We start from the raw sequence: 44,603 nt of genomic DNA on the forward strand, positions 1-44,603 counted from the left end.
AATACATTCAGTGGAGCAAAATAGCTGCTTGGGGTTGTGTAACACATACGTTGATTGAAAGAGGTTTTTTAACTAATGCAGTTTCGGAAGATGCAGACAATAGTGAAACATTAGTCTGTACCTCCCCTTCAATCACCGCCATAGATCATATTGTCCTCAATGTCGCAGTTGGTGATCTAGAGCGTGCGGTAAGGTGGTATGAAAAAATTCTTGATTTTCAACCCCAGCAGACATTTAAAATTCAAACTGATCGCTCTTCTTTGTCTAGCCAAGTGATGGTTTCTCGCTGTGGCAATGTACAATTGCCCATTAACGAACCAACTTCAGCTAATTCCCAAATTCAGGAATTTCTAAATGTTAATCAAGGGCCAGGAATTCAACATATTGCTTTACGTACTGTGAATATTGTCAGTGCGATCGCTCAATTTCGTGCTTGTGGTTTATCTTTGCTCCCAGTTCCCCAAACTTATTACTCCCAGATCAAAGAACGTCGAGAACTTCCCCTGACTGGTGAGCAATTAGAAGCGATCGCTCAACAAGAAATTTTGGTGGACTGGAACCCACAGACTCCTCATGCTTTACTACTACAAATTTTCACTCAGCCTATCTTTGGACAGCCGACTTTTTTCTTTGAATTCATAGAACGTCGTCGTCAAGCTCAAGGTTTCGGTGAAGGCAATTTTCAAGCTTTATTTGAAGCCATAGAACGAGAACAAATGAAACGAGGTGCTTGTTAGAGAATAGAGGGTAGAGGTTAGTAGGCGGTCATTTTACTTTGGTACTAGGTATCTTTATGGATTAATTAATACTTTATAGAAGCAAGAAACTGGAATTGGGGCTATGTTTGATACAAGCCCCAAAAAAAGTCACTACACATGATTCTAAGCAGTTGGTGAACTGAAATTCTCAGTTTCACTATGTTTTTCCGTTGCTGAATCTTTAGATTTCGCTGATTTATTTTTATCCTTAGTACGCTTTCTCTTAAAACCTGTAACTCTTTCTCGAATTGCTTCTAAATCTTCTGACTTCGCCCATTCACGGCTGTGATTTATTCTGTACTGATCTGTTCGCCCTTTACGCTTTTCCTGAATTAAAAAACCTGCTTCGCAAAGAAATTTCAGTGCGTACTGGGCTTTACGAACACTCATCTGGCAAATTTCTGCTGTCTTACTCAAACTAGCAAAATACTTACCATCCAGCTTTCCTCCTGTTCTGCGAACTGCATGAGCATAAATCCGAAACTCGTAAGGAGCAGAAAAAGAATACATTCCATCACCAAATGACGAACCAATGACGGAATACAGAATTTTTGTCAGTTGTAATGTTTATTTTGCTAAAACTAAAGACCAGTTAGCAAATGGAGAGTTTGAAGCAGAATATTTACCTGATGTAACGGTAATTATTTACTGCTAGTAAAAGTTACAGCACTGTCTGTAAGAGGTCTACGCAGTTTTTTGCGGCGAGTCTCAATGTGCTTCTGATTTTCGTATAGGTAATCTTCTAAGTCTTCTAGACTGACCTCTACAGTTTCTCCGTCTTTTAAATAAACAGTAGGCATAGTATATCTCCAATTGCCTTTTTTCTATTTTATTCATCTTTCGTTGTTGCCGCAAGAAAGTACTTCACTGCGGTAACGTTTTTTATTTAGAAGCTGATCGCAAACCTACATCTATCTGATTAGTAATCCAAAACTCATTCATTAAATATTTAAAACTCAAACATGCTTAAATCTGGGCTAGTGTAAAGGTAAATTTAAGTATTATTTTTTTAACAAAATGTTAAGACTTATTACAGACTTTGACGGCCCAATTATGGATGTTTCAGAACGATACTATCGTGTGTATCAGTTCTGTTTACAGCAAATTCGCCGTCCATCTCAACCAGTGCGAGAACTTTCAAAAGCAGAATTTTGGCAAATGAAGCGATCGCGCATCGGTGAAACCCAAATTGCTATGGCTTCTGGTTTAGATGAATTACAAGCGCAAGAGTTTTCCAAGCTGCGGCGAAATACGGTACATACAGAACCTTATTTCCAGTATGATCGCCTAGCAGATGGTGCTGTGGATACTTTGTTAAAACTTCAAGAAGCTGGCGTTGATTTAGCGGTTATGACTATGCGCCGAGTCAGAGAGCTAGATTATGCTTTCCAACAGTATGATTTAAGTAAATTTTTCCCCAAGAATCGCTGTTATTGTCTGAGTAATGATTATGTGAAAACTCGTGACATTGATGATAAACCTTTATTGATGGCACGAGCGTTAAAAGAACTACCAGCCGCTACAGATACATGGATGGTAGGAGATACAGAAGCTGATATCACTGCTGCTAAAAAGCATGGGATCAAGGCAATTGCTGTAGAGAGTGGTATCCGCGATCGCGCACAATTGGAATTTTATCAGCCAGATTTTATTGTTAAAAATTTCAGTGCTGCTGTTGATTTAGTTTTAGAGCAAGTTTTACAACCAACAGCTACTAGATAATTGCTAATCAACTGGGTCAGGGTTAAAGGTTAAAGGTTAAAGGAGTTTTTTGAGTACCATTTGATCATTCTCCTTTTTCCTTTTCCCTTTTTCGAGTTATTACTTAAGAAAACTACTAATCAACCACAATAAAGCAAAAGTTACCACCGTAGAAAACTGATTTGGTGTCAGACTAACAAACGGCTGTATTTGTGGCAATATCAAATTAGCAATTATTCCTCCAGCAATTAAACCAGTAATTAGACCAACTAGAATAAATAAAACTGCTCGACCAAATTTACCTTCTTTACGATTAATGAAGTAAATACTAATACCTACACCAACTACTAACACCATTTGTAAAACTTGATCGCCACCGCCTGGGTAAAACACACTGATGGCACTTAAACCCAGATACCAAGCACCAGGTAAAATTACATCTGCTGGTGTTGGTTTATCTAGAAAATTTTGCAGCCATATAGGCGACTTTTCGCGAGGCGCCGGAGTTTCTTTTGGAGGTGCTTGGACAAGGCGTTCTGGAAATCGGATGCGTTCTGGTACTTTAATCTTTCCTTCTTGGCGCATCCGCAAGCGATCCATCAAAATCGCATCGTAAGCCGTTTCGATTACTTCTAGACGCTTGCTGTCGCCGCTATGTTGCTGCAAGAGGCGATTACGAACATCTTGAATTTCATCGAAGCTAGCTTCTTCAGATACCCCAAGTTTTTCGTAGGGAGTTTGCTCGCTCATGGTGAGTTTGTTGGTTTAGCCTTACTCGGCAGCAATATTTATTTACAAAAAAATAAGTTGAGATTTTATGTCGGTCGAAACCAATGTTTCGGTCAATTTATTATATATCATACCTGAATCGTAGCACCTTTGACACTCCCTGTCCTGAAAGTACAGGGATTATTGGTTCCACGGGAGATCGAAAATGACCTAAGGACAAATCCATACAGCGAAACTTCAGATTACTTTACCCTCCACAAGCATCACCTCGGTATGTTCCACCGATATCTGACAAAGTTCAATGACCAGCTCGCGCAAAACTCTTCTGGTGCAAAGACCGACCATTTCTAGACAGGTTCTGAAGCCATAAGGCGAGACTCTGCCTGTGTTGTGGATATAAGTTATGTTATAAAATTTTATCAAAATTTTATCAAAAGCCATCTTAATAATGAGGGGGCTTTCAATCCAAAGTTTTCAATAAGCAGAATTGAACTGGTACTTTTAACTATAAACACTTTAACATATTGCTATAACTCCGTGTATCCCCTCATGTCGTTCACAAATTCTAGCTCTACTCTAGAATTTGAGTTAAAAATACCTACAAACCTTTTTTTTATGAAAAAAATACCTTTTCCCTTTCCAATTTGGTTGTTGAATGTACCTTGATTAAGTTTTAATTAAAAAGCCTTACATTACTCTTGTACCATAAAGCCGCATATAGATTTAAAATTAATAGCGTTGAAATCACTAAGTGATAAAGATATAAAAGTATCTTAATTTACTTAGTATTGCGGCTAACGTAAGAGCATCTACTTGTTACAACCAAGGTTAACAACTATTAGCCTAAAAAAGTTCAGGGTGGCATGATAATTTAAGATTCGCACTCTAGTAGTCGAAAATCCTGATTAAACTAATATTTGGATCATTCAGGAAATTTATGCCTTAACCTTGTAGATTTTATTTTGTCCTCGGCAGGAAATGCGTTTTTAGCGCAACCTGTATGTTTATCCTAATAAATTTTTGTGTAAAGTGATGGTCATGGCTCCCGCCAAGATTCTTGTTGTCGATGACGACCCTGCGGTACGGAATTTAATCCAACGCTTTTTGATGAAGCAGAACTATCAGGTGGAGGCTGCTGAAGATGGTAAAACAGCTCTAGCTCTGTTTGAGCAATTTAATCCAGATTTGGTCATTTTGGATGTTAATTTACCAGACATGATCGGCTTCAACCTCTGTCAAGAAATGCAAAGCCGCAATGGGGTTTTTGTTCTGATGTTAACCAGCCGTGCAGATGAAGCTGACAAGATTCGCGGCTTTTCTAAAGGTGCTGATGACTATCTCACCAAACCATTTGGATTGGGAGAACTTGAAGTCAGAGTCGCAGCTATTTTGCGGCGTCAAAGAGTTGTAACTACAGCAGAACAGAAACGTCTAATCTTTGAAAAGTTGATGATTGACCCGGTGCGGCGAGAAGTAACACTCAATCATGAACCAGTACCCCTAACTGCTTTGGAGTTCGACTTGTTGCATTTTTTGGCTAGTCATCCAGGTCGAGTTTGGCGAAGAGCTGAACTCATCCAAGAAGTCTGGGATTATGAATACGTCGGTGACCAACGGGTTGTAGATGTACACATAGGTCAAATTCGCAAGAAAATAGAAGTTGATGCTAGCCAACCAGCATTAATTCAGACTGTACGTGGTGTTGGCTATAAATTTGAATGTCCTCCTCAATCTCAACAGTCAGACAAACCACAGTAGTCATTGGTCATTGGTCATTGGTCATTGGTTATTGGTTATTGGTTATTGGTCTGTTACAAAGGACGCTCATAGGCTTTCCTTTGGGTACCACGTAGACGCGTCAGCGGCTTCAAGGTAGAGTAGGACGCATTAGACGCGCAAGCGACTTCCCGTAGGGTAGGACACGTAGACACGCAGTGGCGTCCTGAAAGGTAGAAATAAGAGTTTGGGAGAGTTTTTGCGTAATACCAATTCACATTAATTACGATACATATAAATTTTGTACCAGACGCGATATATCGCGTCTGGTACAGGGTCTGTATTTGTATCAGGTTTTTTGTGAAATGGTATAAGTCCTATATTTTACTGATGAGCGATGGCATTCCCTAAATTCACGTTTACCACAAACGAGTACCCATTGACCACCAATAGAAGCTACCTATCTTGACGATGTTGAATAGCAATCAATTGTAACAAGCGTGAAGTTGTAAAATTTTTGTTAAATAGGCGAACATCTATAGTAATTCATATAGCATTCCTAAATCCTTAATGAACAACAAGATCCCCGACTTTTGATGAGGTGGGGGAACTGGGGGATCTGGCCTCTCAATTTTCACAAGTCATTTAGGATTGCTATAGTATCTCCGTTTGAGTTAGCAAGGTACTTAGCATGACGGCAACTACTTCCAAGGTAACTTCAGCGCTTCCCCATTTTTGTGAAGGAATTCAATATTTTGGTGAAGCTTTACCGGAATTTGAAACTTATGGTGTAAATCCAGTCATAGAGTCAGCAAAAGAAGCGATCGCCAATCCAGAAGAACCAGCAGCAGTATACCAAACCTTGCTATTTGCGGATGCTTTGCGTTATCTGACACTGCAAATTACCGGAAGTAAAGCCTCTGGACACCCTGGTGGTTTCGCCTCTCAAGCGGAAGCTTATGCAGCTTTGGTCATGCTTGGTTACAAAAATATTATTACGGAAGTGGGACACCACGCCCCCGGATTTTATAGTGCCATGTTCTTAGATCGTTCTCTAGAAGACATGGGCATTGATACAGTACAACAATTGCGCGATCGCTTCCGCGAAAAACATGGACTGTTGGGACACCTGTCTGGTTATATTCCCGGAATTCTTGCACCAGCAGGCCCTTTGGGACAAGGGCAACATTTTGCCATGGCGGCTGCTTTGTTAAATAAAGATAAGCTGTTTCCCTTCACCCTTGGCGATGGCGGATTAGGTGAACCTTATATTATGAGTTCGATGGCTCATTTCCATACCGCTTACCCTGGTGTAACTAACTTTTTGCCGGTGTTGGTGTGGAACGGTTACAGCCAAGAACACCATAGTATGGTATCGCTTAAAACCAACGCTCAAATGATGGCATACTGGCATGGTAACGGCTTTGAAGAAGTCGTGTTGGTAGATGCTAAAGATTTTGATGACAAAGACCAACCGGTAAATTACGTAGACAGTACCGCCTTTTCTTTTGCCCAACGTTTAGCTTTTACCAAAGCAGTACTTTTAGGTATAGATGAAGCCGCGCGATCCGCTTTGAGTGGTAAGCTAACTGTATTTATTATTAAACAACTCAAAGGCGCAGGTGTCCATGCGCGGGGTGCAAAGTCTCATAACCTGTATCCAAAAGATACCCTGGATGCACCCCATATTGTAAAAGCACTCAAAGAACGCGCCTTACCGCTGCAAGCTTGGCAAGTTGTACGGACAAACTGCGAACGCGCAGGTGGAGGCCCAGCAGCAAAAACAGTAGTTACCGAATTTGAATATCCTTTGCCAGATTTAGGCGAATTGCCTTTAGAAGAATATACTGTGGGTGGTGATCCGAAAGTTTCGACAACAGCCATGGGACGTTTAGTGGCAAAAGTTGGACAAATGGATGAAAACTTTTTGGTTACCAACGCCGACGGAAACGAAGCATCAGGTATTGCTAATATCAACCAAGCCTTAAAAATTATTCACCCCACAACCGACGACTTATATAATCAAGCACCAGGTGGACAAGTTTACGAACCTCTGAGTGAAGATGCTTGTGCTGGGTTAGCTGCGGGTATGTCGTTGATGGGTGCTAGAAGTTTGTGGTGTTCCTACGAATCTTTTGCGATTAACGGTTTACCAATTTGGCAAACGGTCACCCAAGCAATGGCAGAATTGAGACGTCCGACTCCCTCGACAATTACATTATTCACCGCCGGCGCTTTAGAACAAGGACGCAATGGTTGGACTCACCAACGTCCAGAAATTGAAGCTTACTTTGCAGCGATGATGCGGAATGGGAATGTTTTCCCTTTGTTCCCTCCTGATGCTAACAGCATTCAAGTTTGTTATGACTGGGCTTTGAGAACCAAAAATAAGGGAATTGTGATCACCGCGAGTAAATCACCATTACCAATTCGCACTACTTTTAATATGACTCGTCATGGTTTACAAGATGGTGCGGTGGTGTTGCAAGATGTTGCTGGAGATCAGCAAGTAGTGTTTGCTGTGATTGGCGACATGACATTAATTCCAGTGTTTGAAGCAGCAGCTTTCTTAGAAACAGAAGGTATCGGGGTGAAGATAGTTTCTATTATTAACCCCCGTCGTTTATATCGTCCCCATGACACAGGTTGGGATACCTGCACCGAACCGGAAGGTGGTTTTATCAATGATGAAAAATTTGCCGAATTGTTTGGTGGTGATGCGTTAATTGGTGTGACTGGTGGTGCAGCAGCAATGTTAGAACCAATTATGTTAAGGAGTACAAGCAAGCGCGATACCTTCGCCTGGAGACGTGGAGAAACCACAGCAAGTGCAGGCGAGTTGATGGCGTTTAATGGTTTGACAGCAGAAGCGTTGACGAAAAGAGCAATTGAGTTAGTGCATTGAGTGATTAGGGATCGGGGATCGGGGATTGGGGATTGGAGACAAGGGAGACAAGGGAGACAAGGGAGAGAATAAACAGCAATTCCTATTCCCCGATCCCCGATCCCCGATCCCCGATCACTCCCTTAAGGCATATCCTACTCCACGCACTGTATGAATTAGGCGTTTTTCGTTGTTTTCTTCTAGTTTTAGACGCAAGTAACGCACATAGACTTCAATAATATTAGAATCACCCATAAAGTCATAACCCCATACTTTTTCTAAAATTTGGTCTCTGGTGAAAACCTGACGAGGATGACTGAGGAGATATTCTAATAAATCAAATTCTTTGGCTGTTAAATCAACTGCACGTTGATTTCGGAAAACTTCACGAGTACGGCGATTGAGTTTCAAATCTTCAAACTGCAATAGATCCTCATCTGTTTCTTGGGTGCGACGTAGATGAGCGCGAATTCTCGCTAACAATTCTTCTATGCTAAAAGGTTTGACTACATAGTCATCAGCACCCGCATCTAAACCAGCTACGCGATCGCTCACTTCATCTTTTGCTGTCAACAAAATAATTGGTATTGAACTACCTGTTGATCGCAAACGCCGACAGATTTCTACACCTAATAATCCTGGTAGCATCCAATCGAGAATTGCTAAATCTGGTGATGATTCTCGCGCCAGTGTCAATCCAGTCATACCATCATGTGCCACACTCACCTGATAGCCTTCAGTTGTCAGTTCCAATTCAACAAATCTAGCTAATTTCACTTCATCTTCAACTAACAGGATGTGTGCTGTCATATTTTTACTTTTACCAGATGAGAGCTTTGCTCATGGTTTGCTTATTCCATATATTGAAGAATGCGATCGCCAACCCGCAAAGTATTAGTAATAATAGTTAAACTATATGACTATTCTTACACCCCTACACCCTTACTTCCCCTACACCCCTTTTTTTACCTCATAATTAGGATCATGAGTTCCCAGCAGCTTGTCCCAGAACGTAAAATATAGCCCGTAATGTACTCTGTACTTGTGATGATGTATGGCGTGATGTGTCGAACCAATGAACCATTTTCCCAGCCATTGGGGAAAAAACCAAAATCGTGGGGGAAACAGTTCAAATCCCAGATGGGTAAACACAGCCCATACTGTCATGGTCATGAGGACAGCAATTAAGGTAATAAAGTGAAGGGGAATCAGAAAAACTATCCCTACAAAGAAAAGACCTTGGATGATAGCTTCTGGTAGGTCGAAGGCGAAGGATGTCCAAGGTGTTGGGTCTCCTGAACGATGATGACCATAGTGTAGCCACTTGAAGAATAAAGGGTGGTGAAATGCTCGATGAAAAAAGTAAAAGTACGCATCTTGGATGACAAGTACTCCAACAAAACTGACCCCTAAGTACCACAGTCCATACTTATTGACAGAAGTGTACAAAAGTGTGACTCCCGAATCGTATGCTGACATAATGAAGGCGGCGCACAGCCCAAAAAAGACCGCAGAGAGAAGCGACAGTTCAATATCCTGTCGAATTGATTTCCAAGCTACAGGTCTTAGGTGTAACCTCCGCTTCACGAAAGGTTTTCCCATAACCGAATAGAAGAACCAGTATGCTCCCCCAGCGACAAGGAAGTATCGGACTATAATAATTCCGAAAAATGCCAACCAATAAAACCCGAATTTCTGTAGTATTAATAACAAATTTTGCACTAATTTTCAGTTTATTTACAGATTGAAGCGTAACAGTTCTACTTATTCCTGGCTTCTATCGCAAGCAGTGTTAACGAAGTCGGAACTAGGAAGTCGCAAGTCGCAAGTAAAACGAATTGTTCCGACGCTTCGGGATTGATCGTTTTGAGTTGGGGTTTAAATCCACATATAAAAACGCACAACCCAATGAACCATTAAGGAATCCTTGGACTTTAGGACAAGGAGGTATGTCAAAAAATTAGGAATGATTTTGATCGCATTGCTTTGCATGATCAACAGGGGTGGAATCACAGCTATTTAATTTTTGAGTGTTTCAAAAAATCCCCAATTAAATACAACGAACCACATAAAACAACCAAATCTTCCCCCAAAGAAAAAGCTACTTTTAACGCGGATGTTACATTTGGAAAACAATTATAAACACTTAACTCTGGACAAATCTCATTAGCTAATTTTGCTAATTCATCAGGATTAGCTGAACTATAATCAGGTACTGGTACTAAATACAACTGATCATTTGGTCTGAGTAAAGCTTGAAAAATTTCCTGATGATCTTTTGTAGAAAGCATTCCCATTACCCAAGTCACGCCTATTTTGGATTGGGAATCAATTTCTTTAGTATTTAATAAAACATCTACATAATTTCGCAAAACTTGAGCAGCAGCTGGGTTATGAGCGCCATCAAGCAATAGTTGATGATTCTTCCAAGTCATCCATTGCATCCGTCCCGGCCACTTGATTTTGCTCATACCATTGATAATGGCTTGCTCAGAAATTTGCCAATTATTTTGTTGCAAAATTTCTAAAGCACATAAAGCTATGGCTGAATTCGTCAACTGAATTTGTCCCTGGAGCGGTAGGGGATACTTGATTTTTTTGGAGTCAAAAACTGATTGATATTCTACCCATTCTGGATCAATTTGATGTGCAGGTTGTGGTGTAAATATAGGACATTCTAGTTCTGCAATACGCGATCGCACAACTTGTTCTGCATCAGATGGTAAAGGGCCAATCACCACCGGACATCCTGGTTTAAGAATCCCCGCTTTTTCTCTAGCGATGTCAGCAACGGTGGGGCCGAGTATTTGCCAATGTTCACGACTAATAGATGTAATAACTGTAACAAGAGGTTGGTTACAGACATTAGTAGCATCTAAGCGTCCTCCCAATCCAACTTCTACTACTGCGACATCAACTTTTTGTTGAGCAAAATATAACCAAGCTGCTGCGGTAATCACCTCAAACTGAGTCGGTAGATCATCATTTGGGGAAATAGCAGCTTTAACTTCTAGTAATAAATCGCAAAATTCCTTAGAAGAAATTGGCTGTTGGTTAATACAAATGCGTTCTGTCCAATCAACTAAATGGGGAGATATGTAGCGTCCGGTGCGATATCCCGACTCCGTAATCACCGAAGAAAGATAGGCACAAACAGAACCTTTACCGTTAGTACCAGCAACATGGATTATCGGAACTTGATGATGGGGATTACCAAGATTTGCCAACAATTTTTGGCTGGACTCAAGTCCCAACCGCACACCAAAATGTTGAAAAGGTTTTAATAGAGAGTCTATATCCACAAGTTTTTAAAGGTTGATGGTTGGTAGTTGGTTGTCAATAAACAAACAACAAACAACTTATTAAAACCATAAAACCGACTGTTTCTCTTTAGTGAGAACAGTCGGTATCAGACTAATGATACTGAGTATATTTTATGCTTCTCTATTCAAAAAGTTTTGTACTTGTCTTAAAGCAGCAGCACCAATATTAAACAATGCCCAACCAGCTGCGATCGCAACCGGTGCCAACACAATAGCCACACGCATATCTATGTCCATATGTAGTAGTCCTCTCTTAAGTACAACTTAAAGTATTGTCAACACTTCTCATTTTTTCATTTTTAGCTGAAGTGGACAATTTTTCCCAACAAATATGTAAAGATTCGTTACAAAATTAGTCATTTGTCATTTGTCATTTGTCATTGGTGTTTATTCTCTCCCTTGTCTCCCTTATCTCCCTTGTCTCCCTTGTCTCCCTTTCCTTGTCCCCGTGTCCCTCAATTGGGTGCGCTAAAAGCCAATATCAGTCCCTTTTCCAGCATGAACTAAAGCTAACTTTTTGTAACGTTCAGCGTGTTCGAGAAGTTCTGCTACTTGAGTGTCAGTAACTTGACGCATTATCTTGGCAGGAGTCCCAACTACAAGGGATTGGGGTGGTACATCTTTGGTTACGACTGCACCAGCCCCTACTATGCTCCCAGCGCCAACTCTTACCCCATCTAAAATCACTGCTCCAATCCCAATCAAGCTACCACGTTCAATGTAGGCAGAATGTACCACAGCCCGATGCCCTACGGTAACATGATCTTCTAGGATTGTGGGCTTACCCGGATCACCGTGTAGAATTGCTCCATCTTGAATGTTTGTGCATTCGCCGATTTCAATACGTTCCACATCTCCCCTAATAACTGCTCCATACCAAATGCTAACGTCGGCGGCTATATTCACTAAACCGATCACAACAGCGTTTGGTGCAACGAAGGCAGCTTGAGAAATATCAGGAGAAGACCAATAGGAAGTGTTAGACACGATAGAATATGAATATGGTACTCAGGAACACTGGACAAATTCCAACTTTGGAGATTGGTTGCAAAACCAGAATATCACGGCTTCGAGCCTGTTCGCTGAGGCAGCAGTCAGTAGATACCCTTATCATGTGGCGCAGAAGTGTAACAAAAAGCAACGTCACTGGTGAAGACAAAACTATTCTTCTTATACGCACTTCATGATGAATCCAGGCTTGCAGTACCCTATATTTGGTCCCGACATCCAGTGTCCCCACTGCCGACAGACAATTCCGGCACTGACACTAACAGATACCTATCTGTGTCCTCGTCATGGCGCGTTTGAAGCCAACCCAAAAACAGAAGAGTTAATTCATTTGCAATCCGGGCGTCATTGGCGCAGGTGGGACGGAGAATGGTATCGGCAACATACCCATCCCGATGGCATTCGATTTGAAATTCACGAAGCCTTAGACAAATTATATACACAAGGTTATCGAGCAACACGAGTGATTATCGCTCGCCGCTATCAGGAGTTGATGAGTGGGTACTTAGAACGCAGTACTCCTTGGCGGGGAGGACAATCTGAAGGAAATTCGGCGCGACTCTATGGTTTACCAGTAGAGTTTAGCCCTGATTCTACAGACGAACCTTGTTGGGAAGTAATTAATTTTGATTTGGAAAAAGAACCTGGTGTGCCTGTGCGCTACCCTTATTTTCGATTATTTGAATAATAGTTATTAGTCATTGGTCATTTGTCATTGGTCATTTGTCAATCATTGATAGTTAGTAATTGGTGATAATTAATTGTTGGTTATTCCAATGCCCAATGCCCAATACCCAATGCCCAATCACAAAATTATGCACCACGCTTCTATTCGTACCGCTAATATTTATAAAGCGATCGCCTTCTACGAACAACTTGGATTTACAGTTTGTGAACGCTTCACCACGGGTTACACCCTTGCTTGTTGGATGGAAGGACTAAGCGGCAGAATAGAGCTGATTCAAATACCCGAACCAAAACCAGCACCAGATGCATTTGCTGACGAACATTATGTTGGCTACTATCACTTGTCTTTTGATCTGACTGAACTCACAACCGATTTACCTAGCTACTTGGCAAAATTAAAAGAATCCTTTGATGTGGCTGCACAAAATCAACCAGAATTTTTACAACCACTAAAGGTTTTATTAGAACCAACACAACAGCAAATAGGCGATCGCGTTTATGAAGTCGCTTTTATTGCTGATGCTGACGGCTTACCTTTGGAATTAATTCGAGTTTTAGCAACACTAGGGGATCGGGGATAAGGGATCGGGGATAAGGGATAAGGGATAAGGGATAAGGGATAAGGGATCGGGGATCAGAATAAGACACGGTCATAAGGGAGAGTAGGAGATGCGGTGAAGCGGAGAAACTATCAACAGGTCTCCCGATCCCCGATTCCCGATTCCCGATTCCCGATCCCCGATCCCCTTTCTCAAAAATTCAATCCTCAGCTAGTTGTCATTTTATTGCTTTCTCTGTAGAATATTCTTTTTCTGTAGTGTTGCTGAGGTAACAAAATCCCTGGCAGTAATACACTATAGTCATAGAAAAATTCTGTAATTTAATTTACAGAGTAATCAAACAAATACATGTCTGTGTTTAAAAAGTTGCATAGATATCGTTTTTCAATAATTGTGTTAACTCTCTGGTTAATTGCGGTTTTGCTACTCAGTGATGGATCAGCGATCAGTCACACTAACGCAATTTCTAGTATAGTAGAAATACACAGAGAAAAAGAATTAAATAAAACAAGCAAAACTTACGTGACAGAAAATGTTTACCAGACAGTACTGGAAAATGGTCTGATTGTGCTGACCAAGGAAGTTCATTCAGCACCAGTAGTGTCAGTACAAGTATGGTATGAAGTTGGCTCTCGCAATGAGCAAGCAGGTGTAAATGGTATCGCCCACCAATTAGAACACATGATGTTCAAAGGCACAAAAGACCGTCCGGTTCAATTTGGACGTTTGTTTAGTGCTTTAGGTAGCGACTCCAATGCTTTCACTAGTTATGATCAGACTGCATACTATGGCACAGCAGAACGTGATAAGCTCAACGCTCTACTGATGCTAGAAGCAGACAGAATGCAAAATGCTCTGATTGATGCAGAAAAATTAGCAAGTGAAAAGCGGGTGGTAATTTCTGAGTTACAAGGTTACGAAAATAGCCCAGAGTATCGCCTCAACCGTGCAGTGTTACAAAAAGTATTTCCTGAACATCCTTATGGCCTACCTGTGGGTGGTACTAAAGCTGATGTTGAGAAATTTCAAGTTCAACAGGTACAGGAATACTACCGTAAATTCTACAGACCTGACAATGCTGTTTTGGTAATTGTTGGTGATTTTGATACAGCTAAAACTCTCAAAGTTGTTAAAGATGTATTTGGAAAAATCCAGAAAAGTCAAGAATCAAGTGTCAAGAGTAGAGACGCGATTAATCGCGTCTCTACTAGCGTCAAAAGTCAAGAAGCGATAGTCAACAGTCAAAAAGTTTTCCAATCCCCCATAGTCTTGCGCGAACCGGGAGCAAATGCATTATTACATGCAATATATCCTTTACCAGATGCAAATCACCCTGATATCCCAGCATTAGATGTGATGGATTATATCTTGACAGAGGGACGGAATTCTCGCTTAGATCAAGCATTGGTAGAATCTGGGATGGCCACTGATGTCACAGGTTCCATTGTCAGTTTGCGGGAAGCTGGTTGGTATGAATTATCTGTGACTGCTACACCTGGTGAAAACTTGACAAAAATTGATGCTGTCATGCAAAAGGCGATCGCCACTCTGGCTTCACAGCAAGCAAAAATAGAAGAGGTGAATCGCGCCAAAGCGCAGTTAGAAGCTGCTGTAGTTTTGAATAACCGTGATATTACTAGTCAAGCTATACAAATTGGTAACGATCAAACTACAGTTGGTGATTATCATTATACAGATCGCTATCTAGCAGCAGTCCGTCGGGTAACTGCTAAGGATGTGCAACGTGTTGCAAATAAATACTTGAAACTAAAAGCACGCTCATTTGGCATTTTTGAACCAACCCAAATCCAGTCATCACAAAAGAGTGATGGAAAATTACACTCCACACTCATAAATGAAAATTTCTCAGAAAATACATCTAAAGTGCCTACAGAGGTGATGAAATATTTACCACCTGTAGATCTGACTACACATTCCACTAACCTGACTTTACCAGAACAATTCAAATTATCTAATGGTATTGAGGTGTTGTTGTTACCAGACAACAGTACTCCGACAGTAACTTTAAGTGGCTATATTAAAGCTGGTAATGAATTTGATCAAGAAGATAAAGCTGGACTAGCATCTCTTGTGGCAGAGAACTTGATGAACGGGACTAAAACTAGAGATGTGTTGGCTATAGCTAAGACTTTAGATGAACGGGGCGCTAGTTTAGATTTTGAATCTTATCGTGAAGGAACAGAAATTCAAGGTAGCGCCTTGGCAGGAGACTTGCCTATTGTTCTAGATACTTTAGCAGATGTAATCAAAAATCCAACTTTTCCAGCTAAAGAATTAGAACTGACTCGACAACAAGCTTTAACTGATCTGAAGGAAGAATTAGACGACCCCACAGAAGTTGCGAAAAGAGCATTTGTGCAATCTGTGTATCCAAAAACTCATCCACTGCACAAATTTGCGACAGCAAAAACTTTGCAGCGCATTCGCCGACAAGATTTAATTGCTTTTAAAACAAAGCATTACCGTCCAGATACAACAGTGCTAACACTGGTAGGAGATTTTGATCCTAAGAATGTGCGATCGCTCATTGAAGCTGAATTCGGTAACTGGGAAGTTAGCGGTCAAGCCCCAAAAATCGAATATCCTGTGGTATCAATACCAAACAGAATTGTGCGTCTAAATCCGGTATTACCAGGTAAAACCCAAGCTGTTACTTATATGGGTAATACGGGAATTAACCGCAAAGACCAGCGATATTACGCAGCTTTGGTGTTAAATCAAATATTGGGCGGTGATACTTTATCTAGTAGACTAGGGGCAGAAATACGCGATCGCCAAGGTCTAACTTACGGAATTTATAGCACCTTCCAAGTTGGCAAAAACATTGGTATATTTTTGATTGAAATGCAAACAGCACCGGAAGATACCATTCGTGCGATCAACAGTACCCGCCGACTACTAAAAGAAATTCATCAGCAAGGTGTTACCTCTGAGGAATTAGAAACAGCAAAGCGCACCTTGATCAGTAACTACAATGTTTCTCTTGCCAACCCAGACGAATTGTCATACAAAATTTTGATGAACCAGGTGTACGGATTGGATAAGCAAGAATTGCACTCTTTTGTAAGTAAAATCGCATCAGTCACCCTTGAGCAAGTCAATCAAGCAAGTCGTGAGCTACTCCATCCAGATAAAATTGTAGTTGTGACTGCTGGACCAACGGTAGTAGCAGAGAGTCGTTAGTCATTGGTCATGGTTGATTAGTTTATCTCCCTGTTAAGAGTTTCCTATCCACTGACAAATAACAAATAACAAATAACAAAAGACAAATGAAAAAATTCCTAGAAGTGTTACAACCTATAGGCCTTGTAATATTAATTCTCCTAAGTTTCACAATCTTCATTGCTACTCCAGTGGAAGCAGCAAGCTTATCTGGAGATTTACTGAAGCAGCCGCCTACAGAAATTACGGTTAGCCTCGGTAATTTTACCAATGAACTGAAGTATGAGCCAAATCATCTAGAATTTTTGGCAGGTAAACGATACAAACTTAAGTTGATCAATCCTAGCAATCAAAAGCATTACTTTACTGCCAAGGATTTTGCTGATGGAATTTGGACACAAAAAGTCGAAGCTGGCAAAGTAGAAGTGAAAGGGGCCATTCATGAAATAGAACTCAAACCAGGTGCTGAAGCTGAGTGGGTATTTGTACCACTTAAGCCTGGTAAGTATGGCTTACATTGTCCAATCCCAGGACATACTGAAGCTGGGATGACAGGAGATATTGTAATTCAGTAAACAGTAAACAGTTATCAGTTATTACTGGAGAAAGCAGTCCCAATCAAAAAACTTCACTACAAAGCATAAAAATATAACTTCTCCTACACCCCCACACCCTTACACCCCTACACCGATTTTTAAATCAGAAGGTAAAAATACGTTAATTTAAATATAGATATTATTTTTCAACTAACCTCAGCCGCTCGTACAGTAGTTACTAGTTGTTTCAAACAATAAACAGCGAACAACTAACAACTAAAAACGAAAAAAGCAGCAAGGCGCAAATAACTACTGAATTCCCCATGAACATTCTAAGTAACCTGCTTTCTCAACCAACTCAAAATAGCCGTCCTAAAAGACAACGCAGAGGTATTGAAATTAAGTCGCCACGTGAAATTGAAATTATGCGGCAATCAGCTAAAATTGTGGCAACTGTATTGAAAGAAATTTCTGAGTTGGTACAGCCAGGAATGACCACTGCTGACTTAGATGCTTATGCGGAAAAACGCATTCGAGAAATGGGTGCTACACCTAGCTTTAAAGGCTATCATGGTTTTCCTGGTTCTATTTGCTCCAGTATCAATAATGAAGTTGTGCATGGTATTCCCAATAAAAAGAAAGTTATTCGGGCTGGAGATGTTTTAAAAGTAGATACAGGAGCTTATTACGAAGGTTTTCATGGTGACTCTTGTATCACCATTGCTGTAGGTGAAGTTACTTCAGAAGCTGCGAGATTGATTCGTGTCGCCGAAGAAGCACTTTATAAAGGTATTGAACAGGTAAAAGCCGGAAATTACCTGATGGATATTGCAGGTGCAATTGAAGATCATGTCAAAGCTAACAAATTAACCGTAGTTGAAGACTTTACTGGGCATGGTGTCGGTCGTAACCTCCATGAAGAACCATCTGTATTCAACTTCCGTACTCACGATATGCCCAATGTTAAGCTACGTGCAGGAATGACGTTAGCAATTGAGCCAATTTTAAATGCTGGTTCTAAGTATACACGGATACTAGCAGACCGATGGACAGCTGTGACTGTAGATAATGCTCTGTCGGCTCAATTTGAGCATACTGTGTTGGTGACGGAAACAGGCTACGAAATTTTGACTGATCGCTCTCTGGTGTAATTGTTACTTTAGCACTTCAAATTAGTAAGTATTATCAAAAGAGGCAGAGTTTTATATCAAAAACTTGCCTCTTCTAATATTTAGAGGGATGTTCCAGAGTTTTGCAGCTTTTGACAGTGAGGATTGATACAGTACTCATCGGAAACTACAAAATTTGTGCAACCTTAAATATACTGCATTTATTAGCTGTAAATACTACATATTATTAAAGCAACTACTGGTGGTATGCGATCGCATTCATACACTCACCATAGGCGTTACTGAATCACGGTATGAATCCAGATGTAGAGACGCGATATATCGCGTCTCTACAATGGTTTTGGCATTACGCAAAATAATTTTCATACATGAAATCAGCGATCGCGCTTTGCCAGCATGTACAATTATGCATACAAGCGATCGCTCAAATAAGATTTTAATAATATATTAGGTAAGAATTTGGCTACGTGTTAACATCTACTAACCGCGATGTTTGCAATCTATCCATCCACTTTTCTAAATAAACTCGATTAAGTTCTTGTTCTTTTGGATCTTGAGTATCCGCAGGGTAAGGCATTAATCCTAAAATAGCTGCACTAGTAACACAGAACATCGACTTTTGGAAAGTCTGACAAATTTGTACTCGCAAATCATCTTCTCCCCGACGACTGCGGCGATAAATTTCATGTAGATATTCTGGGAGAAAATGACGCATATCTTGCATTAATAATGTGGGAGGAATACCCGCACCGCCAATTGGTAACGGGTCAGCATACAAAGCACCGTACTGAAATCTCGCTTGGTCTGGTGGAATTTGATATGCTTGGGCATTGTAGGAAACTGTACCAGGAAAAGGTGTTCCTCTAAAGAAAACCGCTTCTACATAAGGAATTGCTGTATCTGCCAAGAAAGTTAAGCCAAGACTAGCAGGAAGAAGATCATAGACTTTATCTTTAATTTTGACAGAGTAGGTAATCGGCTTATTTGCAGCTTCTACTAAACCGAGTTTGATGTGGTCTACAACTTGGGGAATTGATTTAATTTTGCCTTGATCATAGAGGTCTGATAAGCTGAGAAAAATATCAGCCATCACACGCCAAAATTGACCTAAGCCACTGTAATAAGAACTAACACGCAACTGTTCAATTAAAAAATCGGGGAAAAGTTGATTAATTCCCAGCATTATAGGATTATTTTTAAATTTAGCTGCAATCACAGCTTTAGCTCTTTGTCGAAAATCCTTGGTGTCTAAATATTGATCTAGTCCACCGCCACCATGCCAAAACATGGCTTTCATGCAATACTCAGCATACTCAAAATTAATGCGATCATGCCACCAGTGACGCAGTAATTTCTGGAAAGTAATTTCGCCATTAAAATATTTGAAAAAAGGGAAAAAAACTAAAAATTGATTTTCGGCAATATAGATAAGATTTTTGGAATAAGCATCTAAAACAACGCCGTAGCTTTTCAGGATACCAACTACTTCTAATACATTTTCTGGGCAGTCGCGAAGTAATGCTTCGCCAGTTTGCAACTTTTTAATATATTCCGCTAATGGATGGTGAGCAGGGTTTTTTTTAGTAGTTACCATTGCATTTCTCCTGAAAAAAGGGATCGGGGAAAGGGGATTGGGGATTGGGGGATGGGGATTGGGGATTGGGGATTGGGGATTGGGGATTGGGGGTTGGTTATTCTACACGTCTCCCTGCTCCCTTGTCTGTCTTGTCCCCCTTCTCCCCTGTGTCCTCCCTGTCCCCGATCCCTGATCCCTAATCCCTTATTCCTTGGACTGAAACATCAGCGACAACACTTTGAGTATTAGCTATTGCTGTTGTTGTTGCTTCACTCCAACGGGTTAACCAAGCAGGTTGAATACCTAGAATGACGATCAAGACGGCTAGAATGATTGCTGGAGTGCGATCGCTCCAATAAACTCGTGGTAGGTTTGTTACTTGTGCTGATAAGCGACCAAAAAATGCCCGGTTGGTGAGAAGTAGGAAGTAAACAGCAGTTAACCCTGTACCAATCATGGATAACAAAGTTTGCACCGGAAAAACGGCAAAACTAGCCCGAAAAACGACGAATTCCGCAATAAATCCGACCATTCCGGGAATACCAGCGCTTGCCATGACTCCAAGCACTATCAAACTACCAATAACAGGCATACCTCGTTCTGGGTTCAACAGTCCGCGCAGCACATCCAAATCACGGCTACCTGCTTTTTTATACACGACTCCCACTAATAAAAACAGTAGTGCAGAGATTAAACCGTGGCTAATCATTTGCATCACAGTTCCTAAGATGCTTAATGGGGTAGCTGCTGCTGCTGCTAGGAGTATGTAACCCATGTGTCCAATAGAACTGTATGCTACCATTTTTTTCATGTCTTTTTGGGCGATCGCACAGGATGCACCGTAAAGCACGCTAATCACTGCCCAAGTTGCCAAAACGGGAGCTAGATATCTCCAAGCATCTGGTAACAAGAACATACCAAAGCGCAGTAAACCGTAAGTTCCCAACTTCAACAATACTCCAGCCAACAGGACTGAAATTGGTGTGGAAGCTTCTACGTGAGCATCTGGCAACCAAGTATGAAAAGGAACCAAGGGAATCTTGATGCCAAAACCAACCAAAATTCCTGCCAACAGCAAAATTTGTGTTGCTAAAGGTAAGCCTTTGCTGTTTAAACTTTCTAGAGCAAAGCTAGGTGAACCACTCAGCCACACTAAACCAAGGAAACTTGCCAAAATTAAAATGCCAGAAAAAGCGGTATAAATCAAAAATTTAGTCGCTGCATAACCGCGTCTTTGACCACCCCAAATGGCAATTAGTAGATAAAGTGGGATGAGTTCTAGCTCGTAAAACAGGAAGAATAGTAGTAAATCCTGGGCGAGAAATGCTCCAGTGACACCCGCGCTCAACAGCAAAAGTAAAGAATAATAAAATCGCGGGCGTTGTATATCTTCGTCTGTACTGTAAACGGCAATGCAAGTTAAAAGTCCATTCAACAGTAGCAAAGGCAAAGATAAACCATCTATACCGAGGTGATAATTCAGACCTAAAGCATCTATCCAAGGTAAGAATTCAGTAAATTGTTGGCTAACGATGGTTGGGTTAAACTTAACTGCTAAGATAACTATCCACACAAAAGCCAAACTGGCAAATACTAATGTGATGCTACGAGATAGTTTTCCATTGATGCCAACAGGCAAGAAACCTATTAAAGCTGCACCCAATAATGGCAGCAAAATTAAAGCACTGAGCATAGACGATAAATGGGGATTGGGAATTGGGGAGTGTGGGGAGTGTGGGGAGAGTGGGGAGAGTGGGGAGTGTGGGGTGTGCTTGGAGTGTGGGGAGAGTGGGTATAATTATTTAACAAGTCTCTTCCCTATCCCCTATCCCCTATCCCCTATCCCCTTATCCCCCTAAAAAGGCAATTTCTCCAGCAAACCTAATGACCAGCTGATGAAGAAACCTAGTATGCTGATGCCGACAAGGATAGTCAGTAGATATCCTTGTGATTGCCCGGAGATGCTATATTTCAAGCTTTGTCCACCGAAAATAGCTGCAAATCCTACCAAGTTAACTAGGCCGTCTACTATGTAGCGATCGCTCCAAGCGGAAATTTTAGAAAGTAGGGCTACTGCACCAACTACGGTAAATTTATAGATCCGGTCGATGTAGAAGTCATATCCCAGTAAATCTTGTACAAATCTCCAAGCTAATATTCTCGAACGTGACCAAGCTTTGTGGAGATACATTGTTGAGCCAATACCTACTCCTAATAGGGTAGAAAATACGAGCATTCCTACTACATACCAACTGATACTTTCCCAGGTTGGGAGCAGATACCACTGCTGCAACATCACGGGTAATAATAGGGTCATGATTGTCAGAGTTACCATTGGAAATGCCATTGGCCAAGGTGCTTCGGGGGCGCGACGGGTTTTTTGTTGTGGTTCTCCCCAAAATACCAACCGAAATACTCGTGTTAAATTTAATGCCGTCAAACCATTCACAAGTACTAATATCCAAACTACCCAAGGGCTGATGATTGCCAAACCGTCAGCCCAGGACAACATCGCCCAAAAGCTTCCCAAGGGTAACAAACTTACCATCCCCGCAGAACCAACTACAAAGGCGGTGGTAGTTGCTGGCATTCGTGACCATAAGCCGCCCATTTCGGTTAAATCTTGGCTGCTAGTAGTATAAATTACCGAACCAGTACTCATGAATAATAATGCTTTGGCGATCGCATGGGTAAACAGCAAAATCAGAGCCACCCCTCCTTGCTGCAAGCCTACTGCTAGGAATACCAAGCCCATGTATGCACTGGTGGAGTGAGATAGGGCCCGTTTAATATCAGTTTGGGCGATCGATACCAAAGACGCACCAACTGCCGTTACTGTACCAATAATGATCAGAGTGTTGAGAGCAAATGGTGATAAGGCTAAGATGGGTTGCAATTTATACAATATATAAGCACCACCAGCTACTACCATGGAATTTCGCATTACCGAAGCTGGGTTTGGCCCTTCCATTGCTTCATCTAACCACAAATGCAGTGGAAATTGAGCGCATTTACCAGCAGGTCCGGCAATCAAAGCCAATCCTAATAAACTTGAAGTTAAAGGGCTAAGTTGTGCTGTTTGCGCCCACTCATATAAATCAGAAAAATTCAAACTACCTGCTTTGGTTGCTAGTGTGACTACTCCCATCAGCAATAACAAGTCTCCTACCCGTTTGGTTAAAAACGCATCTCGTGCCGCTGTAACTACCAATGGTTGAGCATACCAAAATCCTACGAGCAGGTAGGTAGAAAGAGTCAGCATTTCTAGCAATGCATAGCTGAGAAACAGGGAATCACTGACTGCTAAACCGCTCAGAGCTGCTTCAAAAAAGCCCATTAAGGCAAAAAACCGAGCTAATGACCAGTCTTTTTCCATGTAACCCAAAGCGTAAATTTGCGCTAGTAAGCTTAACCCTGCAATTAAAACTGTTGCTCCAACACTGACTGGTGAGATTTCCAAAGCAAAGGATATGTTTAAATCCGCAGCGCTAAACCAGGTTATGACAAAATTTTCTGGTTCTCCATTCCAAATATCCTTGAATACAACCAGGCTATGGATAAACGCCAAAAAAGTTGTCAATAAATTAAAATATGCTGCTGGCCTTGGCCCCGTACGGCGAACTATTCCCATTGCCCAAGGCAAGGTCAAAATTGCTCCTAATAAGCTATAAAATGGTATCCACCAAGTTGTTGAGAACAAAAACTCATTCATTTAAATTTTCCTTGATGTCTCAGCTTGTAATTCTTCGCTTTGCTAAATGAAATGCATTAATTAGACTCTATGATTAAAAGATTTAAATACTATTAAACAGCATTATTTTGCTTTTGCTGCTTGCTCACTAGGAAAGAAAGACTAATATTTACTATAAAATTTGTCTTATTTGAATCTATTAACCTCCATCTACATCACCCAAAATTTCTATTGCGAAAAGAACTATTTATATTAGTTATAATAAAAACTTATACATTTTTTATAACTTTATTTAGTGCAAATAGCAAAAACTGAGGAAAGACACCAATACTACTTTGTAGCTTGCTTGTCGTTCCCCTAGAGACAGGATTTACGTTTCTATGAACTGGTTTCAGCAAATATGATAAAGAAATTATAAAACAGAAGTACGCACTCTAGGAATCCGTGAAGATTGGTTGAGAATAATACACATATAAAAAGTTGTTAAGTTTTTTTAAACTATTTTATTATAAACTATTATACTAATTTATATTGTCAGGGGAGCCAAGCTTTCTTATGCTTAATTTGAGAACAGTTATTTAGCTCAAGATGAGCATCCCCGTCAGAATTTTCAATAAAAGAGTACTAGTTGCATTAATTGTGTAGGAGTCCTGCGATGCCTATTGCGGTTGGAATGATTGAAACAAAGGGTTTTCCGGCAGTGGTTGAAGCTGCTGACGCGATGGTGAAAGCCGCTCGCGTTACCTTAGTGGGTTATGAAAAAATCGGTAGTGCTAGGGTGACAGTGATTGTCCGGGGAGATGTTTCGGAAGTGCAAGCTTCAGTGGCTGCTGGAGTTGAAGCAGCAAGAAGAGTCAACGGTGGTGAAGTGGTTTCCACCCACATCATTGCTCGCCCCCACGAGAACTTGGAGTATGTTCTACCAATTCGGTATACAGAAGCTGTGGAGCAGTTCCGCACTTAACAATTTTGGATTTTGGATTTTGGATTTTAGTATGGACTCCGCAGGCAAACGCAGAAGGGGTAATAGATTCAAAGAGATTTGGCTTTAGATTTACCAAACCCTAATCCAAAATCTAAAATCTAAAAATTCTTGTGACTTTGCTTGTTTTTGTTTGTTGGAAGCTTCTTAAGGATTGAAAAAAGTATGTCAATTGCAGTAGGAATGGTAGAAACGCTTGGCTTCCCGGCAGTAGTGGAAGCAGCAGACGCGATGGTAAAAGCTGCTCGCGTTACCTTAGTGGGCTATGAGAAAATCGGCAGCGGTCGCGTTACTGTGATAGTGCGAGGAGACGTTTCAGAAGTACAAGCCTCGGTAGCAGCAGGAGTAGAATCAGTCAAGCGAGTCAATGGCGGACAAGTTCTATCTACTCACATCATTGCTCGTCCCCATGAAAACTTGGAGTATGTTCTACCAATTCGTTATACCGAAGATGTAGAGCAGTTCCGGGAAAATGTGAATGCAATTCGTCCCTTCGGTAGAAGACCATAAATCATAAATGCAAATTGCCAAAGTTCGCGGCACAGTAGTTAGCACTCAAAAAGATCCAAGTCTTAGGGGTGTGAAACTACTTTTGTTGCAATTAGTCGATGAAGAAGGACGCATTCAGCCAAAATACGAAGTAGCCGCCGATAGTGTTGGTGCTGGGGTAGACGAATGGGTACTTTTCAGTCGTGGTAGTGCGGCTCGGCAAATTCTTGGTAACGAACAGCGTCCAGTAGATGCAGCAGTAATAGCGATCATTGATACAGTCTATGTGGAAGATCGCATGATTTACAGCAAAAAAGAGCAATATCGATAAGGTTATTGGTCATTAGTCATTGGTCATTAGTCATTAGTTAATAGTTGCTACTTGTTACAAATGACAAATAACAAATGACAAATGACAAAAAAGTCAACTGAGGAGGAATCTCGCAATGGCAGTCCGCAGCATCGCGGAGGCGGCTCCCCCAACGCCGTGGTCAAGAAATTTAGCTGAACCAACAATAGACCCATCGGCCTTTTTGCATTCATTTTCCAACATCATTGGGGATGTAAAGATCGGAGCAAATGTCATAGTTGCGCCCGGTACGTCGATTAGAGCGGATGAAGGTACACCGTTTTACATTGGCGAAAACACCAATCTTCAAGATGGTGTTGTCGTCCACGGCTTGGAAAAGGGACGTGTAATTGGTGACGACCGACAAGAATACTCTGTATGGATTGGCAAGAATAACTGTATTACCCACATGGCTCTGATTCACGGGCCATGTTACGTAGGAGATGACTGTTTTATTGGTTTTCGTTCTACGGTGTTTAATGCCAGAGTAGGATCAGGTTGCATTGTGATGATGCACGCCTTAATCCAAGATGTAGAAATTCCCCCAGGTAAATATGTACCTTCAGGGGCAATAATTACTAACCAGCAGCAAGCGGATCGCCTGCCAGATGTGCAAGCTGATGACAAAGAATTTGCTCATCATGTAGTTGGGATTAACCAAGCATTAAGAGCAGGTTATTTGTGTGCTGCGGATAGTAAATGTATTAGGACTATTCGTGATGAATTAACTAATTCTTATACAAGTACAGGCATAGAAGTTGAAGTGTTTGAAAGGAGCGACGAGGTGTCTAGCAATAGCTTGGGTGCGGAAACAGTAGAGCAGGTACGTTATCTGTTACAGCAAGGATATCATATTGGTACAGAACACGTAGATCAAAGACGGTTCCGCACAGGTTCTTGGACTAGTTGCAAACCAATTGAAGCCAGAAGCTTAGGTGAAGCGATCGCAGCGTTGGAAACTTGTCTTAGAGACCATAGTGGTGAGTATGTTCGTCTATTTGGCATCGACCCCAAGGGCAAACGACGGGTGTTAGAAAACATCATCCAACGTCCCGACGGTGTTGTCCAAGCATCTAGCTCCTTCAAAGCTCCTGCTTATTCTAGCAGCAATGGTAGCTACAGCGGCAATGGCAACGGTAGCGGCTACAGCAATGGCAGCAACAGACTCAGTAGTGAAACCGTAGACCAAATCCGCCAACTATTGGCAGGTGGTTACAAAATTGGTACAGAACACGTCGATGAGCGCCGCTTCCGTACTGGTTCTTGGCAAACCTGCACGCCCATTGAATCAAAATCTGCTGGTGATGTGGTTGCTGCTTTAGAAGATTGTATGGATAACCATCAAGGCGAATACGTACGCTTGATCGGTATCGACCCCAAAGCCAAGCGTCGCATATTGGAAAGCATTATTCAACGTCCCAACGGCCCAGTTAGTACACCTAGTAGCAGTAGATCAGGGGAGACAACAACCTCTTTTAGTTCTGCAAGCACAACAGCAACAGCCAGCAGTAACAAATTAAGTTCCGAAACAGTGGAACAACTACAGCAACTTTTAGCTGGAGGCTTTAAAATTAGCGCTGAACACGTAGATCAAAGACGCTTCCGTACTGGTTCCTGGGCTAGCTGTGGACAAATTCAAGCTAATAGTATCAGGGAAGCGATCGCAGCCTTGGAAGGCTATATTAACGAATATGAAGGCGAATACGTGCGCTTGATCGGTATTGACCCCAAAGCCAAGCGCCGGGTACTAGAATTGATTGTTCAACGTCCGTAATTAGGGATATGAGGGGTATGAGGGGTATGAAAAGAAAAAGTTTTTCTCACTTCCCCCACTTCCCCCACTTCCCCCACTCACATCTATCCCGGTTTCCGAGGTTAAAAATTTCATGTCTGTGCCGCCACTGCGCCTGGGTAATAACTTTGATTCCTACATCAGTGGCGAGGTAATTATTCATCCGAGTGCTGTGATTGCACCAGGAGTGATACTGCAAGCGGCTCCAAGCAGTAAAATTATCATTGGTTCAGGGGTTTGTATTGGCATGGGGTCAATCCTCAAAGTTCATGAAGGAACCCTAGAAGTAGAAACTGGGGCAAACTTGGGAGCAGGTTTCCTAATGATTGGTAGTGGTAAAATTGGTGCAAATGCTTGCATCGGTTCAGCAACAACAGTGTTTAATTGTTCTGTGGAGCCTGGACAAGTAGTTGCACCCGGTTCAGTTTTGGGAGATAACAGTCGTCATTTGAGTAATTCTTTTGCAGTCACTGAGAAAATCCAACAGCCACAACTATCCGCTACCAATCCTGCTTCTAGACAAGAGGATAGGGACATACAAGAACAAAAGGATCTTTGGGACGAAGAGGACACGGTGACGCAAACACAGAGTGACACAGGGAATTTCTCTGCATCTTCTACTGGGCGCGTTACCCCTGCTTCCAAATCCACGCCTCCACATCCTAAGCCTTCTGCATCTTCCGCTATTCAAAACTCACAACTGGACAATCAGGTTACACAAGAGCCTACCACTGAAGAATCTCAAAATCACATCGGTACTCATATTTACGGACAGGGAAGCATTCAGCAATTGTTAATAACTTTATTTCCACATCGCCAATCCTTAAATAAACCCTCCTCTGACGAGAAGCCTGAGTAAATGTTATATGGAAGTATGAAGTGTGAAGTATGAACTATGAAGTAATAATTTTTTATCCTTCAGCCTACAACCTTCATCCTTTCTTTTGAACATCTTGGAGAATTCATATGGACGCATACAATGTCCAAACATCTCGTCGAGACATGCTCAGGGATAGTGCTTTGGGGTTAGTATCAACTATTAGCTTTCCAGCAATAGTCGGTACGGCAGATATGATGCTTAAATCTGCTGGAGTTCACCTAGTTGGATATGAAAAGATTGGTAGTGGTCATTGTACTGCTATTGTTCGAGGAGCGATCGCCGATGTCCGTCTAGCGGTAGAAGCCGGTGAGCAAACTGCTAAACAATTCGATCAGTTTGTTTCTAGCTTAGTAATTCCCAGACCATTCCCTAACCTAGAAGTTGTATTACCTATCAATAATCGCCTAAGTGCAATCACTGAGGACGGCACCTATAGTCGTTTAAGTAACCAAGCAGTTGGATTAGTAGAAACGCGGGGTTTTCCGGCAATGGTGGGCGCAGCTGATGCCATGCTCAAAGCTGCTGATGTCCAGCTAGCAGCCTATGAAAAAATTGGTTCTGGATTGTGTACAGCCATTATTCGTGGCTCTGTAGCAAATGTTGCAGTAGCAGTAGAAGCTGGGATGTACGAGGCAGAACGCATTGGAGAATTAAACGCTGTAATGGTAATTCCTCGACCACTGGACGAACTAGAACAAACCCTGCCAGTAGCAAGTTGCTGGTTAGAGGAGCGTCAACCTGTAAGATTGCCACTTAATATCAAAGAGCCAGTTATGGAGGCAGAATTACTAGAGTTGCCAGATTTATCTACATTACCTGTAAAAATACAGGAGGAATCATAAAAAATTTGACTAAGAAAAAAACGTTGTACACACCCAGCAGGATGAGGTTAGTACAACGCTGATTACTATCCCCAAAAAGCACCTTTAAGGTGTGCAACGTTGGCTGGAAGGCATCTTACGCTTTGCTTGTTGTTCTGATAATAACTTTTTAATTCTATAAGTTAAATACCTATCTAATAATAACAGGCATAGATTAATATCTATATTAATAACTCATAACTTGAAGTTGCCATTAGTAGAGGAGAATCACCCTTGAACCAAGCGACGTTGCACCAATTGAAGGTGTTTGAAGCGGCGGCGCGACACGGTAGCTTTACACGTGCCGCCGAAGAACTTTTTCTTACCCAACCTACTGTTTCCATGCAAATTAAGCAATTGACGAAATCAGTAGGTTTACCGTTATTTGAACAGGTAGGTAAGCGTCTGTATCTAACAGAAGCTGGACGCGAATTATACACTACGTGCCGACAAATTTTCGAGACCATAGCCCAATTTGAAATGAAGGTGGCAGATTTAAAAGGGCTAAAACAAGGGCAATTACGTTTAGCTGTAATTACCACAGCTAAGTATTTTATCCCACGTTTGTTGGGACCTTTTTGTCAACGTTATCCAGGAATTGAGATATCACTACAAGTGACAAATCATGAAGGTATTCTGGAACGGATGACTAGTAATATGGACGACTTGTATATTATGAGTCAAGTTCCAGATCATTTGGATGTAAGTTACCAACAGTTTTTGGAAAATCCTTTAGTAGTTTTAGCACCAATTAATCATCTTCTGGCAAAAGAAAAAAATATTCCCATTCAACGTCTTGCTGAAGAACCTTTTATCATGCGTGAACCTGGTTCTGGAACACGTCGCGCTGTGCAAAAGTTATTTGATCAGCATGAGGTGCATGTCAAAGTTAAATTAGAATTGGGAAGCAACGAAGCAATTAAACATGCCATTGCTGGTGGCTTGGGAATTTCCGTATTATCTCGCCATACCTTGTTACCAGATATAGGGGATTTAACTGTGTTAGATGTGGAATACTTTCCGATCAAACGTGACTGGTATATGGTTTATCCTTCAGGAAAACAACTATCCATAGTTGCTCGTACTTATTTTGAGTATCTACTAGATGCAGCCAAGGAAATTGTTGAACAAACTCTTGCTTCTGGTAGTCATTAACACAAAAAAAGCAGCAAAGTGAATTAAAGTCTGAAATTTTCCAATTTAGATTTTCACAGGAAAAATGAAAATTAAGTGAATCTACTATTGCTTGACGTTAGCTTTGCCTGACTTTAGCAATTCTTCAAAGGATTTTCAGCAAAAATAACCTGGTAAAAGTAGGTTTTGCTCTAAATAATTGAGATCTGGAGTATAACACTCTCCGTGATTTTTCGTGCGGTGAGTTGACAATGCATGAGCTACTGCATAAATCCTAACTGTCCCAATCCAGAAAATTTGGCCTACAGCCAGAGGTGTCAGTCTTGTGGCTCAAGATTGCTGTTGCGATCGCGCTATCGGGTAGTGAAAGCTTTAGGTCAAGGTGGTTTTGGAGCAACTTTTTTAGCCAATGATCAAGGTTTACCAGGCGAACCGAGTTGTGTGATCAAGCAATTACGTCCATCAGGAACCGCACCCCGCGTTTTACAAATGGCACGGGAATTGTTTGAAAGAGAAGCTGTAACTTTGGGCAAAATTGGCAATCACCCGCAAGTACCACGCTTGCTAGACTACTTTGAAGAGCGCGAACAATTCTATTTGGTTCAGGAATACATCAGTGGCTGCACTTTACAGCAAGAGGTTAAACACACAGGAGTTTTTACTGAAGCTGGAGTGAAGCAATTTTTGAGCGAAATCTTGCCGTTGCTTGAATACATACACCAATGTAAGGTCATACATCGTGATATCAAACCTGCTAATGTAATTCGCCGTGTTCAAGATAGCAGATTAGTTCTTATAGACTTTGGTGCTGTTAGCAATCAAGTCAGACAAGCTGTCATAAACCATTCAGAAGACACAGCATTAACTGCATATGCAATTGGAACTCCTGGTTTTGCGCCTCCAGAGCAAATGGCAATGCGTCCAGTCTACGCTAGTGACATCTACGCCTTAGGAATTACATGCATTTATTTACTAACTAGTAAATCTCCTAAAAATCTACAATATAACCCGACAACAGGTGAACTTCTTTGGGAAAATCACGTACAAGTGAGTGATCACCTAGCAGATGTATTGCGGAAAATGCTGGAAGTTTCTGTACGAAATCGCTACCAAACTGCCGCAGAAGTACTTAGAGGATTAGAACTAGAACCGTATCTGGAGAGTTTGTCAAAAAGTTTGGTTTCTCAACCAAATGATAGTCTAAAAGAACGAACTATTCACCGTTTAGAAGATTCTAGGATTTTTAACAGCAATCCTTCCAGTGTCTCTAATATGAGCTTGGGACAGGTTGCAGCAGCAATTCGAGCCAGACGGGCTAGGATGACAGAAGGTAGTGGTGCTACCCATACAAGGGGGACACGACAACGGATGCTGACGAGAAAATCAACCTCTTTGTCTACCAACAGTACTGGTTCTCAAGGTGAAAAGTCTCAGTCTATGCGCCAATTAGATAGCCAAAATTTAATCTCAGCTTATCTAAAAGGGAGACGAGATTTCGCCTTACACAATCTAAATCTCCTCAATTTGCAAGGCGCCAATTTATCAGAAACGAATTTCCATTCTTCTCAACTGCAAAGAGCCAACCTTCAAGGAGCTGATTTGCACAGCAGCGACTTTGGTAGAGCTAGTCTCAATCGAGCTAATCTCAGAGATAGTAATTTAACCAAAGCTTACCTCAATAATGCTGATCTAGAAGGAGCAGACTTACGAGGTGCAGACCTCAGCTATGCTTATCTGCAAAATGCTAACCTGCGGGGAGCTAATTTGTGTGGCGCTAATTTAACTGGTGCGAAAATTTCTGAAGAAGAACTAGCAGTAGCCAAAACAAATTGGATGACGGTACGCCCTAATGGTAAACGAGGATTGTTTTGACACTCCCACGGCTAAAAACCAGTGGGCTTTCTGCTCCTGACCCTGTAATCGACTTGGTGGTATTAGCCAGGATTGGCGCAGAGGGAAGACAAGGTAGAAAAAAAGAGTGGGTGTAGTTGAGCTTATATTTCCCACATACTTGTTGGAAGCTATTTAAATTTAATTATTTTAATAAAAATTACTTGAATTAGTTAATTTTATTATTGTTGTTAAGTGAATTCAATCAAATATAGATAAATTATAAATATTAAGTAATATTGCGGTTACTTTAAACAAAAGGGAAACTTTAATCTGGGAGAATGAAAGTTCATTAATGTTTGGCGTTGCTGAATTTGGTCATGAATTATGTTTGTTTAAGTAGAACAGCGTAAATAATTAAAGGTTTGTAGTGAGGACTTTAGTCCTCAAATAAGGACTAAAGTCCTTACTACGAACTAGATTCCAGTAATTTTACATTAATTCACATAGTTTGTTTTTTTCAAATCGTTCTACTTACATATTTGTCTTCGATACAAAATCCTTCAAATATAAGACTAATATTTGATTTTTGAAAAAAACTCAGTACACTTTTTGTTCCCTGTCTCAACGAGTAATTTCACAAATCAAACCGGATTACTATAGATATTTATTAGCACTAGAAAGGCTAAGTTATGATGACTGAGTTATCAGAAAATGAATTAAAAAAGCGACTGAGTTTATATCAAGTGTTTCTCAAGTTATATGAACATCATAGTAGCTTTTTAGATGAAATTCTTCAATTAGATAATTTACCTCAGTCGCCGTTGACGGGGGTACAAGGGTGTTATCTACAAGGTATTGTTGATGGTTCTGCTATTTATGTGATTACCAATTTATGTGAGGGGAAAACGCAAAGATTATTACAGTCACAGCAGATCTGGACTATAGGTCGCGATCGCACTTGTGGAATTCATGTTTGTGATCAGCGTGTATCTCGTCGCCATGCAGCTATTCAGTATATTAAAGATACTGACCACTCAGGATTTTACTTGGTTGACTTTAGTAGCACCAATGGTACTTTTGTCAATGGTGAACCTGTTTATCGTCCGATAAAACTACAAGATGGCGATCATCTTCGCCTAGGTAGCATGACTTTTTATTTTTACACGAATTCTACACCATCCCAAGTCCTACCTAAAGTAGCTGTCGAGTTGTTGATGCAACTGGTTACACACAAAAAGGGTGATGAAGGATCAATTAATAGCAATCCTTTTGGTAAAAAAACTTCTTTGAATGATAAGTTTGACCAGACCCTAGAAGCTTTCAGAGAGTTGACAATACTCAATGTTGAAGAAATTGCAGCATTGCTAACTCAAAAACAGCGGTCTGAAATTTTAGATAATTTCTTCTGTAAACAAATACCAATTAATACTATTATCTAACGGGGGACAAAAACAGCTACAGCTTTGGGAACTACACGGAAATGAGCGGGGGTATAGGTGGTGATTTCGCCATCAGTGTTGATAGGACGAGGTTTGCGAGTATACACCTCGATTTCCTGAGCTTGAACAGAGCGAACATTCCGAGCATTTATATGTCGTCCTTGGCGCATTCTCGGCAGTAAGGGAATAATCTCCCACCAGTGCTTAATCTCTAGACTGTACAAGTCCAATCTTTGGTCGTCGATCATAGCATCGGGGGCTACTGTCATACCACCCCCATAGTACCGACCATTAGCGATCGCAATCTGCACAGTTTTGACTTTAATTGATTGATCAGACAGACGAATTTCTGCACTAAAGGGCCGAGATTCCCAAATAACTTTCAACGCTGTAAAAGCATAAGCGAAGATTCCCCAACGACGCTTTGCTTCTTTGGTTAGTCGTTGGGTAATTTTCACACTCAATCCTAAGCTAGCAACATTGAAAAAATATTTGCCGTTGACTTCTCCCAAGTCAATGCGTCGTGATTCACCTTTCGCAATCACTTTGCTAGCTTCCGCTAAAGAATTGGGAATTTTTAAAGTCCTTGCGAGATCGTTAGCAGTTCCTAAAGGTAAAATTCCCAGAGGTAAATTAGTTTCAACTAAAGTATCTACCGCAGCATTGAGAGTACCATCACCACCACCAACAATTACCAAATCTACTTGATGTTGATATCTCTGGATGATCTCTGAGAAGTCCTGAGGATTTTCTGCGGATGCTGCAATCAACTCAAATCCTTGTTCTACAAGACTACTCATCACTTCTGACAAACGCTTTTGTCCTTGGCGGGATTGACGATTTACTAACAGCAGTGCGCGCCGATTCATAAGTAGTAATTTTTATATATTATACGTAAAAATATTCATATGCTGCCTACACTCTCTTGAAAATTACTCTCAAACTGTGCAGGTATTTTTATGAATTATACTCATTATTCCGTTTTTATACGCTTCTTATATAGGTTGCCTTGTTACATTTTCGGATTAGTTTCATTTACCTTAATTTTACTAGCTATCAGTGCATTTGTACCTAGAAAATGGCAGTATTCTTCACAAAGTAATTGTGACATCCAAATTTGTGTTTCTAACACAGGTATTCATTCTAATATTATAGTACCAACAAAAAATAATATTTTTGATTGGCACAAGTTTTTTTCGCTCAGTAAAATCGGTATAGATACTACTCCAGATTATAATTACTTAAGTTTTGGCTGGGGAGACAAAGATTTTTATATGTTAACTCCTTCTTTGTCTGATTTAAAATTTTCTACTACTTTTAACGCACTCTTCATGCCTACCTCTTCTGTTATGTATGTCAAGGGTTATCAAGTAATACCAACTGATTTAGAAGTTAAATGTATCCAACTCAGCAAAAATGATTATTCACGATTAATAGAGTATATTCAAAGTAGTTTTCAAATAGATACAAAAGGGAAAACAATCCGTTTAGGTGATGGTCACACTGTCAATGCAGGTTTTTATGCAGCAGTTGGCAGTTACTCAATTTTGAGAAATTGTAATTCTTGGACAGCATCTGGTTTAAGAAGAGCTAATATTAACACTCCTCTTTGGGATGGGCTTTCAAGTGCAATTATCTTCCACCTCAAAAATAGCTGTGATGTTAAATAAAAAGGCAAAAGGAAGAAGTGTTATGTTAAATTTTCTTCTTATCTTTTACCTTTAATTTGAGGCTAACCTTGATTGTGTTGGCAAAGTGGTGGAAAACCACTTACTCATAATTGTAATAATAAATGCATAAAAGATGTATAACAATTTATCTATGTGAATGATTGCATTTAAAAGATAGTTAGATAAGCCGTAACTGAGCGATCGCACAACTGGATCAAATGCTGACTTGAATGCAGAGATAAAAGTCTGATTTTTCCTACATCTTGACACCAATTTTCAACTTGGTATCACAACTAAATTTTCTAAACCTTCCTCCATCAGTTATACAACTTAATTAGAAAGTACCCCCATTAGTTAGAGGAATCAGAAACCTTAAACTCCTAGAATAAGACGGGAACATCTAAAACAATTAGGAAGTAAAGACCGTAAATTTACGATCTCTACACATAGCGAAATCATGCCGAAAAATTCTTAACCTAACCGTATTCAATGTGGTATCGCAGACTTGAATATAAAGTTAGTTCCCCATTTTAGGCTACGGCAACAGCGAAGCCGTATATTTGTTTTCGGTCAGGAGGGGAGTGAAAAAAACTATGGTATTCAAAGACCGAACTACAGCAGGACAATTGTTAGCTGCACAATTAGCAGCCTATGCGACTCGAAAAGATGTAATTGTATTAGCATTACCACGTGGTGGTGTACCTGTTGCTTTTGAAGTTGCTCACAGAATCACTGCTCCACTGGACGTTTTTATTGTCCGCAAACTGGGTGTACCTGGACATGAAGAGTTGGCGATGGGAGCAATTGCTTCTGGTGGATTGCGAGTACTTAATAATGCAGTAATCCAAATGTTTGATCTGTCTGAAGATGTAATTGACCAGGTTGCAGCCAAAGAACAGCGCGAACTGGAAAGACGGGATCATCTTTATCGAGATGACCGCCCTTTTCCTACTCTGGGTGAACAGACTGTGATTTTAGTCGATGATGGTCTAGCTACGGGTACAACAATGCGGGCTGCGGTAATAGCATTGCAGCAACAGCAACCCGCTCGTCTTATAGTTGCTGTACCAGTTTCATCACCTGAAGCTTATCAGGAAATCCAGACATTGGTGGATGAAATTGTGTGTCTAGAAACACCCGACCCCTTTTATAGTGTTGGTCTTTGGTATCAAGACTTCCCGCAAACAAGCGATGCAGAAGTTCGCGATTTACTCAAACGGGCTAGTGATAACAATCAACAGTCGATGGTCAATAGTTCCTAGCCCCTCCTATGGGCGACAGGAGAGTATCAAAATTAGACATCAGTTGGTTTGTTAAACAACTCCAATATTTGCCTACAAAACTGCTTTAGTTTTTCACATACTTCTTCGGAAGGCTGGGTTTCACCAACAAAATTCCAATTTTCTACCGTTGACATTCGCCACTGTTCACCTTGGTGGCTAAATCCTGCTGCTTCCACACCAATTGCCCGACGTACACTACTTAGAGGATCTTGATAAAAACGGATTTGAATTAAGATACTGCGGCTACGCCATGATTTGCTGACTCCAGGAAAGTGAAAGCCAATATCTATGGAATCTGGATCAATTAACTCTCTGGTTTCTGGATCATTTGTCCACGGCTTAAGATCAGACCTAGCATCGGGAAACTGATATTTAAATAAATTAACAACTGTCGCAATCTTGCTGGCGAATTCTAAGTTAGTTCCCATTTCTGCTGCATTCACGTAAACACCCACCTCCACGTTGTGTTTATTAATGGACGATGCGACGAAATCAAAACCGCCAGAAGGCTCTTGGAATTTAAATTTCAGCCTATCAATATCTTTATATTTTTGGCAAATTTCAAATTACACTTTCGTGACAATGTTTATATGGTTTATATGGATTTTAGTTTGAGTTAGCATAGTTTTTTAAGTAATTATACTCAACATATTAAGATAAAAAAATAATTTCAGCAAAATCCTTTGTCAATCAGAACAAGATGTTACGCGCTCCGATCTAAAATGACACTGTTAATCGGTAATACATAAGCTTAGTTTATGGCGCGTCAACGCTCACTCTTGTCACTAGTCCTGGTTCTTTTAGCAACATTTCTGATCAGCTGTGGTGGTCCAACTGTAGCCACAGCACCTCCAACTTATACGCCCACACAGATTGAGAAAATTCAGGGATACCTGCCTAAAATCGAAACTGTGCGCGATCGCTCTGATGAACTCAAAGGGCTGATCCAAAATAACAATTGGGTAAATGTTGGTAATTTTATCCACGGCCCGATGGCAGAAGCAAGGCTAAACATGACTTACATCATTCCAAACCTTTTGCCTGAAGATCAACCAAAAGCACGTCAAGTAGCTAGAGATTTATTTAATCATCTGGTTCAAATTGATCAAGCTACTGAATCTGCTAATTCCTTAAAAGCTTTGAGTAACACCAAGGCTGCATTTGTAGATGTTGACAAATTCCTTGATTTGCTTCCAGAAGCAAGCACATCAGCAGAAGCTGGTTAGTGTTTAAGATGGGGAAAGGGGAAAGGGGAAAGGGGACATATCAATTCAAAATTCAAAATTCAAAATTCAAAATTCAAAATTAAGAACTTTTTGACTTTTGACTTGTTTAGCCTTATCCCCAATCCCTGATCCCCTTTCCCCGATCCCTTCTTAAAAATCATGAATGTAGTTATTATTGGTTGTGGTGCAGTTGGAGCTGCGATCGCCTATGAACTGAGTCTAGTCAAGCAGTTGAAGATCACAGTAATAGACAAACAACCACCCGCTCAAGCTTCCACAGGGGCAGCTTTGGGTGTTTTAATGGGTATCATCAGCCACAAAATCAAAGGAAAAGCTTGGCGGATGCGTCAGACTAGCATCCAACGCTACGAAAGCCTGATTCCAGAATTAGAAGAACTGACAAATCACAAGATTGCTTTTAACCGCCAAGGAATTCTCATGCTGTTGACGAGAAGTACAGATTCTGGTGTCGCAGATGAGGAAATCTCACAATGGCAAAAACTAACTGAAATTCGCCACACTCAAGGTTATCAGCTAGAAATTTGGGAGCCGGCTAAATTACAAAATATCTGTCCACAGGTAGAAGATAAAAATATTATTGGTGCTGTCTATTCTCCTCAAGATCGCCAACTAGACCCCACATCTCTAACATTAGCTTTAGTTGCAGCTGCTCAAAACAATGGTGTTACCTTTAAATTTGGTGTGAATGTTTTAGGCATAACTCCACCATCTCAGCAAGGGGATATTTGTCAACAAGTGGAGACAACACAAGGGAATTTTACAGCAGATTGGTTTGTAGTTGCTGCTGGACTTGGTTCATCACCATTATCAGCACAGTTAAACCAGATGGTTGACATCCGTCCTGTATTAGGGCAAGCTTTGCAACTCAGATTAGAACATTCTTTGGGTAATCCTGATTTTCAGCCAGTAATTACTGGTAATGATGTGCATATTGTTCCTGTTGGTGATGGAGATTACTGGATAGGCGCAACAGTTGAGTTCCCCACAAACGGTAGTAATGAGATACCACCCAACACAGAATTGCTTGAATCTATCAAACAACAAGCGATCGCCTTCTGTCCAGATTTAGCAAAAGCCACTACTATCCGTACTTGGTCTGGTTTACGTCCTCGCCCCGAAGGACGACCCGCTCCGATTATAGAAAAACTATCAGGCTTTAGTAACGTCTTGCTTGCTACTGGACATTATCGCAACGGTATCTTACTTGCACCCGCAACAGCTGACGCGATTCGTGAGATGATTATTGCTAATTAGAAAAACATAGGTTTGTAGTAAGGACTTTAGTCCTTGAATATTCAAGCGCTAAAGCGCTCACTACAAACCTATTTTTATTTACGCCCTTGCATTTTTAATAAAAATGTCTTTAACAGAACATAAAATTACCGTAGATTCACGAGAATGGTTTTACAGATTAGCCGAACCAATTGGTAGAACTGATTTATTACCTGTTGTATTGCTACATGGTTTAGTTTCCCAAAGCTATAGTTGGCGTAATATTTTACCCGTATTAGCACAACAAGGAACAAAAGCGATCGCACCAGATTGGATTGGTTTTGGCTTTTCTGCTAAACCGGAAAAAAGAGATTTTGCTTACACTCCCGATGCATTTATTACAGCCTTAGAAGGATTTATTCAAGCTTTAGAATTAGAACGTTTTTCTTTAATTGTCCAAGGTTTTTTAGGTTCTGTGGGGCTGCAATATGCTTTGCGTCATCCAGAACAAATAGCTAATATTGCTATACTCAATACACCAATTTCTAGCACTGCCAAATTACCTTGGAAAATTCAACAAATGGGTCTACCTTTTGCAGGCGACATGATGACTCAAGACCCCCTGTTAGTAGATAGAACTTTGGAAGGTGGTAGTCGTTATATTATTCCTGACAAAGATTTAGATGTTTACCGCAAACCATTCTTAAAAACATCTGCTGCTGGACGCGCGCTTCTCTCAACAATTCGCAATTTGCAACTTGCAAAAGCCATGTCTGAAATCGAAACTGGTTTTAAAGATTGGCAACAACCAATATTAATTCAATGGGGAGCTATTGATCCTTGGTTGAATGTTGATATGGCAGAAAACTTTGCTAAATCTGTACCTAATGGAGAATTAGTAAAATTAAATAATGTTGGGCATTATCCACAAGAGCATTACCACGAAACTATCTTAGAAGATTTGTTACCTTTCGTGCGTCGTGCTGAAGAAAAGCAGTAGATACCAAGGGAGCATCCGAAATGTTCAAAAAACCTGCGATTGAAATCGCAGTCTCATAGCTCAAGTCTGCTTAAACAGACTGTTTGACTTATACCATTTCACAAAAAATCTGATACAAATACAGACCCTGTACCAGACGCGATATATTGCGTTTGGTACAAAATTTATGTGTATCGTGATTAACGTGAAAAGACACAAATTGTCAATTCCATTTTCCAAAATCCATAGACGCGCTCATAGGCTTCTTGTAGAGTAATCCAAAATCTAAAATGGTATTAGCTATCTTGCTGATTTATTTGCTCAAGTTCATCTAATGCTTTTTGAATAGCTTGACGACAAAATTCTCTTGCATCGTCAACTTGATTCAATCTCTGTTTCATTGTTTTTGTAATCCGTAATGTCCATTGTTCAGTTAATGGTTCTTCTCTGTCAGTTACAAATTTCTTGAGATTTTCAGGAGTTCCTTTAGGATTAGGCATTTTTGTAAAGGTTTTAAATTAGGCTTGATTCACTCAGGTTCATTTAATTTAACATTAATTAAGGTGGTTGTACTTTTTTGAAATTTTTTTAGGAAACAACACAAAGGCACAAGATGTTGTTGATGAGTTTAATAAAAGGTGGCAAAACAACGAGGGGTGTTCTAAAAGTTAAGTTACCACTTCCGCAGATATCATATCAATAGTTTCTTGACAAAGTACTAATAGCGACTATTATGTTCCCGGACGAGAGCGAATATGATCGGGTATATGATGGCGATCGCCTAATATTTCTAACAAAGGGCCATGAACGTCAAATTTAACCATACTTACCGACGCGACCAAAATATTCACCCGATAGCGATAGCGTCCCAAATCAATTCCCAGTAAACTGCAAAGCATAATCCGAATCGTGGCTTTATGGGAAACTACTAAAACATTACCTTGGGGATGTTTTTCTTGAATTTCAGCAATTACAGGCATAGAACGGTTAGCAATATCTACCGCAGTTTCTCCACCTAGTGGTGCATTCCAAGCGGGTTCTGTTAACCATTTTACATAGTTTTCTGCGTAATTCTCTTGGGCAAACGATTTACTCTTAGTTTCCCAACAGCCGTAACTACCTTCTCTAAGTCCGTCACGCAACTGCATATCCATACCGATAGCATCACAAAATGGCTTGGCAGTTGCAATTGTGCGCTTCATCGGGCTAACATAAACCCCTGACCACTTCAATTTTTGATAAACATCAGCAAAACTCTTTGCCATTTGTATCCCTTCTGTTGTCAATTCCGCATCAGTTTCACCGCAGAAATTACCACTTTGACTAAAAGTAGTTTCTCCATGTCGCAGTAAATATAAATTGAGTGTCATAGCTTGTATCGCGATTGGGATAAAGGAGTTTGTGCCTAAATAAAATACCATCAATCTCGAAATCTTTTATGTGACACCAGGACAAAGTCATCAATCAAAAAAGTCAATCAACCACAAACTTTTGAAATTGGCGTTCCGGTTCCGAAGGTAGGGTAATACCAATTTGAAAAAAGAATGCGACAGATGAATTCTGTAGAGACGCGATTTATCGCGTCTCATATTCTGAAGGTGTCGCAAACATTTTGTCTAGTAGTTCACCATATTGATTTTGACAAGTTGGTCAGATCCCCGACTTTTTTAAAAAGTCGGGGATCTAACCGAAGTACTAGTACATGTTAAACAACCGCCGCTTCTACAACTGCACCCTGCATTTTCTCAAATGCATCAACTAGGGTTTGCAATTGTTGATCTGCTTTGAACACTCCCAAACCGCGTACTGTGACTTTCCCTGAAGAATAAACAAAGCGAGATTTGAGACTTTCGCTTAAGTTCTGTGCTAATAGGTTCCAAGCAGGTTCTTCCATTGGTGTTTCTAAAACAACGTGTTGTTTTGCTTCTGGTTTAATCCGGCTAAAGCCTAACTTTTTCGCTAATTGTTTCAATTCCATGACTCTTAATAGTTGATTTGCAGGTTTGGGAATTGTTCCGTAGCGATCGCTCCATTCGGCAGCAATTTGTGTTAATTCTTCTTTAGATTTAGCAGCAGCCACTGCACGATAAGCGCTCATCTTTTGATCAATATCGGGAATATAATCAGCAGGAATAAAGGCTGTGAGGTTGAGATCGATTTGAGTATCTTCAACTTTGGGTATTTCTTGTCCTCGGATTTCTCGTATCGCTTCTTCTAACATTTCCATGTATAAATCGAAGCCGATCGCTTCCATTTGTCCAGATTGTTCTGCACCCAATAAGTTACCAACACCGCGAATTTCCATATCCCGCATAGCTAATTGATACCCGGAACCCAACTGTGTAAATTCTTGGATGGCTCGTAATCGCTGGCGAGCAGCATCAGATAATGTACGTTGTTTCGGGTAAAATAACCAAGCGTGAGCTTGAATTCCGGCCCGTCCTACCCGTCCCCGCAATTGATACAACTGTGCCAAACCAAAACGATGGGCATCTTCAATTAAAATTGTGTTGACGCGGGGAATATCCAAACCAGATTCAATAATCGTTGTACAAACCAAAATATCTGCTTCTCCATTGCTGAAGGAAAGCATGATCGATTCTAATTCGCTGGCTTCCATTTGTCCGTGAGCGATCGCAATTCTCGCTCCTGGAATCATTTCCCGCAACCCATCTGTTGTTTCTTCGATACCTTCAATCCGGGGTACAACATAAAACACCTGTCCACCTCTGTCGAGTTCTTGACGAATCGCACTACGAACTGTTTCGGGGTTTATGGGTGCGAGGTGAGTTTTAATTGGACGGCGCGATGGTGGAGGTGTAGCAATTAAACTCATTTCCCGGATACCTGATAAAGACATATACAAGGTGCGGGGAATGGGGGTGGCTGAGAGAGTCAACACATCAACCAGAGTTTTCAAGGTTTTAATTTTTTCTTTCTGATTCACCCCAAACCGTTGTTCTTCATCTACCACCAACATACCCAAATCTTTGAAGTGTACATCTTTACCTAATAATTGGTGTGTACCTACGACTACATCTAATTCACCGCTTGCTAGGCGTTTTTGAATATCGCGTCGTTCTTGGGCAGTACGGAAGCGGTTAAGTAAACCAATGTTAATTGGGTAAGGGGCAAAGCGTTCTTTGAGAGTGTGATAATGTTGCTGCGTTAGGATAGTAGTAGGCGCAAGGAGTGCAACTTGTTTTCCGGCGGTGACTGCTTTAAAAATAGCACGGATAGCCACCTCAGTTTTACCGAAACCAACATCGCCACATACTAAGCGATCCATCGGGCGATCGCTTTCCATGTCCCGTTTCACATCTTGTACAGCTTTTAGCTGGTCGGTTGTGGGTTGGTAGGGGAACGAATCTTCTAGTTCCTGCTGCCAAGGCATATCTACCGGATAGGCAAAACCTTTTTGTTGCGATCGCGCTGCATATAATTTTAGTAGATCTACCGCCAATTTCTTGATGGCTTTGCGGACTTTGTTCTTGGTGTTTTCCCAAGCCTTACCAGTCATTTTATTTAGTTCTGGTGGCTTGTCGCTGGTGGTGCGAAGACGTGACAAAGCATTCACTTGATCGGCTGCTACCCGCAGCAAACCATCTGCATATTGCACGACTAAATAATCACGAGTTTCGTAGTTAACTGTGAGACTTTCTAGCTTGAGGAATTTACCGACACCGTGGTTTCTGTGAACTACATAATCACCGGGACGTAGTTTGTTGGGGTCTACTTGTTTAGAAGCAGCTTTACGACGTTTGCGGACATAACCGAAAGTTGCAAGAGTGTGCTGTCCGTAAAATTCTCGGTCAGTAACAACTACAGTCCGAAAAGTCGGCAGGATAAAACCTTCTAATTCTGCCAAACCGGAATATTTGAAAGCAACGGGTACGTGATTAATTTGTGACTTGTCAATCGCCTGGTAATCGCGGGGATTAGGGATAAACTGCGCCGGACAATCGTGTTCTTGCAACAGTGAAACAGAACGGCTAGGTTGTGCCGAAATTAACCAAACCGAGAAATTGCGATCGCGTTCTTGTCTGAGTGTTTCGGCAATTTTGGCATAAGCGTGTGGTGTCGTTGCTAATCCGCGACTAGCAAGGTTTATACCTTGATTTTCTTCGGCAATTTCTGATAGATATACCTTGTTAAAGGCTTGGGAAGCAGCTAAACAATCATCAAACCAACAATGAATTTTCGGTAAAGCAATCAAAGCTGCTTCAAAAGCGCGATCGCGTAGCGTCTCCCTTTTGGGAGAATCATCTTCGTCTTCATATGCTCCCTGGCTGCCTAAAAGTAGCCATTGTTCCTCAGCATTTTCCACCCAGCGATCGCTATGAGCATGACACTGTTCTGGCTCATCAATGGCAACAAGTGTATTTGTGGGTAAATAATCTAACAAAGAAGCTGGTTGTGTAAAAGCCAAACCTAAAAACCGACGGCTACCTTCTAAAGATGTCCCGGCTTCAAACTGTTCTTTTTCAACTGCGGAAAGATAAGTTTTGACATTTTCTAGCCTTTCTCCACTCAAAGCAGCCATCACCACAGGCGCAAAGCTAGTCGGAGTCAGAATTAATTGGTCAATTTTATCTAAAGCCGAACGTTGAGTTGTCGGGTCAAATTCTCGAATTTGCTCAATTTCATCACCAAACCATTCCAAGCGGACTGGTAATTCCGAAGACACAGGAAACACGTCAACAATATCACCCCGCCGACTCCACTGTCCTTCTGTTTCCACCAAAGCAACCCGTTCGTACCCCAGAGTAGCTAGTTTTTCACTAAAACTATTTAAATCCAACTCCATCCCTTGTTTGAGAGTGAGACACAAAGGAGCAAAGGCGTCTGGTGGCGGTAGGTGGGGTTGTAAAGCAGCGTGGGTGGCGACGATTGCGAACTTGGGAGAGGAAGACAGGGGGGACAGGGGGAACAAGGAGGACAAGGGGGACAAGGAGGACAAGGGGGACAAGGG

At 41.0% G+C, this 44,603-nt stretch carries 40 protein-coding genes and 1 pseudogene (1 of these 41 running past the window's edge); 24 read left to right on the forward strand and 17 right to left on the reverse strand.

The window, feature by feature from the left end; all coding sequences use genetic code 11:
* Window positions 1–737 carry the 3' portion of a 4-hydroxyphenylpyruvate dioxygenase gene (hppD, locus tag B4U84_RS04080; RefSeq protein ID WP_131115704.1) on the forward strand. 358 nt of this gene lie to the left of the window's left edge, so 737 of the gene's 1,095 nt are visible here — the last part of the coding sequence; its start codon lies beyond the left edge, outside the window; the stop codon is at window positions 735–737.
* Between the two features lie 144 nt (window positions 738–881).
* On the opposite strand, the gene B4U84_RS04085 is transcribed toward hppD, so the two are convergent.
* Window positions 882–1,268, reverse strand: a complete 387-nt coding sequence (locus B4U84_RS04085; RefSeq protein WP_242677527.1) for a helix-turn-helix domain-containing protein — start codon at window positions 1,266–1,268, stop codon at window positions 882–884.
* 22 nt (window positions 1,269–1,290) lie between these two features.
* On the opposite strand from B4U84_RS04085, the gene B4U84_RS31885 reads away from it, so the two are divergent.
* Window positions 1,291–1,413 (forward strand): hypothetical protein, encoded by a 123-nt coding sequence (locus B4U84_RS31885; protein ID WP_278248284.1) that lies wholly within the window; start codon window positions 1,291–1,293, stop codon window positions 1,411–1,413.
* Here the strand turns inward: B4U84_RS31885 and B4U84_RS30320 are convergent.
* Window positions 1,400–1,558, reverse strand: coding sequence for a hypothetical protein (locus tag B4U84_RS30320; RefSeq protein WP_165490243.1), 159 nt, complete (start codon window positions 1,556–1,558; stop codon window positions 1,400–1,402). The two genes, B4U84_RS31885 and B4U84_RS30320, sit on opposite strands and share 14 nt — an antisense overlap.
* 217 nt (window positions 1,559–1,775) lie before the next feature.
* Between B4U84_RS30320 and B4U84_RS04090 the strand changes: the two genes are divergently transcribed.
* Window positions 1,776–2,480, forward strand: a complete 705-nt coding sequence (locus B4U84_RS04090) for an HAD family hydrolase (RefSeq protein WP_131115706.1) — start codon at window positions 1,776–1,778, stop codon at window positions 2,478–2,480.
* 99 nt (window positions 2,481–2,579) lie between these two features.
* On the opposite strand, the gene B4U84_RS04095 is transcribed toward B4U84_RS04090, so the two are convergent.
* Entirely contained in the window at window positions 2,580–3,209 is a 630-nt protein-coding gene (locus B4U84_RS04095; protein ID WP_131115708.1) for a CPP1-like family protein, read from the reverse strand.
* A gap of 1,017 nt (window positions 3,210–4,226) precedes the next feature.
* Here B4U84_RS04095 and B4U84_RS04100 point away from each other — a divergent pair.
* Together B4U84_RS04100 and B4U84_RS04105 are read left to right on the forward strand one after the other, a co-directional pair.
* Window positions 4,227–4,946 carry a response regulator transcription factor gene (locus B4U84_RS04100; RefSeq protein ID WP_017309642.1) on the forward strand — a complete coding sequence of 240 codons (720 nt, stop codon included), beginning with the start codon at window positions 4,227–4,229 and terminating at the stop codon, window positions 4,944–4,946.
* A gap of 649 nt (window positions 4,947–5,595) precedes the next feature.
* Window positions 5,596–7,809, forward strand: a complete 2,214-nt coding sequence (locus B4U84_RS04105) for a phosphoketolase family protein (RefSeq protein WP_017309641.1) — start codon at window positions 5,596–5,598, stop codon at window positions 7,807–7,809.
* A 114-nt stretch (window positions 7,810–7,923) separates the two neighbouring features.
* Here the strand turns inward: B4U84_RS04105 and B4U84_RS04110 are convergent, their stop codons facing one another.
* The 5 genes from B4U84_RS04110 to B4U84_RS04130 all read right to left on the reverse strand — a co-directional run bounded on the left by B4U84_RS04110 (window position 7,924) and on the right by B4U84_RS04130 (window position 12,098).
* A complete protein-coding gene (locus B4U84_RS04110) occupies window positions 7,924–8,598 on the reverse strand; it encodes a response regulator transcription factor (protein WP_131115710.1) in 675 nt (224 codons plus the stop codon).
* Between the two features lie 141 nt (window positions 8,599–8,739).
* Complete coding sequence (locus B4U84_RS04115) at window positions 8,740–9,375, reverse strand: sterol desaturase family protein (protein ID WP_476422717.1); 636 nt, start codon at window positions 9,373–9,375, stop codon at window positions 8,740–8,742.
* A gap of 428 nt (window positions 9,376–9,803) precedes the next feature.
* Window positions 9,804–11,090: a bifunctional folylpolyglutamate synthase/dihydrofolate synthase gene (locus B4U84_RS04120; protein WP_131115712.1), complete on the reverse strand. Its 1,287-nt coding sequence runs from the start codon at window positions 11,088–11,090 to the stop codon at window positions 9,804–9,806.
* 132 nt (window positions 11,091–11,222) lie between these two features.
* Complete coding sequence (locus B4U84_RS04125; protein ID WP_017309637.1) at window positions 11,223–11,348, reverse strand: photosystem II protein Y; 126 nt, start codon at window positions 11,346–11,348, stop codon at window positions 11,223–11,225.
* 231 nt (window positions 11,349–11,579) lie between these two features.
* Entirely contained in the window at window positions 11,580–12,098 is a 519-nt protein-coding gene (locus B4U84_RS04130) for a gamma carbonic anhydrase family protein (RefSeq protein WP_017309636.1), read from the reverse strand.
* Between the two features lie 199 nt (window positions 12,099–12,297).
* Here B4U84_RS04130 and B4U84_RS04135 point away from each other — a divergent pair, with 199 nt between their 5' ends.
* From B4U84_RS04135 to map, 5 genes are all read left to right on the forward strand, one after another.
* On the forward strand, window positions 12,298–12,807 hold the full coding sequence (locus B4U84_RS04135) for a TIGR02652 family protein (protein WP_476426357.1): 510 nt from the start codon (window positions 12,298–12,300) through the stop codon (window positions 12,805–12,807).
* 127 nt (window positions 12,808–12,934) lie between these two features.
* Window positions 12,935–13,387, forward strand: coding sequence for a VOC family protein (locus B4U84_RS04140; RefSeq protein ID WP_044451855.1), 453 nt, complete (start codon window positions 12,935–12,937; stop codon window positions 13,385–13,387).
* A gap of 327 nt (window positions 13,388–13,714) precedes the next feature.
* Complete coding sequence (locus tag B4U84_RS04145) at window positions 13,715–16,570, forward strand: M16 family metallopeptidase (RefSeq protein WP_131115716.1); 2,856 nt, start codon at window positions 13,715–13,717, stop codon at window positions 16,568–16,570.
* 86 nt (window positions 16,571–16,656) lie between these two features.
* A complete protein-coding gene (locus tag B4U84_RS04150; RefSeq protein WP_017309632.1) occupies window positions 16,657–17,124 on the forward strand; it encodes a cupredoxin domain-containing protein in 468 nt (155 codons plus the stop codon).
* Window positions 17,125–17,408: 284 nt separating this feature from the next.
* Window positions 17,409–18,236, forward strand: coding sequence for a type I methionyl aminopeptidase (gene map / locus B4U84_RS04155; RefSeq protein ID WP_017309631.1), 828 nt, complete (start codon window positions 17,409–17,411; stop codon window positions 18,234–18,236).
* A gap of 80 nt (window positions 18,237–18,316) precedes the next feature.
* Here map and B4U84_RS32070 read toward each other — a convergent pair.
* The 4 genes and pseudogenes from B4U84_RS32070 to B4U84_RS04170 form a co-directional block, all read right to left on the reverse strand.
* Window positions 18,317–18,370, reverse strand: a pseudogene (locus tag B4U84_RS32070) (4-Cys prefix domain-containing protein); the annotation flags it as partial.
* Between the two features lie 308 nt (window positions 18,371–18,678).
* The gene (locus tag B4U84_RS04160; RefSeq protein ID WP_017309630.1) at window positions 18,679–19,809 is read right to left on the reverse strand and encodes a CO2 hydration protein CupB; all 1,131 of its coding nucleotides are present in this window, start codon (window positions 19,807–19,809) and stop codon (window positions 18,679–18,681) included.
* A gap of 178 nt (window positions 19,810–19,987) precedes the next feature.
* Window positions 19,988–21,484: an NADH-quinone oxidoreductase subunit M gene (locus tag B4U84_RS04165; protein WP_017309629.1), complete on the reverse strand. Its 1,497-nt coding sequence runs from the start codon at window positions 21,482–21,484 to the stop codon at window positions 19,988–19,990.
* A 162-nt stretch (window positions 21,485–21,646) separates the two neighbouring features.
* Window positions 21,647–23,503: an NAD(P)H-quinone oxidoreductase subunit F gene (locus tag B4U84_RS04170; RefSeq protein ID WP_017309627.1), complete on the reverse strand. Its 1,857-nt coding sequence runs from the start codon at window positions 23,501–23,503 to the stop codon at window positions 21,647–21,649.
* A 634-nt stretch (window positions 23,504–24,137) separates the two neighbouring features.
* Between B4U84_RS04170 and B4U84_RS04175 the strand changes: the two genes are divergently transcribed.
* The 9 genes from B4U84_RS04175 to B4U84_RS04215 all read left to right on the forward strand — a co-directional run bounded on the left by B4U84_RS04175 (window position 24,138) and on the right by B4U84_RS04215 (window position 33,240).
* Entirely contained in the window at window positions 24,138–24,446 is a 309-nt protein-coding gene (locus tag B4U84_RS04175) for a carbon dioxide-concentrating mechanism protein CcmK (RefSeq protein ID WP_009457333.1), read from the forward strand.
* Window positions 24,447–24,629: 183 nt separating this feature from the next.
* Window positions 24,630–24,974 carry a carbon dioxide-concentrating mechanism protein CcmK gene (locus B4U84_RS04180; RefSeq protein ID WP_010995041.1) on the forward strand — a complete coding sequence of 115 codons (345 nt, stop codon included), beginning with the start codon at window positions 24,630–24,632 and terminating at the stop codon, window positions 24,972–24,974.
* Window positions 24,975–24,981: 7 nt separating this feature from the next.
* Window positions 24,982–25,284, forward strand: a complete 303-nt coding sequence (gene ccmL, locus B4U84_RS04185; protein WP_017309626.1) for a beta-carboxysome shell vertex protein CcmL — start codon at window positions 24,982–24,984, stop codon at window positions 25,282–25,284.
* A 115-nt stretch (window positions 25,285–25,399) separates the two neighbouring features.
* A complete protein-coding gene (ccmM, locus tag B4U84_RS04190; protein ID WP_131115718.1) occupies window positions 25,400–27,076 on the forward strand; it encodes a beta-carboxysome scaffolding protein CcmM in 1,677 nt (558 codons plus the stop codon).
* A 112-nt stretch (window positions 27,077–27,188) separates the two neighbouring features.
* Window positions 27,189–27,953, forward strand: coding sequence for a beta-carboxysome scaffolding protein CcmN (gene ccmN / locus B4U84_RS04195; RefSeq protein WP_017309624.1), 765 nt, complete (start codon window positions 27,189–27,191; stop codon window positions 27,951–27,953).
* Window positions 27,954–28,060: 107 nt separating this feature from the next.
* The gene (ccmO, locus tag B4U84_RS04200; protein WP_017309623.1) at window positions 28,061–28,816 is read left to right on the forward strand and encodes a beta-carboxysome assembly protein CcmO; all 756 of its coding nucleotides are present in this window, start codon (window positions 28,061–28,063) and stop codon (window positions 28,814–28,816) included.
* 252 nt (window positions 28,817–29,068) lie between these two features.
* A complete protein-coding gene (locus tag B4U84_RS04205; RefSeq protein ID WP_131115721.1) occupies window positions 29,069–29,989 on the forward strand; it encodes a LysR family transcriptional regulator in 921 nt (306 codons plus the stop codon).
* A 234-nt stretch (window positions 29,990–30,223) separates the two neighbouring features.
* Entirely contained in the window at window positions 30,224–31,840 is a 1,617-nt protein-coding gene (locus B4U84_RS04210; RefSeq protein WP_026081796.1) for a serine/threonine-protein kinase, read from the forward strand.
* 650 nt (window positions 31,841–32,490) lie between these two features.
* Window positions 32,491–33,240 (forward strand): FHA domain-containing protein, encoded by a 750-nt coding sequence (locus B4U84_RS04215; protein WP_131115722.1) that lies wholly within the window; start codon window positions 32,491–32,493, stop codon window positions 33,238–33,240.
* Here the strand turns inward: B4U84_RS04215 and B4U84_RS04220 are convergent.
* Window positions 33,237–34,109 (reverse strand): lipid kinase, encoded by an 873-nt coding sequence (locus B4U84_RS04220; RefSeq protein WP_017309619.1) that lies wholly within the window; start codon window positions 34,107–34,109, stop codon window positions 33,237–33,239. The genes B4U84_RS04215 and B4U84_RS04220 overlap by 4 nt on opposite strands.
* 90 nt (window positions 34,110–34,199) lie before the next feature.
* On the opposite strand from B4U84_RS04220, the gene B4U84_RS04225 reads away from it, so the two are divergent.
* Entirely contained in the window at window positions 34,200–34,910 is a 711-nt protein-coding gene (locus tag B4U84_RS04225; protein WP_131115724.1) for a TIGR02117 family protein, read from the forward strand.
* Between the two features lie 593 nt (window positions 34,911–35,503).
* Window positions 35,504–36,172 (forward strand): phosphoribosyltransferase, encoded by a 669-nt coding sequence (locus B4U84_RS04230; RefSeq protein ID WP_044451849.1) that lies wholly within the window; start codon window positions 35,504–35,506, stop codon window positions 36,170–36,172.
* 32 nt (window positions 36,173–36,204) lie between these two features.
* On the opposite strand, the gene B4U84_RS04235 is transcribed toward B4U84_RS04230, so the two are convergent.
* Window positions 36,205–36,636: a Tery_1686 family protein gene (locus tag B4U84_RS04235; protein ID WP_131115726.1), complete on the reverse strand. Its 432-nt coding sequence runs from the start codon at window positions 36,634–36,636 to the stop codon at window positions 36,205–36,207.
* Between the two features lie 315 nt (window positions 36,637–36,951).
* Here B4U84_RS04235 and psbQ point away from each other — a divergent pair, with 315 nt between their 5' ends.
* The 3 genes from psbQ to B4U84_RS04250 all read left to right on the forward strand — a co-directional run bounded on the left by psbQ (window position 36,952) and on the right by B4U84_RS04250 (window position 39,652).
* Window positions 36,952–37,419 carry a photosystem II protein PsbQ gene (gene psbQ, locus B4U84_RS04240; RefSeq protein ID WP_017309615.1) on the forward strand — a complete coding sequence of 156 codons (468 nt, stop codon included), beginning with the start codon at window positions 36,952–36,954 and terminating at the stop codon, window positions 37,417–37,419.
* Window positions 37,420–37,578: 159 nt separating this feature from the next.
* On the forward strand, window positions 37,579–38,694 hold the full coding sequence (locus B4U84_RS04245) for an NAD(P)/FAD-dependent oxidoreductase (RefSeq protein WP_017309613.1): 1,116 nt from the start codon (window positions 37,579–37,581) through the stop codon (window positions 38,692–38,694).
* A 103-nt stretch (window positions 38,695–38,797) separates the two neighbouring features.
* On the forward strand, window positions 38,798–39,652 hold the full coding sequence (locus B4U84_RS04250) for an alpha/beta fold hydrolase (RefSeq protein ID WP_017309612.1): 855 nt from the start codon (window positions 38,798–38,800) through the stop codon (window positions 39,650–39,652).
* 275 nt (window positions 39,653–39,927) lie between these two features.
* On the opposite strand, the gene B4U84_RS04255 is transcribed toward B4U84_RS04250, so the two are convergent.
* From B4U84_RS04255 to mfd, 3 genes are all read right to left on the reverse strand, one after another.
* Window positions 39,928–40,131, reverse strand: a complete 204-nt coding sequence (locus B4U84_RS04255; protein ID WP_017309611.1) for a hypothetical protein — start codon at window positions 40,129–40,131, stop codon at window positions 39,928–39,930.
* A gap of 231 nt (window positions 40,132–40,362) precedes the next feature.
* A complete protein-coding gene (locus tag B4U84_RS04260) occupies window positions 40,363–41,001 on the reverse strand; it encodes a histidine phosphatase family protein (RefSeq protein WP_044451847.1) in 639 nt (212 codons plus the stop codon).
* 335 nt (window positions 41,002–41,336) lie between these two features.
* Window positions 41,337–44,603, reverse strand: a 3,267-nt coding sequence (gene mfd / locus B4U84_RS04265) for a transcription-repair coupling factor (RefSeq protein WP_278248289.1), incomplete at its 5' end; no start/stop codon positions are given.

Source organism: Westiellopsis prolifica IICB1 (assembly GCF_004323185.1).
Taxonomy (GTDB): domain Bacteria; phylum Cyanobacteriota; class Cyanobacteriia; order Cyanobacteriales; family Nostocaceae; genus Pelatocladus; species Pelatocladus prolificus_A.

Bases quoted from the DNA above. Each gene is read 5' to 3' on its own strand.
- B4U84_RS04085 (WP_242677527.1), bottom strand. From the start codon at position 1,268: ATGTATTCTTTTTCTGCTCCTTACGAGTTTCGGATTTATGCTCATGCA.
- B4U84_RS31885 (WP_278248284.1), top strand. From the start codon at position 1,291: ATGACGGAATACAGAATTTTTGTCAGTTGTAATGTTTATTTTGCTAAA.
- B4U84_RS30320 (WP_165490243.1), bottom strand. From the start codon at position 1,558: ATGCCTACTGTTTATTTAAAAGACGGAGAAACTGTAGAGGTCAGTCTA.
- B4U84_RS04090 (WP_131115706.1), top strand. From the start codon at position 1,776: ATGTTAAGACTTATTACAGACTTTGACGGCCCAATTATGGATGTTTCA.
- B4U84_RS04095 (WP_131115708.1), bottom strand. From the start codon at position 3,209: ATGAGCGAGCAAACTCCCTACGAAAAACTTGGGGTATCTGAAGAAGCT.
- B4U84_RS04100 (WP_017309642.1), top strand. From the start codon at position 4,227: ATGGCTCCCGCCAAGATTCTTGTTGTCGATGACGACCCTGCGGTACGG.
- B4U84_RS04105 (WP_017309641.1), top strand. From the start codon at position 5,596: ATGACGGCAACTACTTCCAAGGTAACTTCAGCGCTTCCCCATTTTTGT.
- B4U84_RS04110 (WP_131115710.1), bottom strand. From the start codon at position 8,598: ATGACAGCACACATCCTGTTAGTTGAAGATGAAGTGAAATTAGCTAGA.
- B4U84_RS04125 (WP_017309637.1), bottom strand. From the start codon at position 11,348: ATGGACATAGATATGCGTGTGGCTATTGTGTTGGCACCGGTTGCGATC.
- B4U84_RS04135 (WP_476426357.1), top strand. From the start codon at position 12,298: ATGAATCCAGGCTTGCAGTACCCTATATTTGGTCCCGACATCCAGTGT.
- B4U84_RS04140 (WP_044451855.1), top strand. From the start codon at position 12,935: ATGCACCACGCTTCTATTCGTACCGCTAATATTTATAAAGCGATCGCC.
- B4U84_RS04145 (WP_131115716.1), top strand. From the start codon at position 13,715: ATGTCTGTGTTTAAAAAGTTGCATAGATATCGTTTTTCAATAATTGTG.
- B4U84_RS04150 (WP_017309632.1), top strand. From the start codon at position 16,657: ATGAAAAAATTCCTAGAAGTGTTACAACCTATAGGCCTTGTAATATTA.
- map (WP_017309631.1), top strand. From the start codon at position 17,409: ATGAACATTCTAAGTAACCTGCTTTCTCAACCAACTCAAAATAGCCGT.
- B4U84_RS04160 (WP_017309630.1), bottom strand. From the start codon at position 19,809: ATGGTAACTACTAAAAAAAACCCTGCTCACCATCCATTAGCGGAATAT.
- B4U84_RS04165 (WP_017309629.1), bottom strand. From the start codon at position 21,484: ATGCTCAGTGCTTTAATTTTGCTGCCATTATTGGGTGCAGCTTTAATA.
- B4U84_RS04170 (WP_017309627.1), bottom strand. From the start codon at position 23,503: ATGAATGAGTTTTTGTTCTCAACAACTTGGTGGATACCATTTTATAGC.
- B4U84_RS04175 (WP_009457333.1), top strand. From the start codon at position 24,138: ATGCCTATTGCGGTTGGAATGATTGAAACAAAGGGTTTTCCGGCAGTG.
- B4U84_RS04180 (WP_010995041.1), top strand. From the start codon at position 24,630: ATGTCAATTGCAGTAGGAATGGTAGAAACGCTTGGCTTCCCGGCAGTA.
- ccmL (WP_017309626.1), top strand. From the start codon at position 24,982: ATGCAAATTGCCAAAGTTCGCGGCACAGTAGTTAGCACTCAAAAAGAT.
- ccmM (WP_131115718.1), top strand. From the start codon at position 25,400: ATGGCAGTCCGCAGCATCGCGGAGGCGGCTCCCCCAACGCCGTGGTCA.
- ccmN (WP_017309624.1), top strand. From the start codon at position 27,189: ATGTCTGTGCCGCCACTGCGCCTGGGTAATAACTTTGATTCCTACATC.
- ccmO (WP_017309623.1), top strand. From the start codon at position 28,061: ATGGACGCATACAATGTCCAAACATCTCGTCGAGACATGCTCAGGGAT.
- B4U84_RS04210 (WP_026081796.1), top strand. From the start codon at position 30,224: ATGAGCTACTGCATAAATCCTAACTGTCCCAATCCAGAAAATTTGGCC.
- B4U84_RS04215 (WP_131115722.1), top strand. From the start codon at position 32,491: ATGATGACTGAGTTATCAGAAAATGAATTAAAAAAGCGACTGAGTTTA.
- B4U84_RS04220 (WP_017309619.1), bottom strand. From the start codon at position 34,109: ATGAATCGGCGCGCACTGCTGTTAGTAAATCGTCAATCCCGCCAAGGA.
- B4U84_RS04225 (WP_131115724.1), top strand. From the start codon at position 34,200: ATGAATTATACTCATTATTCCGTTTTTATACGCTTCTTATATAGGTTG.
- B4U84_RS04230 (WP_044451849.1), top strand. From the start codon at position 35,504: ATGGTATTCAAAGACCGAACTACAGCAGGACAATTGTTAGCTGCACAA.
- psbQ (WP_017309615.1), top strand. From the start codon at position 36,952: ATGGCGCGTCAACGCTCACTCTTGTCACTAGTCCTGGTTCTTTTAGCA.
- B4U84_RS04245 (WP_017309613.1), top strand. From the start codon at position 37,579: ATGAATGTAGTTATTATTGGTTGTGGTGCAGTTGGAGCTGCGATCGCC.
- B4U84_RS04250 (WP_017309612.1), top strand. From the start codon at position 38,798: ATGTCTTTAACAGAACATAAAATTACCGTAGATTCACGAGAATGGTTT.
- B4U84_RS04255 (WP_017309611.1), bottom strand. From the start codon at position 40,131: ATGCCTAATCCTAAAGGAACTCCTGAAAATCTCAAGAAATTTGTAACT.
- B4U84_RS04260 (WP_044451847.1), bottom strand. From the start codon at position 41,001: ATGACACTCAATTTATATTTACTGCGACATGGAGAAACTACTTTTAGT.